This window comes from Reichenbachiella sp. (genome assembly GCF_039944555.1).
In the GTDB taxonomy this organism is placed as follows: Bacteria; Bacteroidota; Bacteroidia; order Cytophagales; family Cyclobacteriaceae; genus Reichenbachiella.
Genome location: NZ_JBDUYN010000006.1, coordinates 865,070 through 922,740, shown reverse-complemented (window position 1 = coordinate 922,740; position 57,671 = coordinate 865,070). Strand labels below are relative to the sequence as shown.

The 57,671-nt window shown below is 41.9% G+C and carries 48 protein-coding genes (1 of these 48 cut by a window edge); 20 read left to right on the top strand and 28 right to left on the bottom strand.

From position 1 onward, the window contains the following. Positions 1-807: the final stretch of a hypothetical protein gene (locus ABJD64_RS08460; RefSeq protein ID WP_348180363.1), read on the top strand. 1,293 nt of this gene lie to the left of the window's left edge; the window shows 807 of its 2,100 coding nt (coding positions 1,294-2,100); the start codon falls outside the window, past its left edge; it ends in the stop codon at positions 805-807. A gap of 209 nt (positions 808-1,016) precedes the next feature. Here the strand turns inward: ABJD64_RS08460 and ABJD64_RS08455 are convergent, their stop codons facing one another. The 5 genes from ABJD64_RS08455 to ABJD64_RS08435 form a co-directional block, all read right to left on the bottom strand. After that, positions 1,017-1,928, bottom strand: coding sequence for a hypothetical protein (locus ABJD64_RS08455; protein WP_348180362.1), 912 nt, complete (start codon positions 1,926-1,928; stop codon positions 1,017-1,019). Next, entirely contained in the window at positions 1,925-2,893 is a 969-nt protein-coding gene (locus ABJD64_RS08450; RefSeq protein WP_348180361.1) for a VWA domain-containing protein, read from the bottom strand. Before ABJD64_RS08450 ends, ABJD64_RS08455 begins: the two co-directional genes overlap by 4 nt. A 104-nt stretch (positions 2,894-2,997) precedes the next feature. After that, positions 2,998-4,848 (bottom strand): hypothetical protein, encoded by a 1,851-nt coding sequence (locus ABJD64_RS08445; RefSeq protein WP_348180360.1) that lies wholly within the window; start codon positions 4,846-4,848, stop codon positions 2,998-3,000. Positions 4,849-4,937: 89 nt separating this feature from the next. Next, on the bottom strand, positions 4,938-5,969 hold the full coding sequence (locus tag ABJD64_RS08440; RefSeq protein ID WP_348180359.1) for a 2-oxoacid:ferredoxin oxidoreductase subunit beta: 1,032 nt from the start codon (positions 5,967-5,969) through the stop codon (positions 4,938-4,940). Next, positions 5,962-7,806 (bottom strand): 2-oxoacid:acceptor oxidoreductase subunit alpha, encoded by a 1,845-nt coding sequence (locus ABJD64_RS08435; protein ID WP_348180358.1) that lies wholly within the window; start codon positions 7,804-7,806, stop codon positions 5,962-5,964. Before ABJD64_RS08435 ends, ABJD64_RS08440 begins: the two co-directional genes overlap by 8 nt. A 152-nt stretch (positions 7,807-7,958) precedes the next feature. Between ABJD64_RS08435 and ABJD64_RS08430 the strand changes: the two genes are divergently transcribed. Together ABJD64_RS08430 and ABJD64_RS08425 are read left to right on the top strand one after the other, a co-directional pair. After that, on the top strand, positions 7,959-8,504 hold the full coding sequence (locus tag ABJD64_RS08430) for a hypothetical protein (RefSeq protein ID WP_348180357.1): 546 nt from the start codon (positions 7,959-7,961) through the stop codon (positions 8,502-8,504). Between the two features lie 31 nt (positions 8,505-8,535). Beyond that, positions 8,536-9,072, top strand: coding sequence for a hypothetical protein (locus tag ABJD64_RS08425; protein WP_348180356.1), 537 nt, complete (start codon positions 8,536-8,538; stop codon positions 9,070-9,072). Between the two features lie 4 nt (positions 9,073-9,076). Here ABJD64_RS08425 and ABJD64_RS08420 read toward each other — a convergent pair whose 3' ends face one another. Beyond that, positions 9,077-10,120 carry a hypothetical protein gene (locus ABJD64_RS08420; protein WP_348180355.1) on the bottom strand — a complete coding sequence of 348 codons (1,044 nt, stop codon included), beginning with the start codon at positions 10,118-10,120 and terminating at the stop codon, positions 9,077-9,079. Positions 10,121-10,273: 153 nt separating this feature from the next. On the opposite strand from ABJD64_RS08420, the gene ABJD64_RS08415 reads away from it, so the two are divergent. Next, positions 10,274-10,558, top strand: a complete 285-nt coding sequence (locus tag ABJD64_RS08415) for a hypothetical protein (RefSeq protein ID WP_348180354.1) — start codon at positions 10,274-10,276, stop codon at positions 10,556-10,558. Positions 10,559-10,574: 16 nt separating this feature from the next. After that, positions 10,575-11,315 carry a DUF1835 domain-containing protein gene (locus ABJD64_RS08410; protein ID WP_348180353.1) on the top strand — a complete coding sequence of 247 codons (741 nt, stop codon included), beginning with the start codon at positions 10,575-10,577 and terminating at the stop codon, positions 11,313-11,315. 15 nt (positions 11,316-11,330) lie between these two features. Here the strand turns inward: ABJD64_RS08410 and ABJD64_RS08405 are convergent, their stop codons facing one another. Then, a complete protein-coding gene (locus ABJD64_RS08405) occupies positions 11,331-12,764 on the bottom strand; it encodes a hypothetical protein (RefSeq protein ID WP_348180352.1) in 1,434 nt (477 codons plus the stop codon). Between the two features lie 118 nt (positions 12,765-12,882). Here ABJD64_RS08405 and ABJD64_RS08400 point away from each other — a divergent pair, with 118 nt between their 5' ends. The 3 genes from ABJD64_RS08400 to ABJD64_RS08390 all read left to right on the top strand — a co-directional run bounded on the left by ABJD64_RS08400 (position 12,883) and on the right by ABJD64_RS08390 (position 14,225). Continuing rightward, positions 12,883-13,161: a GNAT family N-acetyltransferase gene (locus ABJD64_RS08400; protein ID WP_348180351.1), complete on the top strand. Its 279-nt coding sequence runs from the start codon at positions 12,883-12,885 to the stop codon at positions 13,159-13,161. 13 nt (positions 13,162-13,174) lie between these two features. After that, on the top strand, positions 13,175-13,756 hold the full coding sequence (locus tag ABJD64_RS08395) for a Crp/Fnr family transcriptional regulator (protein WP_348180350.1): 582 nt from the start codon (positions 13,175-13,177) through the stop codon (positions 13,754-13,756). Positions 13,757-13,850: 94 nt separating this feature from the next. After that, positions 13,851-14,225: a VOC family protein gene (locus ABJD64_RS08390; RefSeq protein WP_348180349.1), complete on the top strand. Its 375-nt coding sequence runs from the start codon at positions 13,851-13,853 to the stop codon at positions 14,223-14,225. A gap of 9 nt (positions 14,226-14,234) precedes the next feature. On the opposite strand, the gene ABJD64_RS08385 is transcribed toward ABJD64_RS08390, so the two are convergent. The 6 genes from ABJD64_RS08385 to ABJD64_RS08360 form a co-directional block, all read right to left on the bottom strand. Then, positions 14,235-14,717 (bottom strand): GNAT family N-acetyltransferase, encoded by a 483-nt coding sequence (locus ABJD64_RS08385; RefSeq protein ID WP_348180348.1) that lies wholly within the window; start codon positions 14,715-14,717, stop codon positions 14,235-14,237. A gap of 168 nt (positions 14,718-14,885) precedes the next feature. Next, positions 14,886-15,215: a hypothetical protein gene (locus tag ABJD64_RS08380; protein ID WP_348180347.1), complete on the bottom strand. Its 330-nt coding sequence runs from the start codon at positions 15,213-15,215 to the stop codon at positions 14,886-14,888. A gap of 155 nt (positions 15,216-15,370) precedes the next feature. Continuing rightward, positions 15,371-15,724 (bottom strand): hypothetical protein, encoded by a 354-nt coding sequence (locus ABJD64_RS08375; RefSeq protein ID WP_348180346.1) that lies wholly within the window; start codon positions 15,722-15,724, stop codon positions 15,371-15,373. A gap of 125 nt (positions 15,725-15,849) precedes the next feature. After that, positions 15,850-16,335 (bottom strand): ribonuclease E activity regulator RraA, encoded by a 486-nt coding sequence (gene rraA / locus ABJD64_RS08370; RefSeq protein WP_348180345.1) that lies wholly within the window; start codon positions 16,333-16,335, stop codon positions 15,850-15,852. Next, positions 16,328-18,613: an isocitrate lyase family protein gene (locus tag ABJD64_RS08365; protein ID WP_348180344.1), complete on the bottom strand. Its 2,286-nt coding sequence runs from the start codon at positions 18,611-18,613 to the stop codon at positions 16,328-16,330. The genes rraA and ABJD64_RS08365 overlap by 8 nt, the downstream gene beginning before the upstream one ends. A 4-nt stretch (positions 18,614-18,617) precedes the next feature. Further along, the gene (locus ABJD64_RS08360) at positions 18,618-20,516 is read right to left on the bottom strand and encodes a malate synthase (RefSeq protein WP_348180343.1); all 1,899 of its coding nucleotides are present in this window, start codon (positions 20,514-20,516) and stop codon (positions 18,618-18,620) included. A 115-nt stretch (positions 20,517-20,631) separates the two neighbouring features. Here ABJD64_RS08360 and ABJD64_RS08355 point away from each other — a divergent pair, with 115 nt between their 5' ends. Further along, positions 20,632-22,098, top strand: a complete 1,467-nt coding sequence (locus ABJD64_RS08355) for a helix-turn-helix domain-containing protein (RefSeq protein ID WP_348180342.1) — start codon at positions 20,632-20,634, stop codon at positions 22,096-22,098. 193 nt (positions 22,099-22,291) lie between these two features. Here ABJD64_RS08355 and ABJD64_RS08350 read toward each other — a convergent pair whose 3' ends face one another. The 3 genes from ABJD64_RS08350 to lpdA form a co-directional block, all read right to left on the bottom strand. Continuing rightward, positions 22,292-23,470 (bottom strand): DUF418 domain-containing protein, encoded by a 1,179-nt coding sequence (locus tag ABJD64_RS08350; RefSeq protein WP_348180341.1) that lies wholly within the window; start codon positions 23,468-23,470, stop codon positions 22,292-22,294. Positions 23,471-23,627: 157 nt separating this feature from the next. Further along, positions 23,628-24,962, bottom strand: coding sequence for an MFS transporter (locus tag ABJD64_RS08345; protein ID WP_348180340.1), 1,335 nt, complete (start codon positions 24,960-24,962; stop codon positions 23,628-23,630). Positions 24,963-25,038: 76 nt separating this feature from the next. Then, positions 25,039-26,433 carry a dihydrolipoyl dehydrogenase gene (lpdA, locus tag ABJD64_RS08340; protein ID WP_348180339.1) on the bottom strand — a complete coding sequence of 465 codons (1,395 nt, stop codon included), beginning with the start codon at positions 26,431-26,433 and terminating at the stop codon, positions 25,039-25,041. A gap of 107 nt (positions 26,434-26,540) precedes the next feature. Here lpdA and ABJD64_RS08335 point away from each other — a divergent pair, with 107 nt between their 5' ends. Then, complete coding sequence (locus ABJD64_RS08335; RefSeq protein WP_348180338.1) at positions 26,541-26,699, top strand: hypothetical protein; 159 nt, start codon at positions 26,541-26,543, stop codon at positions 26,697-26,699. A gap of 44 nt (positions 26,700-26,743) precedes the next feature. On the opposite strand, the gene ABJD64_RS08330 is transcribed toward ABJD64_RS08335, so the two are convergent. From ABJD64_RS08330 to ABJD64_RS08305, 6 genes are all read right to left on the bottom strand, one after another. Beyond that, on the bottom strand, positions 26,744-28,669 hold the full coding sequence (locus ABJD64_RS08330; RefSeq protein ID WP_348180337.1) for an AAA domain-containing protein: 1,926 nt from the start codon (positions 28,667-28,669) through the stop codon (positions 26,744-26,746). A 94-nt stretch (positions 28,670-28,763) separates the two neighbouring features. Further along, positions 28,764-30,593 carry an Ig-like domain-containing protein gene (locus ABJD64_RS08325; RefSeq protein WP_348180336.1) on the bottom strand — a complete coding sequence of 610 codons (1,830 nt, stop codon included), beginning with the start codon at positions 30,591-30,593 and terminating at the stop codon, positions 28,764-28,766. 174 nt (positions 30,594-30,767) lie between these two features. Continuing rightward, entirely contained in the window at positions 30,768-32,594 is a 1,827-nt protein-coding gene (locus ABJD64_RS08320) for an Ig-like domain-containing protein (RefSeq protein WP_348180335.1), read from the bottom strand. A 136-nt stretch (positions 32,595-32,730) separates the two neighbouring features. Beyond that, on the bottom strand, positions 32,731-33,417 hold the full coding sequence (locus ABJD64_RS08315) for an HAD family hydrolase (protein WP_348180334.1): 687 nt from the start codon (positions 33,415-33,417) through the stop codon (positions 32,731-32,733). A 99-nt stretch (positions 33,418-33,516) separates the two neighbouring features. Then, positions 33,517-35,631 carry an Ig-like domain-containing protein gene (locus tag ABJD64_RS08310; protein ID WP_348180333.1) on the bottom strand — a complete coding sequence of 705 codons (2,115 nt, stop codon included), beginning with the start codon at positions 35,629-35,631 and terminating at the stop codon, positions 33,517-33,519. Positions 35,632-35,743: 112 nt separating this feature from the next. Beyond that, entirely contained in the window at positions 35,744-36,196 is a 453-nt protein-coding gene (locus ABJD64_RS08305) for a DUF1987 domain-containing protein (RefSeq protein ID WP_348180332.1), read from the bottom strand. A 193-nt stretch (positions 36,197-36,389) separates the two neighbouring features. On the opposite strand from ABJD64_RS08305, the gene ABJD64_RS08300 reads away from it, so the two are divergent. Genes ABJD64_RS08300 through ABJD64_RS08290 form a run of 3 tightly spaced genes read left to right on the top strand, consistent with a single transcriptional unit; the run spans position 36,390 to position 38,111 of the window. After that, positions 36,390-36,986: a GNAT family N-acetyltransferase gene (locus ABJD64_RS08300; RefSeq protein ID WP_348180331.1), complete on the top strand. Its 597-nt coding sequence runs from the start codon at positions 36,390-36,392 to the stop codon at positions 36,984-36,986. A 2-nt stretch (positions 36,987-36,988) separates the two neighbouring features. Continuing rightward, complete coding sequence (locus tag ABJD64_RS08295) at positions 36,989-37,762, top strand: helix-turn-helix transcriptional regulator (RefSeq protein ID WP_348180330.1); 774 nt, start codon at positions 36,989-36,991, stop codon at positions 37,760-37,762. A 1-nt stretch (position 37,763) separates the two neighbouring features. Continuing rightward, on the top strand, positions 37,764-38,111 hold the full coding sequence (locus ABJD64_RS08290) for an MmcQ/YjbR family DNA-binding protein (protein WP_348180329.1): 348 nt from the start codon (positions 37,764-37,766) through the stop codon (positions 38,109-38,111). Here the strand turns inward: ABJD64_RS08290 and ABJD64_RS08285 are convergent, their stop codons facing one another. The 6 genes from ABJD64_RS08285 to ABJD64_RS08260 all read right to left on the bottom strand — a co-directional run bounded on the left by ABJD64_RS08285 (position 38,112) and on the right by ABJD64_RS08260 (position 44,651). Then, positions 38,112-38,858, bottom strand: a complete 747-nt coding sequence (locus ABJD64_RS08285; protein ID WP_348180328.1) for a hypothetical protein — start codon at positions 38,856-38,858, stop codon at positions 38,112-38,114. Further along, a complete protein-coding gene (locus ABJD64_RS08280) occupies positions 38,855-41,119 on the bottom strand; it encodes a hypothetical protein (RefSeq protein WP_348180327.1) in 2,265 nt (754 codons plus the stop codon). Before ABJD64_RS08280 ends, ABJD64_RS08285 begins: the two co-directional genes overlap by 4 nt. Further along, positions 41,116-42,144, bottom strand: coding sequence for a S8 family serine peptidase (locus tag ABJD64_RS08275; protein WP_348180325.1), 1,029 nt, complete (start codon positions 42,142-42,144; stop codon positions 41,116-41,118). Before ABJD64_RS08275 ends, ABJD64_RS08280 begins: the two co-directional genes overlap by 4 nt. Then, positions 42,141-43,232 carry a hypothetical protein gene (locus ABJD64_RS08270; protein WP_348180324.1) on the bottom strand — a complete coding sequence of 364 codons (1,092 nt, stop codon included), beginning with the start codon at positions 43,230-43,232 and terminating at the stop codon, positions 42,141-42,143. Before ABJD64_RS08270 ends, ABJD64_RS08275 begins: the two co-directional genes overlap by 4 nt. 415 nt (positions 43,233-43,647) lie before the next feature. Then, the gene (locus tag ABJD64_RS08265) at positions 43,648-44,154 is read right to left on the bottom strand and encodes a hypothetical protein (protein ID WP_348180323.1); all 507 of its coding nucleotides are present in this window, start codon (positions 44,152-44,154) and stop codon (positions 43,648-43,650) included. A gap of 80 nt (positions 44,155-44,234) precedes the next feature. After that, positions 44,235-44,651 (bottom strand): hypothetical protein, encoded by a 417-nt coding sequence (locus tag ABJD64_RS08260; protein WP_348180322.1) that lies wholly within the window; start codon positions 44,649-44,651, stop codon positions 44,235-44,237. A gap of 94 nt (positions 44,652-44,745) precedes the next feature. Here ABJD64_RS08260 and ABJD64_RS08255 point away from each other — a divergent pair, with 94 nt between their 5' ends. From ABJD64_RS08255 to ABJD64_RS08225, 7 genes are all read left to right on the top strand, one after another. Then, positions 44,746-45,534: an SDR family oxidoreductase gene (locus ABJD64_RS08255; RefSeq protein WP_348180321.1), complete on the top strand. Its 789-nt coding sequence runs from the start codon at positions 44,746-44,748 to the stop codon at positions 45,532-45,534. Between the two features lie 27 nt (positions 45,535-45,561). Next, on the top strand, positions 45,562-47,004 hold the full coding sequence (locus tag ABJD64_RS08250) for an aldehyde dehydrogenase (RefSeq protein WP_348180320.1): 1,443 nt from the start codon (positions 45,562-45,564) through the stop codon (positions 47,002-47,004). A gap of 79 nt (positions 47,005-47,083) precedes the next feature. Further along, the gene (locus ABJD64_RS08245) at positions 47,084-47,668 is read left to right on the top strand and encodes an RNA polymerase sigma-70 factor (protein WP_348180319.1); all 585 of its coding nucleotides are present in this window, start codon (positions 47,084-47,086) and stop codon (positions 47,666-47,668) included. 197 nt (positions 47,669-47,865) lie between these two features. Next, the gene (locus ABJD64_RS08240) at positions 47,866-48,897 is read left to right on the top strand and encodes a FecR domain-containing protein (protein ID WP_348180318.1); all 1,032 of its coding nucleotides are present in this window, start codon (positions 47,866-47,868) and stop codon (positions 48,895-48,897) included. Between the two features lie 165 nt (positions 48,898-49,062). After that, the gene (locus tag ABJD64_RS08235) at positions 49,063-52,476 is read left to right on the top strand and encodes a SusC/RagA family TonB-linked outer membrane protein (protein ID WP_348180317.1); all 3,414 of its coding nucleotides are present in this window, start codon (positions 49,063-49,065) and stop codon (positions 52,474-52,476) included. A gap of 118 nt (positions 52,477-52,594) precedes the next feature. Beyond that, positions 52,595-54,163, top strand: coding sequence for a RagB/SusD family nutrient uptake outer membrane protein (locus ABJD64_RS08230; protein WP_348180315.1), 1,569 nt, complete (start codon positions 52,595-52,597; stop codon positions 54,161-54,163). Between the two features lie 104 nt (positions 54,164-54,267). Beyond that, entirely contained in the window at positions 54,268-57,564 is a 3,297-nt protein-coding gene (locus ABJD64_RS08225; protein WP_348180314.1) for a VCBS repeat-containing protein, read from the top strand. Positions 57,565-57,671: the final 107 nt, after the last annotated feature.

Genomic DNA, 57,671 nt, shown 5'->3' with positions numbered 1-57,671 from the left:
GGCGAAAAGGCTCAGGTTTTCCCCTACCATTTCACAACTTATTTGCAACCCATTGAATTGGCTGATTTTGAAGAAAAAGTAGACTACAAATATCCCGCGCTTAAGTCGTTCATATCTCTGAGTGAGAAAGATATCGAAACGGTCAAGTCCTATGATATTCAAAAGAATATTTTTCTATCCTTTCACTCTAGTGAAAAAAAGGTAAACAAGTTGCCTACAGCCGATTATACATACGATTTGGAAAATTATGATGTACCAAATACCATGGTGGATATGATCAACTATATCATTAAATATGTGTCTGTGCTTAAGAATGGCGCCGGTGAACCAGAGTTGTCTATGTATAGATATATGAGTACTTATAAATATCGCGGAAGCCCACTAATATTTCTCAACGATTTGCCTGTCTATGACGCGAGGACCATCCTTAATCTAAATCCTAAAGATCTTGAGCGTGTAGAAGTCAGAAATTCCTACAAGTCCAATGGTCATTTGGGTAACTTTAGTTTGAATGGCTCAGTTTCGTTCTATCTAAAAGAGAGCATAGATAACCCGCTGGAAGAGGCTTACACCGTCTTACCAATAATTGAGTCCTGCAAGAACTTTAATAAAAAGGTAACTGATAATGAGTTTGCACCGGATTTCAGACATCAACTTTACTGGAACCCAAATCTTAAGAAAACCAAAGACTCATTTTGGGTTGATTTGAAATCTTCTGATCTAAGTACAACCTACGATGTTCAGATTACGGCGTTCATGAAAAATGGTACGGTTGTGCAAAAACAATCTGAACTGGTGGTAAGATAGGGCTTTAAGTTTATAGGTGGACTTTTGATCCCTGTTAATTCTAATTCAAGTTGTGGCAATTGCTCAGGGTAGTAGAAAGATTTGGCGACGTGATCACAAACAATCAACCGGCGTGGTGGAAACCGTAAATAGTGATCTGGCAAGCTCGAAAGTTTCAGCGATTATCTTAGCAAATTTGAGTGCAAGCCTTCTATCAGTATGAGTTTTGTTTACCAATCAGGCTTGTCGCTATCTTTCCTTTTGGTCGCCTTGCGACGATTTTGCTGAATATACTGGACTTCACTATTCTTTAGGGCCTCAAGAATCATTTTGGCTTTCTCCTCTGAGATATTCATTTCCTGCATTTTATCTGAAGGGCTTGGTGCCTGTTGTTGTTCTTTTTCATTTTGCTCACCTTCTTCCCCTTCTTCAGGCTTAGATTGTTCTTGCTGCTGGTCTTCGCCTTCCTTCTTTTCGTCTTCCTGACCCTGTTGATCTTCTTTATTCTGCTCGCCTTCCTGGTCCTCGTTTTGCTGGTCTTGCTTATCTTGATCCTGTTCTTCAGAATCCTTTTGTTCTTGGTCTTGGTTTTGATCCCCCTCTTGCTGATCCTGGTTTTCCTGGTTGTCTTGGTTCTTATTCTCCTCGTCCTTGTTTTCTTGGTTCTCGTCGTCCTGGTTTTCGTCTTGACTCTGGTCTTGGTTTTCGTTTTGATCCTTCAACTTCTTCTTCACCAGCTCATAGTTGTATCGTGCATCCTGATTGGAAGGATCAGACTTGATCGATTCTTTGAAGTAGGATAAGGCCTTCTCCAGAGTTTTCGGGTCATTTGACAAGGCTCCTAACTGCTGGTAAGCGATTGATTTCAAACCTTCCTCCTTCGATAAAGCCAATTTTTGATATTGAGCCTGAGCGAGATCCTTTTTTCCAAGCTGATAATAGGCGTGACCGAGGTTCATAACGGCTTGCTCATCATCGATATGTAATGTATCTATCAGGTAAGAATAGTTGGAAACTGCAACATCATACTGACCGGCCTTGTAGGCGATTTCTGCATTCTTTTTTAGTTGATTGATCTTGGATATGTCATTCGCGGAAGCGAACCAAGTCATAAATAACAGTAGTGTGGTGAGCCTGATCATACGTTTACAGTTCTTATTTTAATAGCCGCATCTAAAAATATCAAAAGCAACGCAAGGCTTAAGAAGTAATAATACTTGTTGGCAGATACGTCCATGGTTTTACTATCGCGAAGTTCACCCTCTATATCGCCAATTGTGTTGATGAGTTTTTCTACATCGTTTTGAGAACCATTAATCTCAAAATACTTACCACTGGTCGCGGATGCGATTTTCTTAAGAGAGACAGGATTCAGCTTGCTGACTACATCCTGGCCATCACGATTTTTTTTGAATCCGCGCTGCGTCATAATCTTACTGCCCTGAGAAGTTCCAATCCCAAGTGTAAATAATTTAATGCCCTCTTCTTCTATGGTTTTGGCAATACTGGCGGTATTGTCACCAAAATCCTCACCATCGCTAATAAGAATGATAATCTTGGATTTTTGTCTGGTCACGGTTTCTTTATCATCTGAGATTTTATCGAGGGCCATCTTCAGTGGTGGCCCAAAATCGGTTCCTGTGTTAGGTACCAGGTTAGTGTTTAAAGTCTCAATGAATAGATTGAGCGCGCTTTTGTCGTAGGTTAGCGGACATTGGACATATGCCTCGTTCGAAAACATAATTAAGCCAATTCGATCCGATGAAAAAGCTTCCACAATTTCTTTCAACTCGAACTTAATTTTTTCTAATCGGGTAGGGGGGATATCGAAGGCATTCATCGATTCTGAAAGGTCTATCGCGATGAAGATGTCCTTACCAATGGATTTGATTTCTTTGGTAGACTCACCGAAGGACGGACCAAGAAGCGCTACAATAAATAAAGCGAAATAGGCTGCTCTTAGGACTATTTTGTAAAACACTCGACGGTGCGTAGTACCTAAAGCCCTGGCCGCACGAACCGTCCTGAAAATGTACAGGATATAAAAAAAACCGAACAGGAGTATGAAAAATAATTCCAGACTGCCTATCTCACCGCTCCAGATCATAAACTAATTTTTTTTCGGATCAAACAAATATAAGCATCCTCACCTTCGGCTTAAAGTTCATTTTCTGTATTTAACATTTTTTAGCATTTGCACATTTGAAACGCTTAAATTTTGGATAAGTCAATAAACAAAAGTCCCGAAGGGGGTTTTCCATTTTCGGCAGATTTTCTCATCAGTTGCTTTCTTCTTTTCTGGATATAGTTGAGACCCATATAGCTGTTGTGGTAGCTTTTAAAGTTCAGTTTATCCTGTACCATCCATTGCTCGTAATTGGCCAACTGGTCTCTGAATTTGGCACTTTCCAGGTTGATGCTATTTGGCCCGTCTATATTGTATTCTCGTAGAATCGCCAGAATATAGATGAGCTTTTGTTGAAGCAGAAAGATTTGCCCTCTCAGTGAGCTGTATTTACTCAAGTCATTAAATCCAAAGGCATTGATACCACCTGCAACAGCGGCCATGATGCCAATGTAGGGGACCGCTTTTTTAGCAGAAGTCTCATCAGAAAATACATTGCCAGCGGCGGTATAGGTAGCAAATAGCATCGTTGCTACAGAAAGCCCTTTTTTTAGATTCTTCACCTTGCCTTCCCGGCGTTCCAGATCAGCATGCATCTCATTCAGGTTTTCGATAAGATAAATCGCTTCGTCCCTAAACTCAAGGTAGCTCTGATAGGTAATTTCTGTATTCTCTCTGTGGTTTACCGTAAGGGTGAAAGCACGTTGGTCGATAGCGCCGTTGGGATCCTCAGCGACCATCAGCATGTCGAATTTTTTTGGTTTCATTTCAACTCCTATAATATCATAGTCAGGAGTCCAGTTAAGTTCTACTGCGTTGTTTCGTGTCTCCCACTCCAAACCCTTCGGTGCTCCGATGATATTGAACTTTAGTTGTGAAAAGTCATCATTAGCATCCTGAATAAATATGGTTCGGTGAAATGGAAGTCCTTCATGCACGCCTTCGCTCTGCAGGTTCAGAATTCTTGGTGGTTCGTTTTTGATACTTCGTTTAATTAAGAAACTCTTGGTAATGGACAACGGGTTTTCAGTGCCTTGCTCAATTACGGATATCTTGACTTCCAGTGGAAACTGCCTCTTAAGTTTGTCTAGTTGGTATTGATTTAGTTTCCAGTAAAACTTGCCATTCGATATTCTTGGGTTACCCACAGATGTAGGTATTTGCATATCGAAGACCAGAGAATCCTGATCCGGGTCTATAGCAGTGATATCAACTTCCAAGCCTTCATTGGCATGAACGAGGTACTCGTCCAAAACCGGAAATTTGAAATAGGGAGCTTCATTTTTCCTGTTGATAATGAACAAGAAAACATGTTGAGAATTTTGACCTCTGGAATCACGTGCATTGAGCGTTAGACTGAAATATTTTTGCTCTAGATGAATATCCAAGGGAGTCCATTTGAAAGTGAGTTGATTATGAACGATTTCGACTTTTCCATTTCCAATGTGATATTCTCCTTCATTATCGTTGAAAAAATGGTCCAGGACGACTTTGGAAGAATCTTGGGAGGCATAGCCCAAAACGGAAAGTTCGATTGTCTGGCCCGGATGCAATTCATAAAAACCATTAGTTGGTTCTACATTGGAATGAACAAAGAACTTAGGAGGGTCATAATCTGCCAGAACATTGATAAAAACAGATTCAATATCAACCAATCTGGTACTGTCGATTAAAAAAAACTCGATCGTCAATTTTGAGTTTTCTGCATGTTCCGGAACCTGCCATTTGAAAATTCCCTCAGGATCTAAAACAGCCTCTTTGGGGGCATTCTTCATCAGTATATTGCCTTTACCGGTTTGCTTTATTCTTATAAGAATTTCTTGGCCTACTTTGGCTTCTATGAACTTTTCACTTATGGTTAGTGAAGAAACTTCCTGTGCTGCAACTGATTGAAAAAGCAATAAGAGTAGGTAGAGAAGTGCTAACTTTCCTGACATTCTTTCTTGGCAATTGAATATGACTATTAATTAATACTCTTGGGCTTCCAACAAATATAAGTCTGAAAAAATACTAATGCCATTATGAATCAGTCAACTTTCCACGGATTAGGTCCTGAGAGCAGTTGATCCAAATCACCTTCGCCTTTTTGAGTGGATGCTTCGGTCAATTGATTTTGCATGTGGTCTTCATAGCTATATCTGTCTTCCTTATAAAGTAGCCCAAACGGACGGGGAAGAGCACCAGCATTCTCACTATAATCAAAAAATTGTGTCAACATAGTAGCCTTGATCCTATCAGAAGGGTCGTGAATCCAGCATTCTTCCTGAGTATGCCCGTTAGTTAGATCAATGACTTTGGGTTTGAATCCGTCAAGCGTAATTCCCTTGTCGGAATTTGCCCCAAATACCAGCGGCTGTCCTTCTTGAAGAAAAACAACATGATCATCTTTAACGGCCTTATCTGAAAATGGGGCAAAGCAGCCATCGTTGAAAACATTGCAATTCTGATAGATTTCAACAAAACTGGCACCATGATGATTGTGCGCTTGTAACAGTGTTTCTCTCAGGTGACCGGGATTCGTATCGATAGATCGGGCTACAAAAGTACCTTCTGCGCCTAAGGCTAACATCAGAGGGTTAAAGGGATAATCTAATGATCCTTGCGGTGTTGATGCTGATATTTTACCAATGGGTGAGGTGGGTGAGTATTGTCCTTTGGTCAGACCATAGATTTCGTTGTTGAACAAAAGAATATTGACATTGAAATTTCGTCTGAGCAAATGAATCAGGTGATTACCTCCGATAGAAAGTGCATCGCCATCGCCGGTAACGATCCAAACATCTAATTTAGGATTGGCGGCTTTTAAACCACTGGCAATGGCCGTAGCCCTGCCATGAATACTATGCATGCCATATGTCTCCGTGTAGTACGGAAATCTGGACGAACAACCAATACCGGAAATAAAAACGATGTTCTCGCGCGGCACTCCAATTTCGGGTAGGATTTTTTTAACCTGATTGAGAATACTATAGTCCCCACAGCCGGGGCACCATCGTACTTCCTGATCCGTAGTAAAATCTTTAGCCGTAAGGTTCTTTTGTTCTGCTATTTTATCCATGGCTCAATTCATTTAATATGGCTTCTTTTATTTCCAAAACTGTGAAAGGCACTCCTTTGATTTTTGTTACACTTTTGATGGGCAGTAGGAACTTGCTCCTCAGCACTTTCACCAGTTGGCCGTTGTTCATTTCCGGCACGATGATCTTTTCAAAATGCCTTAGAATCTCACCCAGGTTGGCCGGCAACGGGTGAATTAGTTTTATGTGTACATGAGCAATATCAAACCTTTCGGTTTTCAGATTGATTATGGCAGATTCAATCGCCCCGAAAGTGGAGCCCCAGCCAATTACTAAAAGCTTTGACTTTTCACTTCCTTGAGCATATTCCTGCTTAGGGAATACATCAGCTACTTTATCAACTTTATCCGCCCGGATTTTTATCATTTGTTCATGATTATCCGGGTCATAGCTCACATTTCCAGTATTGATTTCTTTTTCTAATCCTCCAATTCGATGCTCAAATCCAGCTACTCCGGGAATGGCCCATTTCCGCACCAGGTTCTTGTCGCGCTCGTAAGGCAGAAATTTCTCATCCGCTGGTTTGTCTTTGACGAGTTGAGGTTTGATTTTAGGCAAATCTTTGCTTTGTGGGTATTTCCACGGTTCCGAGCCATTGGCGATATAGCCATCTGTAAGCAGAAGTACAGGAGTCATGTGCTCAATGGCTATTTTACAGGCCATAAATGCCATTTCAAAACAGTCTTTTGGTGTAGCTGCAGCCAATACTGGTATGGGAGCTTCACCATTTCTACCATATAGTGCTTGCAACAAGTCAGCCTGCTCAGTTTTGGTAGGCAGGCCGGTAGACGGACCACCACGCTGTACGTTTACAATCACCAGAGGTATTTCAAGAATCATAGCCAATCCCATGGCTTCGCCTTTCAGCGCTATTCCCGGGCCGGAGGAGGCCGTTGTCCCGAGTTGGCCGGCGAAAGAGGCGCCAATGGCTGAACATATGGCTGCTATTTCGTCTTCGGCCTGGTAGGTCTTCACCCCAAAATTTTTGTATCTGGATAGTTGATGTAAGATGTTAGAAGCGGGTGTGATCGGATAGCTACCATAGAACAAATCAAGTCCCGACTTTTTGGCGGCAGCCACTAAGGCCAAAGCGACAGCTTGATTGCCATTGACATTCCGATAGTCACCCTTTGGTAGTTTGGCCGGTTTTATGCTAAACCTTGAGGTGAAGGTCTCGCTAGTATCTGCAAAATTAAACCCCGCCTTGAGTACTTTTATATTCGCAACAGCCAAGTCAGGTTTGTTATTGAATTTTTCCGTAAGAAATTTAATTGTATACTTGAGATCCTGATTGAACATCCAATACACAAACCCCAGCACAAACATGTTTTTGCATCGCTCTATTTCTTTTCGTTCCATTCCTGAATCGGCAAGTGCTTCCTGCGTCATCTTTGTGACATCGAAATCATGCACATCATAGTCGTCCAGGGAATGATCTTCCAGAGGATTGATGCCAACTTCATACTTGGCTAAGGTCAAATTTTTCTTATCAAATCCAGCGGTATTGGCAATGATCACACCGCCTTTTTTAAGTTGATGTAAATTTGTTTTTAATGCAGCGGCATTCATAGCTATTAGCACATCATATTGATCGCCTGGTGTGAAGACTTTTACACTTCCTAATTTGAGCTGAAAACCAGAAACACCGAACAGGGTACCTTTAGGCGCTCTGATCTCAGCAGGAAAATCAGGAAATGTGCTGATATCGTTTCCAAAGATCTCGACAGTCTCTGAAAACTGACCACCTGTTAACTGAATGCCGTCGCCTGAATCTCCGGCAAAGAATATTACCGCTTCGTTTGGGGATGTTGCTTTCATAACAATTGAAGCATTTGGTGCTATGAGAAGATACGAAATTTTGCTGTGAAATGATGAAGCAAGGGTACATAAATTAGCTGAAAGGCTAATTTTAAGACCAGAACCCTACGAGAGGACTTGATAAAGGACGGAATATTTGATAAATTAGGTATATGAATAAGATCAATAAAATTTGTGTTTGTATACTGGTGTTTTTTGTACCAGTTATCACTTTGTCGGCTCAATCCACACTTACAGAATTACCCTTTGGGATAATCATTGGAAAGACCACTAATGAAGAGATTGAAGACCGAGGTACTTGCGTGAGGCAAGTAGAGGAAAACGACGGGGCGGTACGTTGCGAGCAATATGATATCGCTGGTAATTTCTCGGTACTATCCAGCCAGAATGAAGTAGTTAATAAGGTTTACTTTGATGGTTCGGCGGGTAATCAGTTGCCAAGACGATGGCAAGAATTGGGTTTAGCCTTTGGCGGACAAAACAATCCGGGAACACTTGAAATTGACTTTAGAAATATTGTAAAATCAAATGGTGCTAAATACATCAATACGTCAGTCATCAGTGCGGGAAAAGAGGAAGATGGCATACTTTTTAAATTTGAAATTGAAGGGTTGAGGTATGAGGCAAAGGTGATCACCAATAAAGCAAAACCCAATCAACTCGGGCTGGGAAGCATTACAATTACAGAAGCATATTAAAAAATAAATCAGATTTTAATAACTTCAAGGCATGAATAGAATTGCTGTCTTGACTTTGCTCGGTTTCTTCTTCATTAATCCAAGAGCTTACGCTCAAAATCTCACACTGGATCAAACCATGAACTATCTGCAATCTAAAGTTGCCGAGTTCGGAAAGTTCGACCAGGTGACTAAAGGAAATCATGAACTGAGCGAGCTCACCTTCTGGGCTGATACATCAAAGATCTGTTACGTCAGAATGACTGAAATGATAAGTTTTAAGCCTGTAGGGAAAACTAAGTTTCAAGATGTTCAGACCTGGGAATATGAGGTAGATCTGCACCATTTAGATAAGGAAGCACTTGATGTATATGGATCTGATGGATTTGTGAAACCGGTGACGCTGACCTGGCGCTGTAAAAACTCTGCACAAAACATCCGTCGATTCAATGCCGCTGGCAAATCCGGATTTGATTTCAAGAAAGCATTTAACTTTCGAGCGAACGTGAAGGATGTAGAAAGAATAAGTAAGGCTTTCGCACATGCCGTTCGGCTTTGCGAAGACATGGATGTGGATCCATTCGACTGATGCCTTAGGTATTCATCCAACGCCAAAACCGTTGCAGGACATTGCCAGTTGGCTCTGCTTGCTTTTGTTTCTTCTTGAGAGCTACCTTCTTTGGTTTTTTCTTTGTAACCGGCGGTGCAGTGGCTGCTGGAACTACAGTTTTTTTGTAATGCCGGGCCTTGGCCTTTTTCTTTCGTCTTTCTTCTTGTTCCTTGCGCTTTTTTTCTTCCCACTCCTTTTTCTTGCGAGCAGCTTCTAGTGGACTATAGTCCTTGTTGTACTTCTTTCCCTTATAGTTTTTGGGTCTGCGCTTGCGATCACGTTTGGGGCCTGTGGTCGTGATGATTTCGTCGGGATCGTAGGTTTTCTTTTCCTCTTCTTTTTCTTCCTCTACGGGTTCACTGGCTACTTTGGGTTCAGGCAGATCTATTTTGCCTTTCACTTTCAGACCGGGAAGTTTTACTTTGGGGGGTTTGATCACTTCAATCGAGTCATCGTAGGCGGCACGCTCTACTGAAGACTCAATTTCCGGATCTATTTCTACAGGTGCTTTTGGTTCCGTCTCTTCGACTTCTTCATCCTTCTTTCCACTCTGTTCTTCTATGCTTACGTCAGAAATAGTCTCCTCAGGCTCGGGTTCTATAGGGGTCAGCTGATCTTCTATCTCATGTGGCAGGGCAACTTCAGCAAACGAATCTGATATTAGCGCCGTTGGAGATTCTTCCGCTTGACTCTCAGGCTCCTCTTGAAGCTCGCTCTCTTTGCTTTCAGATTCTTTTGTCAGCTCATTCTCATCTAACGGTACCTCGGCTTCTTCTACCTCTTTTTCAACTGCCTCGTCGTTGTTACTCGCATCTCCTTGCTGTGGTGATTCATCTGGTGTTTCCTCTTGATCAACTGGAGGTTCTACTTCCAATGTTGCATCGAAGTGTTTGAGAACCACCTCGATTTGTTCTTCAGTCAATTTAGTGTTGGTGCCACTACTTAAGTCAATTGCCTGTGATTCCAGATAAGCAGTCAATTTAGATGGAGTAATGCTTATTTTTCTTGCTAATGTTCCTAGCCTCATTCTAATTTCATTCTATATAGTGTGCAAATATAATTGCAGTGTGATATTCTTAGATATTAAAAATGCTAAACCACATTTTTTTCTACCATTTACGGCCAATTAATTACGGAGTTTATAACTTGACTAGCAAATTTTTCAAGAAATAAAGATATAATGATTAGAGTTAAAAGATTTGGCGTGCTACAAACGGCAAAGATCGTAGCTGTTATTTATGCATTGGTTTCACTGGTCATTTTAATGCCATTCTTTTTGATCGGCTCAATGCTTAGCGAAGAATTTTTTCCTGAGTTGGAGGAATTTGGTGCTGTAGCCGTAGTTATGCTTCCAATTGTCTATGGAATATTTGGTTTTATTTTTACCGCTGTTGGGTGCGTGGTTTATAATCTCATCGCAAGTTTTACCGGAGGGATTGAAATTGAAATGGAAACAGCAGATTAGATTTTGATATCAGATCATGAAAGATCATTTTCATATTCTCAACGGCGACGCCCTTAAATCTCAGTTCCCAACTACCATTTCCGGAACGCAAATAGTAGCAAGTGAATGCCTGGCTGATGGAGAAGTCGTTGGTTCTACCCCGGATGAGTTGTACAAAACGAGAGAAAGATTTATCTCTCAGAATTATGAGGGTTACAAAGACGGAGATTATTTCAATAAAACGGTTAGAGAATTTGAAAGAATCCGCACGATTCCAACGGGTTCTGAAGTTTGTCTTTGGTTCGAGGATGACCTGTTTTGCCAGGTCAACTTGTGGTTTGTGTTGCACCTTTTAAAAAACGTAAACTGTAGATTGTTTTTGGTGCGTCCGAAGACTCACACCCGCTTTGGATTCGGTGGACTAAATCAGGAAGAATTGGTACAGTGCTATCGAAACAAGCAGAAACTTTCGAATCTCGATCGGCTGAATGAATTATGGCTTTATTATCAAAATGGCGATAGTGAAGCATTGCTGGCTGTTGCTAAAATGCTAAACGAATCTTACCCGTTTTTGACTCCTGCGGTCCAGGCCTATGTAGACAGTATCCCTCATGAAGGCCATCTCGGAAGACCCATCCAAACACTGATCCAAATTAAAAAAGATCTGAAAACAGAAGAATTCAGTCCCATTTTTAAAGAATTCTGCGTGAGAGAATCAATCTACGGCTTTGGTGACCTGCAGGTCAAAAGGTTATTAAAAGAACTGACCGACCATTAAATTTATTTACTTGGATCAATATTGAATCAGCACTGCAATGGCCAAAAAGATAGCAGATGCAGCCATGAGCCAACCAAATAAGGGCAGAATAAAACGTAGCCAATCGCGATAAGGAATGCCCGCAATACCCAGCATAGCCATGAGTATACCTGAGGTAGGAATAATAGAATTGGCAAACCCATCTCCACAGGTAAAAGCAAAGATGGCCGTGTTGCGAGTAATGCCTAATAAATCTGCTAATGGCACCATGATCGGGATCGTGGTAGCTGCCTGACCAGAACCCGATGGGATAAAGAAGTTGAGTATAGTCTGGAAAACCAACATACCTTCAGCAGCCAATATTTTAGGAAGATACTGTAAAGTACCTGAGGCATAGTAAATAATTGAGTCCATGATTTGGCCTTCTACCAGCGCCACCTGTATGCCCTTGGCAAAGCCAACGACCAGAGCACCCACCAGCATTTCTTCCATCCCCAGAATGAAGGCCTTGGTGGCTTCATTAATAGAAAGCTTGCCTAAGATTGAGGCCACAATTCCAATGAACAGGAACCCAGCTCCCATTTCAGCCATCCACCAGCCTTGGGTTTGCACGGCCCATAAGATGCCGACGAAAATAAGGGCACTCACCGCAACTATTCTGACGTGAGATTTATTCAATTCGAATTGTGCAAGCGTGTCATCTTCTTTATAAACATTGTCAGGAGCCAAATATGAATTTGAGAAATCCTGTTGTAGTTTTCTGCCATAGCGTAGCATGTACAAAATGGCTATGATTAAAACCACTACATAAAATATCAATCTAAATCCCAAACCACTTCCCAAAGGCACCTCGGCAATGCCCTGCGCAATTTGTACATTGAAGGGGTTGGTAGTGGCGGAGGCAAATCCGATTTCGGCTGAGACAAATACCAGAGCCAACCCATACAACTTGTCATAGCCCAATTTGTGTGATACATACAGAAAAACAGGAACCAGTGGAATGAATTCTTCTCCCATGCCGAGTGTAGAGCCTGCGATCGAGATACAAAGCATCAGCACAATGGTTAAAGCTGTACCCGAATTGCTGAATTTGTTGATCAACGCCTGGATGACAGCTGTAATTGTACCTGTGCGTTTTACCATACCGAAAGCCCCGCCAATCAGAAAAATGAAGAAGATGATATCTGCACTTTCTTCCAATCCCTTAGGTATGGCTTTCAGAAAACCAAAAATGCTTACTGGAGTGGCTTTGCCCTCTACTTCATCGCCGACAAATACGCCCTTCATGGAGTAATGCTTAGGAATCTGTTGAAAAGAATCGGGAATTACGACCGTTCGCGTCAACAGTCCTACTTGTACTTCTTTTCTTTGATATTGCCCAGATGGAATAATGTAACTAAAGATACTTGCCACCAAAATGATGATTGTCAATAAGGCAAAGACGTGAGGGATTTTTATCGAACCGAGCATACTGTTGTTTTAAGAAAGCGCCAAATTACATGGAAATGATGAATTGAAAAACCGGAAGCTCACAAATTAGATCGTAACAGGTTTTTCGTGATAACGGCAATGTCTTAACTTTAAGTCCATGGAAATTCAACAATTCGATAGAGAAAGCAAGGGCTTTTTTAAAGTCTTGGAAGAGGAGAAAGAAGCGGGACGTATGACATACTCCTGGGCAGGAAACGACCGAATTATCATAGATCATACGGAGGTCAATTCTGAATTCAAAGGAAAGGGTGTAGGCAAACAAATGGTTTTGTCGGCAGTTGATTTCGCAAGAGATAAAGGAATCAGCATCATTCCGTTATGTCCATTTGCCCGGAGTGTCTTTGATAAGCATGAGGACTTAAGGGATGTGCTCTGATCGGGCAGTGATAATGGATGTTAGTCCACTCATAGTATATTTTGAAGATTTCTGGTCATTGGATGATGCAGCAGCGGCTGCTTTGTGCGAACGGATAACCTACAAGAGGGTAAAACGCAGGGGATTTCTTTTGAGGCCCGGCGAAATATGTCAGCATTTTAATTTTGTACTTTCGGGCTGTTTTAAAATGTACAAAGTTGATCAAAAAGGGAATTCGCATAACTTACAATTTGCCCCTGAAAATAACTGGATTATGGATCATGGAAGTTTCTACGAAGGAAAGTCGAGTGAATTATATATCGAGGCGTTAGAACCTTCAGAAGTGCTGCAAATCAAGAATAATGATCTCTTTGAGCTCTATGATGGTTTTCCGGTCTTCGACAGAAATTTCAGAATTGTTACGGAGAATGCCTTTATTGAACAGCAAAAAAGAGTGTTGCACACTATCAGCTCCACCGCAGAAGAACGGTATTTGTATTTTTTGAAAAGATATCCCGACTTGTCCAATCGCATTTCAAATGTTCAAATTGCTTCTTACATAGGGGTTACTCCTGAGTTCCTAAGCGTAATCCGCAAGAAACTGGCGACTACCTGATCTTTGATGCCAACTGCTGTTTTCTTAATCTATCTTATAGGTAGTTGATTTGTTTTGATCTCAGTTTTGTACCAGAAACAACTAGTATGAAAATATGAAAAACGCATTCATGGGACTGAGAACCTGTATTTACAGAGTAGGGGATTTGGATGAGGCCATGGCATGGTATGCCAAAATCTTTAGTACAGAGCCTTACTTCAAAGAGGCCTTTTATGTTGGCTTCGATATCGGCGGGTATGAACTTGGACTGATCGGTGAAGAAACCGGAGATCAGCCTAAGGGAGGTAATGTTCTGACCTATTGGGGTGTGGAGGATGTACAGGAGGCCTATGACCGGTTGCTATCGGCTGGAGCCACCGAGTACGAAAAACCGCATAATGTGGGTGGAGAAATCGTTGTAGGAGCCGTAAAAGATCTTTGGGGAAATGTGGTTGGCGTAATTTATAATCCGGAGTTTAAGATTGGTTAAAGGCTGAGGTTAAAGCTCCAGATACATAATAAAGGTATCCACCATTCCCAATTCCTGATGTCTAAATCCCTTTGGAGTAGTACCAATGATTTTGAACCCAAATTTTTCCCAAAGTTTGACCGCACCTTTATTGGTGCAGACAACGATGTTGAATTGTATGGCATGATAACCACTTTCGCGCGCAAACTCTATCGAATGCTCACACAGGAGCTTTCCTATGCCTTTGCCTTGAGCGTTAGGGTGGATCATATAGCCTGCATTGGCAATGTGGTTGCCCAAATCGATCTGATTCGGTTTTATGATGTAGGAACCGACCACTTTTCCACCTTCCTCGGCAACAAAGGTCTGCATATAATCAGCAAGCCAGTGTTTACTTAGATCCGCTTTCGGTGTATTAGGATCAAATACATAGGTGTCTCCGGTTTTGATTACCTCGGAGAAGATTTCCCAAATCTGATCGTAGTCGGCTTGAGTGGCTTTTCTGATGTTCAATTCTAAATGGCCTTGTTGTAGAGTAAATATCTATGATTGATTGATAAACTGAAATAGTAATAATAAAATATATTCCCTTTCTGTCATTTCGCAATTCAACGGAGAAATCTTCTTAAAACTCCTAGCCCAAACGCCCACTTGTGTTTTATTCGATAAAGGCGCTATTTATCAGCAGTACTTCAGTTTTAGCAAATCACCTATTTCGGCTTCAAGCTTTTTCCATTCCTTGTAGAAAATCGCCTCGATCAGGTAAGAAAGTCCGGCAGACATGAGTATGCTCGAAAGCACCGATGTTAGGACGAAAGGATGTGTGCCGTCTACCGAAATTTCATTTTCTCGTTTGGAAATTTGTACCCCTACAAAGGTGGATTTCCGTACGATGACTGTTTTGTCTGAGCCTAGCCCAAATAGCTGTGAAGAATACTTAGGAGCTTCACCCTTCAAGATTTTGAGTAATTCTTTAGCAGAAGGAGTGTTTTTGAGTGCAGAAATTTTCATAGTTCTGTCAGAATTAAGGATTGCTTAATCCTACAAGATAATGAAAAAATACAGCATTAGGTCAGTCCTCGCTGGCTGAGAAGGCACAGAACTATGCCTTCTGGTGAATACCTGCACTATTATAGACAGGTGTTTTTCAGATCTAATTGTTAAAATCAGGCCGCTTTTTTTCTTGCTTCCTTTTCTGCGAGCTTGGTGGCTTTTTGAGCGGCCTTAGCCTCTTGTTTGGCTTTTTTGGCAGCTTCTTTTGCTTCTATTTTTGCTTGTTTCTCTGCTTTTTTTCTGGCTATTTCGGCTTCTTTCTTGGCTTTCTTTTCTGCCAAGATAGCCTCTTTTTTCGCTCTCTCTGCTGCTAAGATGGCTTGTCTCTTCTGCTCCTCTTGTACTTCTTCTGCCAACTTCAAGGTCTTATAGAGTTCTATCTGATTTTCTTTAGAGATTCTGGCAATCAATTCTTCAGGTTCTGATTGGAAAAGACCACTGAAAAAGGCACCTAATGATTTAAACATACTATTCTATTTATTCAATTTTTTTGACCGGCAATATTATATCCAACAAATCAGGAAACGAAAGGGCTGCTCAATTATTTTGTCTGAAAAATACTTTGGAGATAAAATCAAAAGGCTAGTCAAAATCAGTGAGTAATCATAGCTTCACTCACCAAAATCCCATCCTCATCCACATAAACATAATGTCCCGGAGCGAAAAGAGTGGAAGCGAAACGAATAGGGACGTCAAGTTCGCCGATGTTCTTTTTCATGCTCTTGACCGGACAAGTATTGAGTGCACGGATACCAATCTCTATGGTATTGATCATGGCAGAGTCACGGATGCAGCCATTGATGATTAAGCCCTCCCAACCGTTTTCTATGGCCAATGAGGCAAGCTGATCGCCGACCAGGGCGCAGCGGAAGGAGCCACCGCCATCTACGACCATGACTTTACCTTTGCCATTGGTAGTCAGCTGCTGGCGAACGAAACTGTTGTCCTCAAAAAGTTTGACCGTTGTGATTTCGCCATGGAAGCTGACCTTGTTTCCATACGAGCGAAAAATGGGATCCGCACAGTGCAGCTCTGCGCTGTGCTGATCCCATAAATCTGCGGTAGCGACCTTAAGCATCTACCGTTTGGGTTTGAGGTTCTTTATGAATGAGCCTAGTGATACGGCCTTCTATATTGACATAAGCGCGAACTTCATCCGTAGCAATGTCTGCTACAATGATCTGACCGATCTCATCAGTGAAGGCAGCATAGAGTCCCATCTTCAACATTGCCTCGCATTGCTTAGCGTTGTCATCGGTCGGAGTGAGGTAATGTACCGTATCGCACTGATATCTGTTGATGATAAACAGGTGCATCAGCGTCATCAGTCTCTTTTGTCGCATGTCATCTCTAAACATGTTCTGATCGCGAATTGACAAGATTTGCCGCTTGTTTCTATCTGTTACAGACGTAAATACGATGTTGGCTACTTTGTCATCACCGGAGGTCAAAGCGAGCTCCATTACCGTTGAGCCCGGCTTGTGGGGCTTCAACTGCACCTTAATTGAATCCTTGATATCGTAAAACGCAGTCCACTCTTCAATCCATTGATCCAATAACGTGGTAGGCAATTCCGTTTGTTTCAAATGCTGAAACTGAGTAGAGCCTTTGCCCATCGCCTTAGTGGTAGCTGTTCTGCCTGAGCAAGCTGCTAAGGCGCTGTCAAGTCTTGGGCCACCCACATGTGACTGCGGTGTTTTGTATGGAGACTCCAGCAATCTCAGCTTGCGTTGAACTCGAGCCAGTGCCAACATGCCTTCAGTTTGGAGTGAATTGGCAAATTCGTCCGAGGCCAGTCCATCAATTTGGTGACCGCCGTAAGTAATGAAGTTGAATACAAAACCCATTTTGCCCAGCTCCTCCGGGAATTTGGACATCTCTTCTTCGGTCATGCCTGTCGTATCCCAGTTGAACGATGGCGAAAGGTTGTAAGCCAGCATCTTTTCTGGATAAACTTTGTGAATAGCTTCTGCGAATATCCGTGCGTCTTCCAGATCGGCCGTCTTCGTTTCCATCCAAAGGATGTCAGCGTAAGGTGCCACAGCCATTGATTTGGCTATGGCAAAAGGAATGCCCCCTTTGGCCTGATAATAGCCCTCTGGCGTACGGGCCTGATCACAGTCCCATTTTACATTCACACCCAATTCATCTGCTTTTTTACGTGCCTGACTCAAAGACGCAGTGGAGGCAAATTGCAGCCATTCCTGGTGGCACATGGCAAATTCCTCACCCTCTTTTTTACATTCTTCAATCATGCTGGCTACCGCACTGCCAAAAGTGGCAACCCCGGCATCTTCCTCCCAAAACTTGACAAAATCGGCAGAAACGGTATCGTATGCGGGCTCAAATCGACAGGCTTCATCGCTAGTCAATTCCGCTTTCAATTCCTGGATGCGTGGAGCGATCGGCGAATTCAACAACCATTCTCTCGCAGCAGTCTTGTCTTCCTCTGATATTTGATACAACTCATGTCCCTTGATTTGAGTAGCGCCTAATTCATTAAGGCTTTGCTGTAAAGCAAGGAAGGCATTTTTGTAGGAAGGTACATTAGGATTAGTAGCTCCTAAAACGAAGGGTTGATCTCGCTCATCTGAGATATTCTCCAAAAGTGAGGCGGCTTCTGCATCTGTTCTTGCTACGATGATACCGGGAACACCCATCAGGTCCAATTGTAATCTGGCGGCGTTGATTCTTTTGATTTGTTCGTCGCTGGATACCAACACTTTGCCGCCCTGATGACCGCATTTTTTGGTCCCCGGTTTTTGATCTTCGATGTGGTAGCCCGTTACACCGGCTTCCACGAATCGTCGGATCAAATTTCTAACATGAGCATCTCCGCCATGTCCGGTATCCGCATCAGCGATAATAAATGGGCGAAAATCAAAGGATTTCGTATTTTGGCGTTGTTCTTCTGTCATTTTCATGCGCTGAAAGTGTTGATTGCGATCTGCGGCGAGCAGCGCACGAACAATTCCAGCCGCTTCATTAGGCACCTGGCTCAGTGGGTAACTGGCCAAATCTGCTCCCGGATCTTCATCTGCAGAGCCCTTCGCCGAAGTGGCCCATCCACCCAGATAAATACCTTCGATACCGGCCCTTTTCATCATCACGGCCTGGCTTGGTGTGTATGGTCCAAAAGTAGTGATCTGTTTTTGCTGGGCATGTAATTCGCGAAGTCGTTTGAAAAACACTTCAGCAGATGCTCTGGCCACGGTATAGTCAGTCGGGATCGTGCCTTGTTGTTCGACGACTTGCCTTGGCGCATATAACCTTTTAATTCCTTTGAATCTGGGCCCGTCGAAATAGGCCTCCATAGCGGCAGTTCTGTCTAAAATCATTTGGTTTTCATTTTTCATCTTACTAGGCATTTATATGAGAATTGGGTTCGAAATCAAGATTTTTGGTAATCCGCTGGCCTGTGGTGTTCAGCGTATGGTAGTATTTGGAGATTCGCTCTTTGGCAATTTCTAGATCTTGATTGTTTAGATTCAGATTGAGCAAATCAATATACCAAGGGCCTTTAATGTCAGAAAGAAGGTAAGTTTTCACGATCTCTCTGGCAATAGGCAGTGTAGTGATTTTGGAGTCGTTATGAACATCTCTATTACCGGCATCGAGCAGTTTTTGATATTCTTCAGCTAAAAGTTGATCAAATATTTCTTTAGTGAAAATGTCTCCCTTAGAGAGGCCCAAAGTTTCATCTGCTTCTGTGAGATGCGCTCCTTTGTGCAGCCACTCCCAGAGTACGCTGAGTCGAATTTCTCCTGTGGCCATGTCTTCCATGAGGTATAGCACATCATCATTGCCAAAGAAGTCAGCGGGCTTTAATGCCGCCGCCTGAAAACCTTGCAAGAAGGCGTTACCATATTGTAGGGCAACACTTAGCAAGTTTCTGCCGCCTCGGATGGCGAGTGGGGCAGGCTCGAGGCTGATGAGTGCTAGTCGATCAGCTTCGGCATAGGTAAGTGAACCGAATTTACGCCCCAGCTGATTAATCGCTCCGGCTTCTTCCCAAACCGGACGGATGATATGTACCATTTTCCAGTGGGCCACCCATTTGCCTGAGGCACCTGCCGCTTGCTCTCTTCGTGCTCCGGCTAAAGCTTTTTCCATACTGGCCTTAACTCCTGCAGCAGAGCCTACTGGAATGTTGGGTTCCATGCCGCCCTGCCACAAACTGAAATTGCCATTCTGGTCGCGGGTATTTACGGCCTTTCTTACCCGGTCTTCGTAGGCAGCCATGTATGCATAGGTCATGGTAATGGACTCTATATTAGGATTGATAAAATCGTCTATGCCACAGAGTGCATCAGCTACACTGTTGATATAGTCCCAGCGTCCTGTGTTGAACCCAACGAAATGAAGACCGAGTGCTGCTCTTATTTCGAGCAATTGGTAAGTAGCTTCCAATTGTTCTATAAGAACATAGGCCTTTATGGTTCCTTTTTCTAGTTCAAGGTAATTTTCGAGACTGTTGAGTAGCGTATTCCAGAAGGCCGCTTCTTCAGCGGTTTGAATTTTAGGCAAGTACAGCACGATGGAAGAACCTTGGTTTTGAAGTGCTTCGTAGTTATTGACTACAAAGAGCGTAAGATCTGTGATGGATGCTGAGAAGGACTCACCATTTTCCATGACTATGTGACGGTCGTCAAGATGCAATCCCCGAGCTCGAAAAATCAAGGTCGTAAAATCCAATTGTTTTTCCCAGTTGTGGATAATGGCGTGTCCCAAGAAGTCTTGGGCCCAGGTGTTCATTTCCTGAGATACATTTTTAGCTACATTTAAAAATCGTGGGTTCCGGCGAATGGCCAGCTTCAGATTGCGCTGATTGTCAAGAGACATGGTGTTGATCTGGCCCAAGGCATCCTCACCATCGAACATCCACCCATCGGCACCGGATAGCAGTGCATAGGCTACATTTCTAATGCTTGATTCTAATGTTGCATTGGGCTTGGCTGCCGGGCCGGTGCCTTGTATCCATTGCTTTTGTAGATCATCAGGTATCGTGCTGCATTCAAAATTGCCAGATCGGATGTCGGAAACAAGAAGCTGCTCAGATCCAATTCGGTCGTTATCTGATAAAAATTTTGGAAGTTCCTTGTTGGCTATTCGCTTTGCTCGGCGCTGGTTTCTTTCTTCCATCAGTGCTTTCTGCTTTTCATTGAAGGGAGCCAAGGCTTCCAGGGCTCCTAATACCTCATCTGTGTAGATGTCGGGGAAGGCGAGAAGCCTGTCAGGATTGATATAGAGTTGTGACATAGGTTGCGTATTTTTCTTCAAATATATAAAATTATTCTAAAAGCGGAAATTCCGCTAATTAATTTATTTCCTTTTTTTGATCTATTTTAGCTTACTTAAAGCATACAAAAGGCGAATGATCAGCGATAACGACATTGTAAAACTTATCCTAGGCTTCAAAATCAAGCATTTACGCTTGCAGCAAGGAATTTCCTATCAAGAATTGGCTAAGTCCACAGGCATGTCGGTTTCTTATTTGAATGACATAGAAAAAGGAAAGAAATATCCGAAACCGGATAAAATTAGTGTCTTGGCTCAGGCATTTAAACTGGATTATGATGAGCTGGTCAGTACACGGGCGGATAAAAAACTTCGGCCTGTGATTGAATTGTTGAATTCAGGCTTCTTCAAATTCTTTCCTTTGGATGAATTTGGGATAAGCCCTGACAAGCTGATCGATGTCTTCAGTAACTCACCTGATCGGATCAGTGCCTTTATCAGTACCATATTGAAAATGGTGCGAAGCTATCAGATAGAGAAGGAGCATTTCTATCGTATCGCGCTTCGCTCATATCAGGATATGCACGACAACTATTTCCCTGACCTGGAGGAGGCTGTACAGTCATTCAAAAAGGAAATGAAGCTGAAGAACAAAGTCCCTTACGGCTATGATCGGCTTGCTGATATGCTACGGCGGCAATACGACATTACTATAGATCGTACAGGGCTAAGTAAAAACAAGAAACTCGGTGCATTCCGGTCTTATTATCAGGCGGAAAAGAAGGTGCTGTATATCAATCAAGGGTTGTCAGATGGGCAGGAGAATTTTATCCTGGCCAAGGAAATTGGTTTTCAATATCTTGAGCTGGGGGAACGCTCTTACGAAACACAGCTTAACAAGGAGGCCTCATTTGAGAAGTTGTTGAGCAATTTTAAGGCGTCCTACTTTGCGGCAGCTCTACTGATGGATGCAGCTGAGATGGTTAAAGACGTGGAGTTGATCGCACGATCCACTACCTGGAAACCTAGTCTGATTGGGAACTTGCTTCAGAAGTATCAGGTCACACCTGAAACACTCTTGCAGCGGTTCACTAACATTTTACCACATTATTTCAATATCAAAGATCTGTTTTTTATCCGCCTGAAAAGCACCAATGATCTGATCAAATATGACATTACCAAGGAGCTGCATTTGTCTCAACTGCATAAGCCTTATCGTTCAGAAATGAGTGACCATCTATGCCATCGATGGGTGTCGATCAGCTCTATCAAGAACATTCGGAGCAAAAAGGCTGATCACATCATTGATGCTCAAATGTCCGACTTTTGGCAAACGGATAGCGCCTACTTCTGTATCTCAATAGCCGAACCTGACAATTACAAAGGGGACGGGGCAAGTAGTATCACGCTAGGACTACTGATGACGGATGGACTAAAGGGAACTTTCAATTTTATTAAAGACCCAGGACTGAGAAAGAAAACAGTCCATAATACCTGCGAACGTTGCTCAATTCCTGATTGCGACAATAGAGTGGCCCCGCCAACCCATGTAGACAAAATGCAATTAGAAGAAGAGTTGGCCCTGGAGCTGAAGCAACTTTAAATAGGGGAAAACCTTTCTTATTCTTATGATTTATGCTCAAGTCGTAAAAATATCTCTATAATACTTACAAAAGTGAATAAAATAATTCGCGATGGAAAAAAATAAGCTTGGAAGTCTTGAGGACGGAGTAGGTATTCAATGATAATAATGGAGTGTTACGACGAGGAGGTTTGAAACAGCCATTTTTAAGGCCTCAATGAGACCAAATCCAGGTCAGCTTATGCCAAATGCCTTCCAGTGGACCATGTTTGTATCTATTACTCCACCAGGTACATCCATATCCCATTAATATTGAAAGCAGAATGCCTATTAACAGGCCATATGTAGCTCCGGTGTACTGGTACCAACCCAATCCATAGCCATAATAGAGGCTAGAACCAATAATCGACTGAAAGACATAGTTCGAAAGACTCATTTTACCTATAGGTGAAAAAAGGCTTAGTATTTTTTGTCCAGTTTTTGAGTGAAAGAGTAATACGAATCCTGATACCAAAACAAACATAAAGCTAAGGTTCGACCACGATGTTTCGATCGTACCAAAAGATCGTCGGATGGCGTCATTCGTGATCAATTCATCTAGATTATTTTTGACTAAATACAAGGGAATAAAGATTGTGAGTGATACAACTAGTGTTCGATTCCAGAAAGTATTGTTCTTCTCGTTCCATTCAAAAAGTCCTTTTCTACCTAAGACCATACCGAATAAAAACAATGACGCAATGTGGAAAAACCTTCCATTTTCCCAGTTCCACAACAAAACCGCTTTTTTGCCATTTGTGAGGTTGCCAATCCATGTAGCCACCATCGAGTCTCCACTGATGTACTCGCTCATTTTTCCAAAATAAGTCCATGACACAGGGTCTGCTATCGCTGCAGGCGGATTCTGAACGATTTGCGATAGGTTTAGCCATTCCATGGGCTGTAGAAAAAGAAATATAGCCAGGGTCAAGATCATTCTATTACCGAGATAAGAGGCCGGAATCAGCAAAAATCCAAGAGCGGCATAAATAGTCAAAATATCACCCTGAAAGAAAGCGGAGTTGACCAGGCCAAATCCAAAAAGAAGAACCAATCTCCAGGCAAATATTGGATTGAAATTTTTGCCCCGTTTGGCCTGATTGTTTGATTGAATAAAAAAGGTTAACCCGAATAACAAAGCAAACATGGCATAGGATTTCCCACCGAAGAGAAAGAACAAGGTATCCCAAATATATCCATCCAAGGTATACATCCAGTCAGATAATCCGGGTGCGGTAAAGTAGACATCGAAGTGTTCGATGTTGTGCAATAGCATAATGGATACAATGGCAAAACCACGGAGGGCGTCGATGACATGCAATCTTGAAGTTGTGGACTGTTCGTGAGAATTCAAAGCTTTTTTATTAAGGTTTATCCGAACATTAATATAGCCCGCTTTATGACCTTATGCCAGAGTCAGAATTGATCTGGGAGATTAGTCTTGCTATTTCGGGAAATTAGCCAGTATAATGGCTGGAATGTAGAGGTAGGGTTAAGGCAGTATAAAAAGGTTAAGATGCTGTCTGCCTAAACTTCTCTTGAGGGTTATTAGCCCAGTATCCTCCAACCGTGAGAAGTAGAAAAATAACAAAACAAAACCAACCTGCCAGATCATAGGAATTGGTAAGGGCCAGAGATTCACTAAAGGCAAAGGGGCCAACCGAACTGCCTAATACAACAAAAGTGATCGCCCGACCAGAGATCGCTCCCAGGTGCAGGATACCATAAAACCTTGGCCACACCACAGACAGCATCACACCATACAACCCTAACATGATGCCATTTCCTGTAATTAGCACATAAATCATCCAACTCCATTGATCTAAAAAATTCAGACCTATGATAGCGATCATCGACCCTATACCCATGACATAAAGCAAATATTTTAATTTGATATAATCACTCAAACTACTTACCGATAGCGTCACAATAACGGCTATAACAGAAGAGGGTAAAAAAATGGAGATGGCCGTACTTCTCAAATAACCACTGGTTTCGAATATAGATACGATATTGAAGGTAAATCCGGTCCAATAAAAGGCCTGCATGGCGAGCATCATTGCAAATACCCAAAAAGGAAAACTTTTCATGGTTTCTTTTAGGTCGTACTGCTTGACTACTGGAAATCTGTTGGTTCTTGTTTTCTTTTCTTTGAAATTGCCATCCGGCTTCAGGCCGCTTTTTTCAGGGTCATCTCTAAAGAAAATTAAAATGATCAGAGGAAAACCTAAGCCAGCAATGATGGATAAAATGACCCAGGCGTCTTTCCAACCGTAATCCAAAATTAGCATTTCGAAAAAGACCGGGGCAGACGAAAAAGTGAGCGAAGTAACTACGTTTGAAAATCCCATGGCAAAACCTCTTCGCTTTTCGAACCACTTCATCATCATGTTTCGCGATACCATGGTCAGAGCACCTTGACCGGTAAATCTAAGTGCGGCAAAACCGATGTACATAATAAAAAAATTACCGATTCGGCCTTCCAAAAACCTTGGCAAGTAGCTTTGAAGAACGTCAGTTTGGCTTAAAAATACCAGGGTGATGGCCATGCCGATTGAGGCAAGAATGGCGATAGGTCTAACGCCATGCTGATCGTATTTGATGCCTACCCAGGTCAGAAATGATGCACTGGTAACGGTGCCACACATATAAGCGAATCCCAACTCACTTCTACTCATCCCAAGTGCCTCAATCAGGCTGTCTGTGAAGGTGGATACACCCATGGTCTGCCCCGGAATACTCATTGATATTCCCATCGTACCTAGCACAATAATGGGCCACCCATAGAAAAAAGGAAGTTTACCGGGGTGGAAAGGCCAATTTGAGAATGGAGTATTTTTAAGCATAAGAGAGTGTTTACGGAAAGGCACAAAAAAAGCTCAGCGAAAACTGAGCTTTTTCTAATCTAAATTTTTCTACCAGTTATAGGTGAACTGCTTCTCCATACGCATCTTCCACTGCATCTTTGATGGCCTCAGACATGGTAGGGTGAGGGTGAACCGCCTTCATGATTTCGTGTCCTGTAGTTTCCAGTTTACGTGCGACTACAGCTTCAGCGATCATTTCAGTTACGTTAGCACCGATAAGGTGACAACCTAGCCACTCACCGTACTTGGCATCGAAGATCACTTTTACAAAACCTTCTGAATTTCCACCAGCTTGGGCCTTTCCGGAAGCCGAGAATGGAAATTTGCCTACTTTGATTTCAAATCCAGCCTCTTTGGCTGCTTTTTCTGTCATCCCTACAGAAGCAATCTCAGGAGAGCAGTAAGTACAACCGGGGATGTTGCCATAATCTAGAGGCTCAGGAGACTCTCCACAGATTTTTTCAGCACAAATGATAGCCTCAGCTGAAGCCACATGAGCGAGTGCAGGCCCATGAACAATATCACCAATGGCATAAATACCTGGGATGTTAGTTTTGTAGTAGTCATCAACCAATATTTTTCCTTTGTCGGTCATTACACCTACATCTTCCAGGCCAATGCCTTCGATGTTGGAGGAAACACCTACCGCTGAGAGTACAACATCACAATCGATTTGCTCTTCGCCTTTCTTGGTCTTCACAGTCACCTTGCAAGTTTTGCCTTTGGTGTCAACTGCAGTTACCTCAGAACCAGTCATGATTTTCATACCTGATTTCTTGAATGATCTGGCCAGTTGCTTAGAAATGTCTTCGTCTTCTACCGGTACGACATTGGGTAAGTATTCTACTATAGTAACCTCAGTACCGATCGAGTGGTAGAAGTAAGCGAACTCGACTCCAATGGCTCCGGAACCTACAATTACCATTTTCTTTGGCTGCTTAGGTAAGTTCATGGCTTCGCGATAGCCAATGATTTTTTTGCCGTCTATAGGCAGATTTGGCAGTTCTCTTGATCGTCCGCCAGTCGCTACAATGATATTGTCGGCTGTATAGTTTTCAGATTTACCATTGTCGTCAGTAACTACAACAGTTTTGTTGGCAGCCAACTTACCGAATCCAAGTAATTGATCGATCTTATTCTTCTTGAAAAGGAACTGGATGCCTTTGCTCATACCATCTGCCACACCTCGACTTCTTTTCACCATACCACTAAAATCAGCTTTTGCGTCCTTTACAGTAATACCATAATCTTGGGCGTGTGACAAGTAATCAAATACTTGAGCACTTTTGAGTAGGGCTTTGGTAGGGATACATCCCCAGTTGAGGCAAATACCACCGATTTCGGCCTTTTCTACTACTGCTACTTTTTTTCCTAATTGAGATGCTCTGATCGCCGCGACATAACCTCCTGGTCCGCTACCGATCACTATAAGATCATATTTATTTGCCATAATTTTTGCTTTGTGGATAATAACTCGGCTGGCCCGTCAGCCTCAAAAAACTAGCGCAAATTTAATCGCTTTGCTAAGAGAAAAAAACTTATTTAGAATAGTGAATAATGAGAATTCTTTGTACAACCGGCAAAGACGGATTCGAAGATATTGCCATCACTGCGAGGAGGTATGACGAAGCAGTCTCAAGCAAGGACATGAAATCAAACTGTTGGGTGTCATTTAGAAGGTTGAGGTTGCCTCACTTCGCTCGCAAAGACGCCTAAAAAGCATGAGCAGTTCAGACTGTAAAAAAGAATAACAAAGAAGTCTACCCCATCCACTCAAAAGCACTGTGATAAGCGTCGATTTCGTTGATGTAGTCTAAAAAACCTTCGTAAAACGGATGTTGAGCAATGGTTGCACTGTCACCGATCACTACGAGCTTCTTTCTGGCACGAGTGAGAGCCACATTCATGCGACGTGTATCAGAAAGGAAACCAATTTCGCCATTTTCATTAGATCGTACCAGACTAATGTAGATGATATCGCGTTCCTGGCCTTGAAAAGAGTCTATGGTATTCACCGCAATTTTATTGGCAGTTGGCTCGTCAAATTCCATAGATGCCAATTGCTCCTGCATCGCAATGACCTGTGCTTTGTAAGGAGAAATGATGCCTGCACTGCCTAGTTCATCAGACTTTTCCATGGTTGCTAAGCTCAAGAGATAGTTTTTCAGATGTTTAAAAAGTAGATCTGCTTCTTCGGTATTGAATGAACTTCTGGTTTCCGAATCCACTTCCTCGAAATAACCACAGCCGGCGGTATCAATGAACTCAACGGTTTGGTCTTCGCTGAATACTTTCCAATTTTTCACCGTTTCATTAGCAAGCAATTGATCTTTGTAGAAGGCTCGACTGCTGAAATTCATGATTTGCTCATGCATCCGGTATTGCTCCCGCAGCATGGTATCCGCCTGATTGCGTTGGATTGCTTTTTCAAATAGGGTGACTTCCAGTCCGGCCTTTGCCGCTTCGAAAGATTTGATCGTAGGCGGTAGCTGGCAATGATCACCTGCAAAAATGACCCGATTGGATTTCAATATCGGAATCCAGGAAGCTGGTTCTAAGGCTTGAGCAGCTTCATCGATGAATACAGTCTCGAAGGTCATCCCTTTTAGCATCTGGTTATTGGCGCCAACCAGTGTACAAGCTATAACCTGGGATTTGCCAATGATGTCATTCACGATGTAGTAGGAGAGATGTTCGGCCTGAACCTTCAGGGCCCGAGCCTCATCCTTTAGCGCCTTTCGCTGTTTTTTTTCAGCGTGACCGAAACTGCGCTTGAATTTGCCGGCCATAGCAAAGTATTCATCAGCTTGTTTGCGCAAGGCTTTTAAGTCTTTGTAATCTTTATGGTTGGCAATTTTTGCATCGAGCGTTTTGCTGAGAATTTCTTCAGTTACCCGGGCTGGATGTCCTATTCTTAGTACTTCCACTTTCTGCTCTCCGAGTTTTTCAGCTAATAAGTCAACGGCCGCATTACTTGGGGCGCAAACCAATATTTGCTCTTCTGATTTTAACGTTTCCAGAATGGCCTGTACCACGGTGGTGGTTTTGCCTGTTCCTGGAGGCCCATGAATGATGGCTAAATTTTGTGCATTGTGTATTTGGTGCAGCGCAGCATTCTGACTGTTGTTCATCCCGAGGTCGCGAATGGTTTCATGATTGGAGAACTGAGCAGATTTGTCTCCCAACAGGATTTCTTTGAATGCTTTGATTCGATCTTCTTTGGTATTGAGCAATGAAGTCAGGGTCTTCTCCATTTCCCTGTAGGCATTTTCATCGAACAGCAATTGAACGCCTAGCTGTCCATGATGCAGCCAATCTGGTAGATTGTCAACATTCATGGTAATGTACATATTCGATTTAGTGACGGAATTTACCACTCCATTTACTGCATCCTCATGATCTCCAAGCCCGGCGCTGTTGGAAAACAGGCTAATCAATTTACCTGATTGGAATAAATGAGCATCTGTATGCTCCGGAGGCCTTGAAATTTTAACTATCAGTCTTTCACCAGCGTCATATTTTGTTTTTTCTAGGTTGATAGGATACCAACAAACACCTTTTTTTCTGCGCTCTTTTAATGAGGTTCCGGCCATTTTTTGGCGGTATTGTTGGAGGTCGGCATCTTTCTCTTTTTTGAGAAGGATTAATAAGTTCTTAAGCTCTTCCTGAATGTCTTTCTTCGGCATCTGATCTAAGTAGATAGCGAAGATAGATGATGCATATGTGACTTAATAATAATTTAGATACAAGCAGATCACATTTGTTTTTTTGATATTTGATTTACAACACGACAACATTGATGTCTATATAATCCGTTTGTCCTGATGCTTCGTTGGTGACTGTCACTCTACTCTCGTCGTTCAACAAAGTTGTTACTACACCTCCGTCAACTGATACCGCAGGGTACATGGTGGCGTTTCCATTTGTGTCAGTAACAGTCCAGGTTAGTGTTTTATTACTTGTAGTCGTCGGAGTAAAGTTTACTAATAAGGTCACGCTACTTCCATTCAAAAGATTGATTTTTTTGTCGGTGATGGTTTGCCCGTCAATATAAATTTCAATTCCGGTGGCTAATATTGAGTTAACCGAAAAATTGGCCGTTCCTACAACACTTCCTTCTCCATTCTCCGATGTGGCTGTGACATTGATTCCACCGCAGGCACTATACGCAGCTATGCCCGTGACCAAACCGTCTTGGTCGACTGAGGCATAATTTGATACGGGAGGTACATCACATAAATTATTTACGTGAGCAACATTCCAGTAAAGTTTTTTCTCATTAGGACTGGCATTTACTGGTAAAATTGTTGCAGTAATTTGTTGTGTTCCATCAGGGTCTATAGTAAAGGAGGCAGGGTCCAAGGTAATACTAGTTACCAACACCTTAATAATATTGATATCTGCGGATGCCGTAAAAGTATTGTCCCCATCTACCACAGTGGCAACGACTTTTACACAGGCGTTGCATGGATTTCCGCCTGTGACTGCACCATTCTGATCCACTGTGGCAAAGTCTTCAGGAAGGAGCGTGAAATTGGTTCTCATATTGTCGCCGACATTTGTAAATTCCACTGACCACGATACCGCCTGATTAAAGGCATTTGACGGAGTAATGGTTGCATTCAATTGGATGGTTTCAGTTCCGTTGATCTCAATTACCCCTGTCCCCGTACCAATAGCAACACCAGTTACCGCCACATTGGTTATGGAAATACTAGCACTAGCTGTGAATTCACCGTCGGTAGTGGTTACGGTTACCACAACACTACCAGCTGAGACAGCTGTAACTAGTCCGGTTTCGGTAACAGTAGCTATATCTGTAGGGGCAACTTCGTTGTTTTTGGAGGCAGAAGGAAATGCCACAGACCAGGTTACCCCTTTTTCGGTCGCATTCTCGGGAGCGATCGTGGCAGTAAGTTGGACTGTTTCACCCACTTCGAGGTTGGCTTCGTTTTGGTTCAGTGTAACACCAGTAACTGGAATCCCGGAAATCACTACACTCGTACTTGCGGTGAAATCACCGTCTTTGGTTTTTACCACTACGTTTACTTCTCCTGGTGACACAGCGGTCACTAGCCCTTCTTCACTGACAGTAGCAATATCTGAAGGTACTGTTTCATTACTTTTACCTTCAGACGGGAATTCAACAGACCAGATCAGTTCTTTTTCCGTGGCATCTTCTGGCGCAATGGTTGCGGCCAACTGAAAGGTTTGACCTATTTGTAGCGCCACGGATTCTTCATTTAATGACACTCCGGTAACTGCTATGTTAGCCGCTATCACGGTCACGGCGATGGTTGCTGACTTATTGGTGTTCGTTTCAGTGGCTTCTATCGTTGCATTTCCAACGCCAACAGCCGTGAGAGTGACTCCGTCTACAGTTACAACTTCTTCGTTATCTGATGTAAATGAAACTTCGGCCTTACTAGCATCCTCACCTTCAATGGTGAGATGATCATTTAGATTGACAGAGGTACCTTCAATAACCTCAACTGAGGCAGCATCGAAAGAAAAGCTCGTGATTTTGATTTGTGGTTCGTCTTCTGTGCAGCTGGTTAAAAGTGAAAAAATAATCAGAGCACTCAATAGGATTGAGTTTAGCTTCTTCATGAGAAATGGTGGATTGTTTTGTACAATTTAATGTTTTTCTATCACTAATTATAGTATTGAGTTCGAAAGTCTGTTACTGTATTATGCGACCAATTCGATGTTTCAATAGGAAGAGGCAGGTGGCTCTGTTACTTTCTCAAATCATCAAGAGGTTACTTTTTTCATTGCAAGAAGTTAGCCTGCACAGTCTTTAGTTAATACCACAGTAATTGTGGTAGCAATACCGGAGCCATCATTAGCCGCAGCCATTATTTGTGTTGTGTAAGTTCCATCAGGCAGTGCAGTATTATAGGTGAGTTTCCCCGTGCCATCGATAGTGACGACACTATCGTCTTCTACGCTCCAGCTTACCGTATCATTACTCGCATTTCCAGGACTAACGGTAATTCCCAATTGGTAAGTCCCACTCAGGCAATAGTTTAACTGCAGGTCCCCAGTGACTGGCCCACCTGCCGCTGTATTGATAGTTAGTCCAGTAACCAATTGCACAACATCAAAATCAGTAGAACCTGTCGGTCCGTCGGCCGAGGTAGCGACCACCGTAAGATCATAACATCCAGGGTCGATTTGGCCAGTGACTAGCCCATTTTCGTCTACTGTAGCATAAGTCGGAGCGGATATTGCTGTTCTGCAATTGGCACTTGAAGTTTCAATAGTCCAGGAGATATTTTTATTGCTGGCATTGACAGGTAAAATGGTAGGTGTCATTTGCTGTGTTTCTCCCGCGTTTACCGTAAATGATGATGGGGCCAGCGTGATACTAGTTACAGGCACGTAAAGGACCTTGACACTGGTAAAAGCTTCGATAGATCCGTCCTCACTGGTAGCTGTAACTATCAAGCCACAGGATGTACATTCGCTTACGCCTGTAATAAGCCCATTTTCGTCAATTGTAGCGTAATTGGTAGCGACCGGCGCACTTATTTCAGTTCTCGCCTGACCAAAAGGGTCGACTGGAACCAATCCCATGGCCCAGGTAATGTTTTTGTTAGTGGCGTTTTCAGGAGCAATTGTTGCCGACATTTGTATGGTTTCTCCAATATTGACTGAAACATTTGATTGGTCCAGGGTGATGCTGGTAACAGCCACATTAGTTATAGTGATATGAACACTTGCCGTATGGTTGCCATCAGTAGTGGTTGCGGTTACCACTATATTACCAGCTGAGATAGCTGTAACTAAGCCTGTTTCGCTGACCGTGGCAATATCCGTAGGTGCAACTTCACCGATTTTGCTCTCCGAAGGAAAGTCTACTGACCAGCTGAGTCCTTTTTCGGTAGCACTCTCGGGGACAATCGTGGCCACCAACTGAAGTGTACCTCCTACCTTGAGGTCGGCGGTTTCACTATCTAAAGTTACCCCTGTAACAGGAATACCTGAGACCACTACATTCGTACTCGCAGTGAAATCACCATCTTTGGTTTTTACCACTACATTTACTTCGCCAGGTGATATGGCAGTCACCAATCCTTCTTCACTGACGGTCGCAATTAAGGTAGGGTCATCTTCATTTTTTTTACCTGTTGAAGGAAATTCTACTGACCATATCAATCCTTTTTCTGAGGCGTTTTCAGGTGCAATGGTGGCTGTCAACTGTTGCGTGCCGCCAATGACCAGTTCAATAGATTCCTGATCCAGAGATACTCCAGTAACAGCCACATTGGCTGCAATTACTGTTACCTCAATGGTGGCTGATTGATCCGTGTTGGTCTCTGTTGCCGTAATTACCGCTTCACCTACACCTATTGCACTGAGCGTTAACCCATCAACAGTGACTATTTCTTCATTGCTTGAGGAAAAAACGACTTCTGCCTTGCCGGCGTCCTCACCCTCAATGGTGAGATGGTCGTTTAAGTTGACAGAGGTTCCTTCAACAACCTCAACCGAGGCAGTATTGAAAGAAAAACTTGTGATTTTAATTTGTGGTTCGTCTTCTGTGCAGCTGGTTAAAAGTGAAAAAATAATCAGCGCACTCATTAGGGTTGAGTTTAGCTTCTTCATGAGAAATGGTGGATTGCTTCATTGAACAATTTAAGGATTATTTTGCAATTATCTAATTTAATTCGATGGAATGTCTTCTGCTGTCGGTTGATGACAGACTGGGTTTGATTAGTGTTGATTAAAGATTCCTAAGACATTAGGAAAAATGCACAAGCAAGTCCGTGATTTTTTCCAGAGAGTGAAAGTTATTGTGTTCGATTTTACGATCAACGTGCTCATGTGCCCAGGTGACATGATAGGGGACATGAAAGGCAGTGCCACCCATTTCTAATACGGGAAGTACATCTGATTTCAATGAGTTGCCGATCATCACGAACTCTTCGGCTGCGATGTCCAGTCGCTTGAGCAGGTGTTCATAATTTTCCTCCTTCTTTTCTGACATAATTTCAATGTGGTGAAAATACTTTCCAAGACCTGATTTCGTCAATTTTCTGTGCTGATCTAGCAAATCTCCTTTTGTCGCCAAAACCAGCCGATATTTCCCATAAAGTACTTTGAGCACGGACTCGGCATCGTCGATGAGCTCAACAGGCATCTGAAGCAACTCTTTACCGTAGCTGATAATCTTTTGGATATCTTCTAAACTGATGGTGTTATTGGATATTTGCATGGCACTTTCGATCATTGAAAGAGTAAAAGCCTTGATCCCATAACCGTATAGCTCTAAATTTTGCATCTCAATTCGAAAGAGTTCTTTAGAGAGCGAATGCTCAGGTAAATATCCTTCTAGCAGTGCATAAAATTTCTTTTCGGTTTCCCGAAAATAGGACTCGTTGTGCCAAAGTGTGTCGTCAGCATCAAAGGCGATAATTTTCGGATTCATACTGAAAATTTAATGTATCAGTTGGTATTAAAAAAGACCTGGCCGCACCAGGTCTTTTTTTATTGTTGTTGAAGTGAATATTCTATTTCCGGATTCAAACTAGCACCCGTTATAGGTAACTACTACATCAACTACATCAGATACCCCAGATCCATCGTTCGCCTTGACCGTTACTTTAACTGTTGCATTGGTCGGTACCGTTATTGATGAGTAGTTCAAGCTAAGTTTTCCAGTCGAATCAACAGTTAGAATGTCGGTATTGTCCGAACTCCAGGTTACCGTTTTATCAGAGGCATTGCCAGGACTAACGGTAACACCTAATTGGTAACTAGAGCAGTCGGGCATGTCAATTGAACCAGTGACTGGCCCGCCAGCGGCTGTATTGATGGTTAAACTGGTGACTGGAACTGTTACGTCAAACTCAACACCAACCGGTGAGCTCAAATCTGAAGAAGAGGCCTCCACTACTAAATTGTAATCACAATCATCAAAATAAGGATTAATCGCTGAGATAAGTCCATTGGCATCAACTGTTGCATAAGAGTCATAATCGATTGAAGATTGACCGCACAAATCAGCACCACCGCTATGGACTATTTTCCATGACAGGGTGGGATCTGTGGCATTGGAAGGCTCTATCGTGTATTGCATCTGATATGTTAGACCTTTATGAATGGAGAAAAGACTGGAAGGGCTCAATTTAATGCTTGTTACAGGTATATACTTAATGGCTACGTCAACTACTCCTGCCACCTGATTGTCAGTGGCGGTAGCCGTAGCTGTAAATGTACAACCGTCGCATCTTTGCTTGGCTTTTAACAACCCATCCTGGGTAATCTCAAGATAGGTGTCTACTGAGGGAGCTGCAACAGACGTGCGTCCCGCAGCTTGGACTAAAGCTACATTCCAAGTCACGGCTTTTACCGTCGCATTTTCAGGAACAATGGTGGCTGTCAATTGCACGGACTCATTCACATTGACTTCTATCGGATCAGGGCTTACAGCAACGCTGGTTACTGCAATATTAGTAACAGAAATAGTTGCACTGGCGGTGAATGACCCTTCATTGGAGGTAGCGGTTACTACTACGGTTCCAGCTGAAATAGCAGTTACCAATCCTGATTCACTCACAGTAGCAACATCTGTCGGCACTGCTTCATTGATTTTGCCCAAAGAAGGAAAATCAACGGACCAGGTTACACCTTGTTCGGTCGCATTAGCGGGTGCTATAGTTGCCATCAGTTGCACGCTACTGCCAACTTTAAGCTCAGCGGTCTCACTGTCCAGGGAAATGCCTGTCACTGAAATGCCTGATACTGTTACAGTTGTGCTTGCCGTGAAAGCTCCGTCTTTGGTAGTAGCAGTAACTACTGCCGTCCCTATGGAAACTGCCGTCACGAGTCCGGCATCACTTACGGTAGCAATATCCGTTGGCGTTACTTCATTGACTTTGCTTGAAGAAGGAAAACTCACAGACCAGGTTATACCTTGTTCGGTGGCATCGGAGGGTGCTATGGTGGCAGTCAGTTGTATGTTGCCTCCTATTTCAAGATCGGCAGTTTCAGCATCTAAGGAAATACCCGTAACGGAAATTCCGGTTATTGCCACGTTAGTACTGGCCGTAAATCCACCATCTTTTGTTGTTACAACTACTATTACCTCTCCGGGAGAAATGGCAGTCACAAGTCCGGCATCACTTACAGTAGCAATATCTGTAGGCACCGTTTCTTCACTTTTGCCGCCTGCAGGAAATTCAACGGACCAGGACAATTCCTTGTTGGTAGCGTTTTCAGGAGTAGGTGTTGCTGTAAGTTGTTCAGTATCTCCTATTTTTAAGTTAAGGGATTCTTTATCTAGCGATACGCCAGTTACGGCATTAGCTATTACAGTTACATCTATTGTTGCAGACATATCCGTATTGGTTTCCGTAGCTGTAATCACCGCTTCACCAAGGCTAACAGCACTGAGAATGACCCCATCTACAGATACGACTTCTTCATTGTTTGATGAAAAAATTACTTCTGCCTTACTGGCATCTTCACCCTCTATGGTGAGATGATCATTAAGGTCGACAGTAGTACCTTCTATTACTTCCACTGAAGCAGTGTCGAAGGAAAAGCTGGTAATTTTAATTTCTGGTTCATCCTCGTTGCACCCAACGAGGATAGTACTGATCATCAAGGTGGTGATAACCAGCGATTTTAAATTGTTCATGAGAAATAAGGTTTATTATTTGTAGGACAATTTAAAGTTAAATTTGGAATATATGAATGAGAATCGATCATATTCATGTTATCATCGACCACCATCGGTAAACTTTCGATAATTATCTACCAACCATCTCCAGTTCTACAAAATTGAATGGGATATGGCTAACAGTTTCATAATCTTGGCCAGCTTCCAGCATGTCTTCATCGTCATCTTCATAGTACCAGCTAATGCTCACCTGCAAGCCGTAGGCCTTAATGCTTTGGAGTATTTTCATTAAATCGAATAGACATTTAGCTGTGCTACTGTTGAAATAGGTCAAACAGATGTGAGCGGATAACTTGTCCATTCCTGTAAAGGCATAATTTTTTAGACCGGTGAAAACCAAGTTGTAGAACTTTATAGTATTCTCAGGGCTAGATTTCCCTTTTATAAGAAATAGCTCTTTTTCAGGATCTATAAGTACATATGGAGTAATTTTTGAAGGGTAGAGTTTGAGTTTTGACTTTTTAGAAACCTGCTCTTTGAAGAGCAAAGTCGTGACATGAGGGTTTTTCTTTTTCCTTTCCATAGCTGTGTTAATAAATATGTATCGCATCAAATAACGGCGAAAAGCCATCCTTGATAAAGGAAAACGTATTACCAAATGATGACCCCAGTGTAAAGCTTTGAGGATGACTTCTTTAGCTGAAATTATTGATATTGCCTACCCATCTTAATCGGATTTTTCTTTACTTGCTGATCCGAAATTACACTACCCTTTTATGAAGAATATCATTACTTATATAGAAACGCCGAACCTTATTTTGAGGCCATTTCAGACAGAAGATGCAGAAGTACTAAAGGAACGGCTAGATGATAACCTGGAGATTATGATGCCCTGGATCCCCTGGGCAAAGAATGAGCCAGAACCCCTGGAGAACAAACGCGATCGAATTCGGAGCTGGATAGGTGATTTTTATTCCAACAAAGAGTATAGTTATGGCGCATTTGAGAAATCATCGGGGGAATTCGTAGGAAGTACTAATTTGTTTGGAAGACGAGGTAAAGGAACGACTGAAATTGGGTATTGGATAGATCATCTTCAATCCGGTAAGGGGTATGCCACAGAAGTGACTTACGCTTTGACCAAACTTTCCTTCGAGCATATGAGAATTGAGAAGGTACTCCTTTACATTGACACCAGGAACATGGTCAGTCAGCGTATTCCGGCCAAGCTCAATTTTACACACGAATATACCTATCGGGAGTTAGTAAAAGGGCCTTCGGGAGAACGGTTAAAATTTCAAGTTTGGGTCATGTTTGTCGAAGAGTTCGAAAAAGTAGATAAATTCGAGGCTGTCAAGTTTAAAACAAGTTGATTTTGGAAGTAATCGAACAGGAAAATTTAATCTTCAAAGCCGGAGATACAGGTATTTATTTTGGTAAAGTGAATGACAATGCCAATCATCAACACTATGCCGTTCAGCTGACCATTTCTATATACGAAAAGTTTGAATTGCTAAGCGAGAAAAGTAAATATGTATCCGATTCAGTAATCATTCGGCCTCAGGTCTCCCATAGATTGGATAGCAAGGATCAGCCGGTACTCATTTTTCTTTTGAATCCAGCGAGTGCCGTCGGTCATTTCTTAGGAAAGCATCTGACAAGTGAGCCAATTGGAGAATTCGATGAGGAATGGATTGGTTACTTAAGAATGTTTGCCAAAGATTTATTGAAAAATGAAATAAACGAGAAGACGTTTTTGAGTGCTTGTATTAATTCAATGGCAGAGTTTGGAGATAGATGCCTTCTGGCCAAACACAATATTGACAAGCGGGTGCTTGCCTCATTGCAATATTTGGATCGTCATACTCGCGAGCTTATTCCCCTAAAAGAAATGGCAGCAGAAATGTGCTTGTCTGAGAGTAGGTTTCAGCATTTATTCAAAGAACATACCGGGATTTCTTATAGAAGAATGCAGCTATGGAAGCGCTTGATATCCTCTTTTGATTTGGTTCACAAGACGAAAACATTGACAGAACTAGCGCATCAGGCTGGATTCTCCGATAGTGCACACTATAGCAAAACCTTTAAGGAGTCTTTTGGTTTTGCGCCTTCAGAGGCATTTAACAACAGTCAGATACTCTTTGAATAAGATGAATATCGAAGAACTCCAAACTTATTGCAAATCCCTGCCAGGGACTACCGAAAGTGTAAAGTGGGAGAATGACTTATGTTTTTGCATTGCAGAAAAAATGTATGCAGTGGTGAGTTTATCAGGGGAGGATTGCTTGTCGTTTAAGACAACCGAAGAACAATTTGAAGTACTTATTGCCAGTAGTCATTTTGAATCTGCTCCATATTTGGGTAGGTACAAGTGGGTACACACTCGTGATTTCAAACTTATTCCTGATTCAGAACTTAAAGCTCACATCGATAGCTCTTATCAACTGATCAGAAGTAAATTACCTAAGGCCAAGCTAAAAAAATTGGAAAGCGAATAACTATTTTGGATCCTTTTTGGTCAACACACAATATTGCTCGGTCGAATAGATTCCAACAACCTTCACGTCAAAACTTGCTGATTCCATTTTCCCCGGGATTACAAATTCACTCAATCCTATATCTGAGTATTGGTTTCCCCAATCGTAAGTATAGCCAAGTCTTGTCCAGGGCATTTTTTCTTCTCCTTCATAAGAGCCGGCAAGTGTCTTATTATACCAATTAGTATACTTTTCTTTATAAGGCTTTGTAACTGTAACCGAATCATCAGGTAAAAATGTCCCAACTGTACGAGCATCTGGATTGGGAGTGGCCCTGTAAACATGATCCCACTTTGCCTTTACCTCTATGAAATACTGATTATTATTTGATGGGGACAATCCCAGCAATTGTTTTAATCTGGTACTGGCACTATCCGTGTCATTAAAGCCCTTCTCAATACAGAAATTTTTCAAATCGGGTACAGATGTGACCCACATGTCGAATCCTTTGACCACTTTAGGTTTTCCACTTGACCATTTGTCTTTATAATCTTGAAGATGCTCACTGGAAATCCATGTAACCATCACAACAGAATCACCTTTGAGTGTCCGAAGACTATCATAAAATTCTCTAGGTTCCATTTTTATGGCATCCTCGATGGCTTCCCTGTATAGTAAGGGTAGGCTCGCAGTTTCTGTCTTCTGGTCGCAGTCGCAGGAGAGGAAAAATAGAAAGGATGCTAAACCAAAATTTTGAAAAGGTCTCATCTTGCTACTGTTTTAAAATTCAGCAAAGGAATATCTACTGCAAAAAAGAACTTAAATGCGAGATTTGTTCCTTCTGAGGTAGTTGCTATATTATCAATCTTTTGCAGCTGAGGACCAATTTGTGCCCCAAGACCAAAAGAAAAAGGACTGTCTTTGGCGCCTACTACGCCAAAAAAGCCTGGAGAGAAAATATTGGCTAAGGTTATTTCAGGAATTTCTTCGGTGTCCGGGTCACCAAACCTATACGTAGTCACTGCACCTAAATCAATCAAGGAAATAAAGAAGGATATGGATGACTTTTTAGTCAGTTTTCCAGTGGTTTCATCTGTTTCGTCTCGTCCTTTGGAAAAGGCCACTCCAATTGGGGCGGTAACACCAAAATTGAATCCCAGGTTTTCCGTGACAGTATTATAAGATACACCAGGAGATAAGCCAACATAAGCATTTAACGATACATTATTCTTCGTCCTTCTCTTAATTGAGGAACTGCCTGCTGGTAGTGCTATAGATTCAATAATTTTTTGCACTTCATCTGAGTTCTCAGCTTTGGCAATACTGGCTGCGAGATTGCCATATTTTAGAAGTTTTGGTAATATCTCCTTGTATTTTTTTGTTAAACCGTCAGGAATATCATCTTTTTTGCCTGTGAAGAAGGTGCTTATCGCAGTTAGGCTTTCTTTCACTGCCTCTCTGTTGGGATCGTCGTAGGCGGCAACAAGGGTATTAACACTATTCTCTAACGCAATAAATTTTGCTTCCTTTCCTCTGTGGGCTCCTTGGAGTTTTAGAAAAGCAAATATTTCATCAGAAGCATCCTTGGCAGACTGTACATCAGTAACGCTAGCAATTCTATCGCTTAGCTCTTTAGTCTGTTTGATTGTCTCGACTAATTCGCCTTCGTAGGAGGGAATACTTTTCTCAAGGATTACATTTAGATTGATGATGGCACTGAAGTAATTTTTTTCTCTAACGTCCAGATAAAGATCTCCGGCAGTCTGAGCTATGTCAAAGTATTTGGTAAAACCTGCGACATCAAAATAGGCCAAACTTTTTACTGCCGGAATAGACTGAATCTTTAAACTATGCTCAATCAGGTCAATACTTGCATTGTAAAATTCATAGTGCTCTGAATATCCGGAGCTTGTGTCATCACTGGTATTCAACTCTATTATAGCTTTTAAATTTCTGTCAACCTGTTCCGCATTGGCAATAAGCGTTTTTAGATATGTTTTTATGGGCTCTTCATTGGCAGCGTATGCAGTATTGATGTTCGTTAGAATCTTTCGAAAGCCTTCTTCTGTTTTGCCATCTTTCGATTCAAAATTGATCTCGGCGCTCTGCTGGTACAAAAGTCCAAGATATATTCTTAAAGCTGCTTTGTTTTCAATTAGTAGTTTAAGTGAGTCTGAAGATACCCAATATCTGTCCTGCTGTTCCGATTTTAGAGATTGAGAAAATAGGTCGAGCAACTGTAGGCTGGGGGTGAAATTTCTTATGGTTTTGTCATTGAGATTTTCATCCTTTAGGGATGTAATAACGTCACCGGGATGTTTTCCGTTTTGCAATTCTTCTGCTATCAAAAGCGCATTGTTTAGTATCACTTTTATAGTAGGATTGATCTTGAAGTAGTCCCTGAGCCCCTCAGATTTAAGGAGTGTTCTTAAATTGGGGATGATATTTTTCAAGTCTTCTTGAAAAGTTTCTCTTAGCATATTGATGTAGCTAGAAAAATTATAAACATCCTCTCCAATCGCAAGAAGTAAAGAATATGTCTTAGGAAATATCGCTCTGAGTTCGTCTTGCTCGCCAAGTTCTTTCCTGAATTTTTCAAAAAAGGCAATATTCAATTCTTCCTTGGTACGTTCTACAAGAAATTTGGCCAGACCGTCTGCAAGATTAGTGACATTGAGGCCACCCACAGATCCGATGGTGCTTGAGGCAAGTGATTTAGCAGTTGTAGCTAAGGATGCTTCTTGTACAGATGAACTATATTCAATAAATGGATTTGGGTTGTCTCTAAAAAATTGAACAAGCTTTGCGTCTATTTCCTTCTCGATTTCAGAATCACCAATTGAGCTAGAATATCTATTAAAAATCCGACCTAATTCTACAACATTTTGGTTGGTAGATTCTATTTCAAACTTTCCGTCTTCACTAATCGTCCCAAAACTTTTGATAGCAAGGGCATCATAGTATGGAGTCTGGCAAAAACTCGCGATAGAGTAGAGGGTTAGAAATATTAGCAGAAAAACTTTTTTCATGGCTTGTATGGTTTGAATGAGGATATTTTGGTTTTGTTATTGATTTCAAATGATATACTTTCTAAGAAAGCAACTGTATTTTGCAATCGATTTGCGTCTTTGGGAATACTTCCGTCCTGAATTTTTCTAGCAACTAATGAGCTCACCGCAGCACAGTATGCACTATCCTGACTGACAGTAGCATCTAAGGCTTTACCAGCTATCGAATAAGATGAGATTGGTCTGTTCGGAAAGGCCACTGTGTAAGTAGATTCCAATCCTTTAGACAGAATGTCTGGAATTTTATAATCGTCAAAAGTTGCTACATTAATTACATTCTTTAAAAAAGAAATATTATTTCTGAAATTGTTTTCTCCGGCAGATACGATTACGATCACATGTTTTGCAAACAACTTGTCTATTTCTACTTGTACCTTTGGGATAAAGCTTGACTTTATGTCGATACTCATATTGACTATGTCAATTTTCGAAGACAGATTGAGGTCAATTTCATTCAGTGCATTTACCACACCTGTATTGTAGACTTTATCGTTGCTATCAGCTACTCTAAAACAGTACAAGTCAGACTTATTTCTTTTTACTGCGGGATCATCAGATGCAAGTATTCCAGCAATTCGATTTCCATGCGAGGTAAACCCTACCTTTGACTTGTTAGCCAAAAAACTATCATAGTGCTTAATTCTATCTTTTAGAAATGGATGTGTTTCGTTTACCCCGGAATCGAGATAGGCTATGCCAATGTCTGAGCCATCTCCTGAAAAACCTTTCATAAAGTCATCAAAGGAGATTAGGTCGCTATTCGTGTTATTGGTATCTTTTATTGTTACAAGACCTTCGACTCCACCGCTCCAAACATAAGACCCGTTTTTTAGTTTATACCAGACTTTATTATTGTCAATAGTGTCTCCATTGACGATTTCAACTATCTCAATTTCCTCATTTACCCTAAAGTAAGAAGGGTTTGGTGCATTTACACTTGGCTTTTGTGTACGTTCATTAAGGTTCACTTTTACTCTTGCCTTCATCCTTCTCTGTTTAAAACCTCCTGGTTTGAACCTGTATTTTTTGTACTGCCTTGAGCTGTCCTTGCCGGTTGCTGTACCGAACTTCGCAGCTTTACCAGCTTATTCAGCAGATCGAACCAAAATGGAGCACCCAGAGAAATTGCAAGTGCTGTTATGAAATAACCCAAAAAATCGGTGAAAAGTGTCGTCCAAAAACATTTGCACCAGGGCCACACAAATTCTGTGTTACCAAAACCCAGAACACTTTGGGCCTGGTCAATCTCAGCTTGTATTTCCTTTTTTTGCTCTTTATAAAAGGCCAGTCTGACCGAATCAGACATTTTTAGTAGCGATGAATCTGATACATTCGGTGTTTTTTCAAGATATGAAGAAGCCAGTTGGACCATTTGTTCTCTTGCATCTTTGTCTGTAGCTAGCTTGTTGGCCATTTTCAAAGTACTTGCATCGAACGATACGGCCATTACCAAGCCTATAATTAGCAACCATATTTGGTTGTAGCGCTTAAACCAGCCTATACTTCTTTCCTGAGTATCATCAAACCAGTTTTCAATCAGGACTTTAAACTTCTCCAAATCATTGTTGGCATCTTCTAACAACGATTGAATATGAGACTTGGTCTCTTCGTTGCCGGCTATAGCACTGATTCCATTTTGAATTTTGCTGAGTGGAGTTGTACCTACCTGATCTTTTTTAAGACTGTCCAGGAGTGCTTTCGAAAAGTTGGCCGCAGTCAGGTAAGAGGGTTTATTAAACAGTCCTCCGTGACTGAGGTATTTAATCGAGGGCTGATTATAAAAATCAAGGAAAAGCTTCTTTCGATTTTTTACTGATTCTATATCAATACCAACCTTATCGGTTATGATCAGCCATATACCCCAGAGAGAAGCGACAATCTTATTGTTCAACAAACGATGCTTACTGCTATACTCATCGTCTACAAGCATTCTATTGATTGAGTGCTTTAAGTTGCTTGCTCTAAGTCCAATCCAGTTGGAAATCATTTCCATAATAATAGTGGCGAATAGGCTGTAGAGCAAATACATAAATGCCAATCCAATAACCACATCAAGTGCTACGCTTCCAGTCATACTACTTTGTTAAATGAATGAATCTGATTATTGAGACTAATTCTGTTCGCGGGATGAACAATAGCCTGTTTGAACCTTAAAGGTGTGTGTGCTAAGTGCATTAGGTTGGGTTAAAAATTATGTACCAATGTATAATAAATTCAATAAACTACCTCATTTCCTACCCATAAGGAATGAAGACCCGATATACATTAATAATTAATTTTTTCTCTAAGAATGATGCAATGGAAATCTCAAGGAAATCCCTTTAGCCGAAAGCTAAATGAAGGTACTAACAAATACTATTGCACACAACTGTAGTAATATTTTGTTGATTCGAATGGTATAATACAAAGTTGAAGTATTACTATTGGAATAAACAAGTGCAGGACTTAGTAAGATGAGTTGGAATCAATAGAAATCGCTAAATGAATGACTATTTCAAGTATTTCTTTGGAAGCAAGTTGTCTTCAGTTTCTGCCGCCCAATACAAATTAATAATCCACCATCGTTCGCCGTCATTCATCAATTGAAGGCTATTAATGCCTCTGGCAAATGGCTTACCTTCAGGCGTCCATCTGGATTGATAGGTGCTCCACACATGAGTGATGGACCCGAACGTTTCTGTTCTCCGCGAAACTTCTTCTTCGAAAAAGCCATGGTCGGTCAACCACTGATCTCCTTGTTTTATAAAATCATCCAACGTGAGATAGCAGGGTACTCTCTTCGTTTCACTCGCCGGTCGGGTGGGTATCAATCTGGCGCCCGGAGCCATCAAGTATCGTAATCGATTCCAATCTCTACGTTGTCCTTTCGGACCTGATATGGATTCGTACATCGCTTTGACTATCGAATCTTCGCTCGTTACGTCTACCGCATACTTATCCTGCGCATAGGCGAGTGTGGTAAATAAAAAGCTAATGAAGAAAAGAAAATGTCGCATGGTCATGGTGCAAATGTAAGATACCTGTGATCAAAATGGTAAAAGTTGTAATAACTGGTGTTCTTACTGTGTAATCGGTATTATTCTTCTTTTTTATTTAAAAAGCCAAATAAGAATATTAATGAATGAAGTGCAGTACCACCTAATGATGAGAATACACCCAACGCAGTAAACAGGCGATCGATTTCACCTAGGGTTGCTTCATGATAGAAACCAATCAGCAATGCGATGGGCGCAAACAGCAGCAATGTGGATCCTATGTACTGAACGTTTTTTTTCCATTTGACAACAGATAATTTCAATTGAAGCCCAATGGATAGATTGAGCATACCACTGAATAAAAAATAAATATGACCTGCTCGGTAAATCATGCGTTGAGCATCTGGCAAATTACCAATCTCATGGATTTCCATATACCACCCGGTTTGCAGGAAGGTCACAAAAGTAAGCAAACCCATTATGGCATGTATAGCTGATATTTTTACTGGTGAATTCATCCAAAACTACTTGTTGCTTCCTGGACAAAAGTATAATTTATTAAATACTCAAGGGGCATTATCGCTATATTTACCGCTTCAAATGACAACAAAAATGAATTTAAATTTAGAAGGCAAAACGGCCTTGGTATGTGGAAGTACGCAAGGAATTGGAAAGGCTATTGCGCAGGAATTAGCCCAAATGGGAGCAAGCATTACGCTTGTTGCCCGCAATAAGTCCAAACTTCAGGAGGTACATGCCGTGCTCTCCACAGATCACAAACAGATTCATCAATATATTCAGGCAGATTTTAGTAATCCAGCTGAATTAAAAAGCAAAATAGGTGAATATTTAAATGAAAACAACTCACCGGAAATTTTGGTCAACAATACCGGAGGTCCTGCAGGCGGCCAAATTATAGATGAACCGTACAGTAAATTTATGGATACCATGACCGCACATTTGGAGTGTAACCACTTGCTAGCACAAGCATTGGTGCCCGGTATGAAAGAAAGTGGCTTCGGACGAATTATAAATATTATTTCTACCTCCGTCTATGTGCCGATTCCTGGGCTCGGTGTGTCAAACACTGTTAGAGGAGCGGTAGCCAGCTGGGCAAAGACCTTGTCATTGGAATTGGCGCAGTTTGGCATCACTGTTAACAATGTGCTTCCAGGCTTCACCGATACCGTTAGACTCGAAGGTATAGTCAAGGCCAAGGCCGCTAAAACAGGCAGGTCAGAAGAAGAGGTCATAGCGGCAATGAAACAAGAGACGCCAGCACGTAGATTTGGAAAAGCAGAAGAGACCGCCGCAGCAGCAGCTTTTTTGGCTTCACCAGCTGCTGGCTATATCAATGGAGTAAGCCTGCCCGTAGATGGTGGCCGAACTGGCTGTATCTGATCCTTATCTTTAACCCAAGACAACCAAATGCAAAAAATTGAAAATTACATCAATGGAGAGTTGATTGCCCCGACTGGCCATGCCTACATCGAGAACGTAAACCCATCTCTTGGAATTGTCTATTCATTAATTCCTGACAGCGACGCTGAAGATGTTGAGTTAGCAATAAAGGCTGCCAAGGAAGCTTTTCCTGCATGGTCTTCCTGCGGGATCGAAACCCGGGCAAATATTTTAAATAAAATTGCTGATCTGATTGATGAGAATCTGGAGGACTTAGCTAGAGCCGAATCAATAGACAATGGGAAGCCTCTATCTCTGGCAAGAACAGTAGATATTCCGAGAGCTTCTTCCAACTTTCGGTTTTATGCCAGCGGTATTCAGCATTTTGCAGCAGAATCTCATGATATGGAGGGAACGGCCATTAACTACACCAGGCGATCTGCTGTTGGTGTAGCTGGATGTATTTCACCCTGGAATCTACCTTTGTATCTGTTCAGTTGGAAAATTGCACCCGCTTTGGCTGCCGGCAATACGGTTGTGGCCAAGCCTACAGAGGTGACTCCGATGACAGCTTATCTTTTATCGAAATTGTGTGTGGAGGCCGGTCTTCCAAAAGGTGTATTGAACATTGTTCATGGGTACGGACACAAAGCTGGGCAGGCTATTGTTGAGCATAAAGATGTCCCACTGATATCTTTTACCGGCGGCACTGAGACAGGAAAGAAACTGGCGGCTACGGCCGCACCTATGTTTAAAAAGCTATCTCTCGAATTGGGTGGAAAAAATCCAAATATCATTTTCGCCGATTGTGATTTTGATGACATGCTAAAGACCACTATTCGCTCTTCATTTGCCAATCAGGGGCAAATTTGCCTGTGTGGATCCCGAATATTTGTAGAACGCCCTATTTACGAGAAGTTTAAAAATGGCTTCGTAGAGAAGGTGAAAAAAATGCAGGTTGGCGACCCGCTCGATGAGCAGACTAAAATGGGTGCCGTCGTATCAGAGGCGCACATGAACAAGGTGCTTGGTTATATCAAACTGGCTCAGGAAGAAGGTGGTAAAGTGCTCTGCGGTGGTGATCGGGTTGTTGTAGATGGAGATTGTGGGAATGGCTATTTTATTGCACCCACGATCATAGAAGGTCTCGACTACCAGTGTCGAACCAACCAGGAAGAAATATTTGGACCTGTTGTTACCATCATGCCTTTTGATACCGAAGAAGAGGTACTGACAATGGCCAATTCTACGCCGTACGGCCTGGCAGCAATGGTTTGGACCCAAGACCTGAAACGTGCACACAATATTTCACATCAGATTAAAAGTGGTATTGTATGGGTCAATTGCTGGCTGCTTCGCGATCTGAGAACTCCTTTCGGAGGAATGAAACAATCCGGGGTTGGTAGAGAGGGAGGGTTCGAAGCCCTGCGATTTTTTACAGAGACTCAAAATGTGTGTATCAAACTCTAGTCGTAGCAATTGGGCGAACTTATTGACCAATCTATTGTTTAGTCTTTATTGATACCTTTGTATAAATTCGGGTTGCATTTTGATAAACAATACGGCACATATCATTGCTTTATGGGAACGGGTAGGCAAGGATGATGATGAAAGGGCATTTGAGACCCTTTTTGATTTGTACTATGCCTGGTTGTTTAGGACCTCAATCAATATTGTGAAAAAAAAGGAAATAGCTGAAGAGGTTGTTGAAGATGTTTTTTTTCGATTGTGGCAGTTAAGAAAAGATCAAAATTCCATTCAAAATCTCAGTACCTATTTATACGTCGCGACCAAGCACCGGTCATACAATCATTTCAAGAAAATGGCCAAGATCCCCAATACTGAGGATGTAGATGTCACGCAAACCGTTGGATATTTGGCCAACCCTGAACAGAATTACCTGGTAGCTGAACTGCAAGAGCACATTGATGCCGCTATTGAAGAACTGCCAGAGCGGTGCCAGGAGGTATTTCGATTGATTAGACTTGATGGCTTGTCCTACAAACAAGCCGCCGAAGTCTTGAATGTGGCTCCAAAAACCATCGAAAATCAATTGTCGATAGCCATTAAAAAAATGAGCGCGGCCTTGAATCACTACCTTTCTGACTCAGAAAATTCTAAGAACTCGGCCTGAATTCATCTTCATTTTTCTAGTCTCGAGATAATTGTAGCAGTTTATTGTCGAATTTATTTAAAATATATTATTTCATAACTAGCTGATTATAAGATCGTTGATTTCTGGATAGTATTTTTTTTAAGAAATATCAGAATTCCTTTGGGGGATTTTTGAAAAACTGCTGTCCTTCCGCCAAATAATCTAATTGGAAATCAATGGACGACCGAATATACCAACTAATCTGTCTGGAATTATCAGGAGAAGCATCAGAAGTAGATTCAAAAGAATTGGGGGATTGGCTTGCTCAGTCTGAACAAAACAGATCCGTCTATCAGGCAATGAGTCAGTATTGGATCAGTACACCTGAAGTCTATACCTCAAAAAAGCAGACCTACAGTAAACTAAAGAAACGAATTGATGCTAGTAATCAAGTCGGTGATTTAAAGACTGAAGAGAATAGCATCAAATCTATAGGTACAAGACGTCTCACATTTTGGATGAAAGCTGCAGCCATTTTCGTCGTGGCCCTGGGTTTAGGGTGGACTGCATACGTTAGCTTGAATACAGGTAATTCAGGACCAGGTATTGAAATGGTGGTCAAGCAAAACCCTACAGGCCAAAAGTCAACCATCTTTTTGAGTGACGGATCCAAAGTCGTTCTAAATGCCGACAGTAAAGTGTCTTATAAAAAAGACTTCAGTTCGAAAGAGCGAGTAATAAAACTTGAAGGAGAAGCATTTTTTGAAGTGGCCAAGGATTCACTACGTCCATTTAGAGTAGTTACGGGAGAGGTTACCACTATTGCTCTTGGTACTTCATTCAACATCGATGCCTTTCCTGAAAGAGATAACATCGAAATTTCTTTAGCTACAGGAAAAGTGGAGGTTAAGTCTTCCGGGAAATCCAGTAAGAATATGGAGTCATTGTACCTGGAACCTGGAGAAAGGGCCTCATATACTTTATCAACCCAGGACATAACGAAACAAAAATTTGATCTAGAGCAAGTGTTAGCATGGAAAGATGGAATTATCTATTTCAAAAATGCTAACCAAAAAATGATTATAGAAAAACTAGAACGTTGGTATGGTGTTCAAATTGAAGTAGTCAATGATGCCCAAAAGACAATCGATATCTCCACCAAATTCGAAAATGCTTCCCTGAGCAACGTTCTTAAATCATTGGGTTATACTCTTGGTTTTGAGTATAACATCAATGATAAGAAAGTAAACATTGAGTATTTAAACTAAACGGTATGAAATGAAAATAAGCTAAAAAAAAACAGCAATGCTCAAGGAGCACTGCTGATCAAATTTCTTTCCAATCTTAAATATCGAGTTTGGCGACAGGGTATTTATGACCGGAAGGAAAATGTTTCAACGAATTAATCAATTACATCAAAACATTTCAAAATTATGAAATTTAAACATTTACTCCTATTTAAGAAGCTGATTATGTATTCATTCTATGGCATAGTGGCGCAATTGATCTGCTGCACGTTCCTATTTGCAGCGGAAGGCACAAAGGCTCAATCGTCAATGAGTGTAAAGGACATTAAGGTGAATGTCAAATTTAAAAATGACAACCTTATTTCTGTATTCAATAAAATTGAGCAGGAAACCGATTTGGTCTTTGTATTTAACAAAAAAGACGTTTCAAACAACGTAAAAATCAATAGTGAATACTCAGAAGAGTCTATCTACGATGTGCTATTGGATGTTTCCAAGCAATCTGATCTGAGTTTTCAACAAGTCAATAAGAACATTAATGTAAAAAAGCACACCAGCAATAAGGCGGTTGGCGATTCTGATCTCGTTAAGATCATAAAAGACATAGATGTAACCGGTAAGGTAATAGACGAAAGCGGACAAGGCTTGCCTGGTGCAGCCGTGACCATCAAAGGTACCAATATTGGGGCTGTTACTGATTTGGATGGAATGTATAAGCTATCTGTACCGGATAACGGTGTTCTGATATTTTCTTTTGTCGGATTTGTGGATGTTGAGGTTTCAGTAGGAAGTCAATCAGTTATCGATGTTACATTGAAAGAAGATGTGACCAATCTGAGTGAAGTAGTTGTTACTGCTCTAGGGTTCTCGCGAGAAAAGAAGTCTTTGACTTATTCCGCGGAAGAGGTAAGTGGCGAAGAATTGACAAGAGCAAAAGATGCTAGTTTTATCAATGCTTTGGCTGGAAAATCCGCTGGTATTCAAATAAACAGAAGTGGTTCAGGTGTAGGTGGTTCAACAAGAGTGATCCTAAGGGGAAACAGTTCTACTTCCAACAACAAAGTTCTATATGTGATAGACGGAGTTCCGATGGTAGATCAGAGCGCTTTTCAACCTATTGATGTATTTGGGCAAGGTAATCTGGGTAATGGTACCGGAGGTGCCGGAAGAGATGGTGGTGACGGTATATCCAACATCAACCCGGAAGATATTGAAAGCATGACAGTACTCAAGGGTGCTTCTGCTGCAGCGCTATATGGTAGCCAGGGTGCGAATGGTGTAATATTGATTACAACCAAGAGTGGTAAGTCTGGAAAAACCAAGGTGACGCTATCTTCTAACTTTACATCTGAAACTGCGAACTTAACTCCCGATCTTCAATACAAATATGGACAGACGGCTGCAGGCTCGTTAGCAAGCTGGGGACCAGAAGTCAATGCTCCTAATCACGTAGATGATTTCTTTAGAACAGGCAAAACCTGGATCAATTCTGTTTCCCTTTCAGGTGGAAATGAGCATGCACAAACCTACTTTTCTTATGCGAATACTAATTCTACCGGTATCATGCCAGGTACTAGTTTTGAAAAGCATAACGTTACTTTCAAAGAAACTGCTAAGTTTTTGGATGATAAACTTACTGCGACTGCAAGCGTCAACTTGGTCACCCAAGAAGGAAAAAACAGAGGAACTACCGGTCTCTACTATAACCCACTGACCGGTCTGTATCAACTGCCAAGAGGTTTGGATTTTGAGAATTACAAAAACAATTTTGAAACGTATGATTCGGATCGGTTGATCAACGTTCAAAATTGGCATTCAGATAAGGACACACAGCAGAACCCATACTGGATCATCAATAGAAATGCTAACAATGACAGCAGAGATCGGGTAATTGCTAACGCAACGCTCGAATACGAATTAGCCAAGGGATTAAAATTAAGGGCTAAAGGAACCTATGACAGATCTTTTGACTTTTATGAGCAGAATTCATACGCTTCAACTCAGGCAACTTTAGCGGACGCTAACGGAAGATATGTACTGTCTAAGCTCAATACCACTCAAAAATATGGTGAAGCCGTAGTAAGCTACAGCGGGCAATCTGAAAAGATCTCCTATACTGCGCTAGTAGGTACCGCAATCAATGATATCAGAACCTATGGAGAATACGCTGATTCAAAAGGCGCTGGAGACGGTTTACAGTTTGCAAACAAATTTTCGATTCAGAATATTGCACAACCGGGAGCCACATTTGCACAATCGGCCACCAGAACACAGGTGCAGTCAGTTTTTGCAAGTGCTAACATAGGTTATAATGGCATGGTCTTTTTAGATGCTACAGTTAGAAATGATTGGGCCTCTACTTTAGCATTCACTGGAGATGATTCTTTCTTGTACCCATCTATTGGATTGACAGGAGTGATCTCAGAGATGATAGCTCTACCTAATGCATTTGACTTGTTGAAAGCCAGAGTGTCGTACGCCAAAGTGGGTAGCGGATTAAATGCATTTGATACTGCTCCTTTAGGAGGTATAATTAATACTCAAGGGGCACAAACACCACAAATCACTCCAGCTCCGGGCACCACACTGAGAGCAGAAGATCAGGGATCATTTGAGTTTGGGATAGAGTCTTCTTTTTTAAGCAAAAGAGTAACCTTGGACTTCACCTACTATAACAATAAAACGAAAGATCAAAGATTCTCTGTTGTTGCTCCATCTACTGAATTTGGTGTACAGCAGTATTATTTGAACGGTGGCGATATTCAAAACAAAGGAATTGAATTGGGTCTTGGTTTTATTCCAGTGCAATCCGGTGATTTCCAATGGAGTGTGAACTTCAACTATACCAAGAACAAAAATGAGGTTGTTGCATTTGCGGATGAGCTCGACAACAGCTTTTATTTTCTGTCCTCAAGAGGGGTAAATGCTTATGCATATGGCCTGATAGAGGGAGAACCTTTTGGAGTCATTTTCGGACAAAAATTTGCTAGAACAGATGATGGACGAATTATTGTAGATGCTACCGGAGTCCCACAGGCGGCTACTGGTGAAGCAGGAGGATTAGATCCTGTAGGAAATATCAATCCTGATTTTACGGGAGGTATTTCAAACACGATCGATTACAAAGATTTCTCTTTGAATTTCTTGATTGATTTCCGAGTAGGAGGAGAAGTGCTGTCATTGACAGAGTCTATGAACGATGAACTGGGTGTTTCGAAAAGAACACAAGATGCCCGGGACAACGGATTTACACCGGATGTTGCATTAGCCGATGGAAGTGCCTATAGTGGTACTGTAGATCCTGCAGCTTGGTTTTCGGCTGTAGGCGGTAGAGCGGGAATTACTGAAAATTATATCTACAGTGCGACTAATGTTAGATTGAGAGAGCTTTCGCTGAGTTATGCATTGCCAGTTCAAAACGTTACATTCATTCAGAACGCAAGGTTGTCAATAGTAGGTAGAAATTTATTCTTCCTGAAAAATGATGCTCCTTTTGACCCTGACCTATCCATGTCTACAGGCATTGGCCTTCAGGGCGTAGACACCTATGCGCTGCCTTCCACAAGAAGCTTTGGGGTGAACCTGTCAGTAACATTTTAACTACTAAATAAGGAAATGATGAAACGAACATGCAAATTCAGTCATCTCAATTTTCGTACAAAGGGTGAATGAATTTCTTGAGAGTTCCATGTGACCAATAAAATCAAATTATAAACACATGAAAAAGAACATTATAAATATATATATGGTAGTGGCAGCTATAAGTAGCTCTTTACTACTCAATGGATGTACTGATAAATTTGAAGAAATCAATACCAATCCATATACGATTACGTCCGAGGAATTACAAGCGGACTTTCAACACGTAGGTGCTCCGTTTTCTCAGGCACAGCAAAACTTGTATTCATTTACGCCAGCCTGGGTCACGCAACTGCAACAAAACCTGATAGGCGATGTCTTCTCAGGGTATATGATGCCGCCGACTCCTTTTGCCAGTAACTCGAACAATATGACTTACAATTTGGTAGATGGTTGGAATGGGTTTCCTTGGAACACCGCTTATCAGAATGTAATGGGCCCATTAGCTAAAGCTGATTTGGCTGCTGGAGAAGGAGATGAATTCAACAATTTCAAGGCTTGGTCCAAAATCATACGAGTAGAGGCCATGCACAGGATCTCTGATATTTACGGGCCAATTGTCTATCGCAATTTCGGACAGGAGAATGCTGTATATGAAAGCCAGCAAGCTGTTTACAACGCCTTCTTTGAAGATCTTGAATCAGCTGTCGATATTCTGACTCCCTTAATTGCAGGGGAACCAAGACCATTTACCAAGTTTGATTTGGTGTATGGCGGTGATTATACAAAGTGGGTACAGTTTGCCAATTCTTTGAGATTGAGACTGGCCATCAGAATTTCAGATGTTGACCCAACTTTGGCTAAAACCGAAGGAGAAGCCGCACTCGCACACTCAGTAGGGTTGATCGAATCCAATGACGCTAATTTTTTAGTATCAAATACATCCGGTATTACGCATCCGCTAAATGTGATCAATCAATCATGGAATGATATCAGAATGGGAGCAGAAATGGAATCCATTTTGACGGGCTATGACGACCCGCGAATGGGTGCCTATTTCGAAACCGCCGGTGACTATGCAGGACAGTACAAAGGAATTCGTCAAGGCATTCCTATTGAGGCCAAGTCTGATTATCAGGGTTTTTCTCCTTTGACAGAATTTGACCCAACCATTCAGTTGTTGAGCGCAGCAGAAGTGCACTTTTTGAAGGCCGAAGCAGCGTTGAAAGGGTGGACTGGAGCTGGGGACGCACAGACGAACTATGAAACGGGGATAGCTATTTCTTTTAATCAGCACGGTGCGGCAGGTAGTGCAGCATATATGGCTGACAACAGCAGTGTTCCGATTGATTACGTTGACCCTTTTAATGCAAGTAACAGTATCAATGCATTGAGTACGATTACCATTGCCTGGGATGCTGCAGCTACTACTGAGGAAAATTTGGAACGAATCATTACGCAAAAGTGGATAGCGATGTACCCTGATGGTCAGGAGGCCTGGTCAGAATTCAGAAGAACAGGGTATCCTAAATTATTTCCGGTGGTGGTCAACAATAGTGGAGGCAAAATCAGCACCGAAGAACACATTAAGCGAATTAACTTCCCGAGCTCAGAAGTCGATGGTAATCCGACGGGTGTAGCTGAAGGAGTAAAGCACCTGGGCGGAGAAGACCACGGTGGAACTTCTTTGTGGTGGGATGTTGATTGATATTTAATTAGACATAATTATTCCAATTAGACTTAATTAAATAGATTTTAGCTAGAAAAGATCACGCTTGCCGTGGTCTTTTCGTGTTAACTTTTGATAAGCAAATGAAGCCCTACTTCACACAAATATGGTATCCTTCCTTGATCAAGGTGATGTTTTTTCTCACAGGATTAGTGTTTTATTCATGCACTTCACCACAAACGTTGAATACAAAAAACAGTGAAGGGGATAAGCTATTTACTCGGCTAAACAGTCAAATCACCGGTGTGGATTTCTCAAATAACATCAAGGAATCACTATACTTCAATTTTATCAATTACTCCTACATTTACAACGGAGGCGGTGTATCTGCCGGGGATATCAATAACGATGGCTTAATAGATATTTATTTTACTGCCAATCAAACTTCAAATAAGCTATACCTGAATCAGGGAAATTTTAAGTTCAAGGACATTACTGCATCCGCCGGCGTGGAGGGCAAACTCGGCTGGACCACCGGAACTACCATGATTGATATCAACAATGATGGATATCTGGACATTTACGTAAGCAAATCTGGCTCACTAAAGGATCACAAGCTGAGAGAAAATCTGCTGTTTGTGAATCAGGGCGATGAAACTTTCCTGGAACAGGCAGGTGACTGGAGACTAAACGATGCAGGCTTCGGTACGCAGGGTTACTTCTTCGATTACGATAAGGACGGAGACCTGGATTTGTATCAAGTGAATCACCGGGCAGATTTTGAAAATAACACGAATCTCGTTCCTGAAATTCAAAGCAGAATCATCGAACATTTTTCTGATCAGCTATACGAAAACAAAGGTGATCAATTCCTAAATGTGACCCAAAAAGCAGGAATGGCAAACAAGGCGTGGGGGCTCAGTGCTTCCATTGGCGATTTTAACAACGATGGCTGGGAGGATGTTTATGTGTGCAATGACTTTTTACAACCGGATTACCTTTATATCAACAATGGTGACGGGACGTTTTCCAACAAAATCTTAAACCAATTTGATCATTTCTCACAGAACAGTATGGGATCTGACTTTGCTGACATAAATAATGATGGAATGAATGATCTGATCGTGGCTGAAATGTCACCAGAAGATCATGTCAGGAGCAAATCCAATATGCCGTCGATGAGTACGGAAAACTTTGAGCAAATCGTAGCAGTCGGGTATCATCATCAATACATGATCAACACGCTGCAGCTCAATCAAGGCAACGGCTCCTTTAGCGATATTGGTCAGCTCGCAGGAATTTCAAAAACAGACTGGAGTTGGGCACCCTTAGTTGCGGATTTTGACGAAGATGGGTGGAATGATCTCCTGGTCACCAATGGAATAATTAAAGACCTATCCAATAGCGACTACCGCAAGAAAATAAAGGATAGAATTGCGAGTAGGGTTAAAATGTCTCTGGAGGAGGCTATTAGCTGGATCCCGTCTGAGCGTGTGGCTAATTACGCCTATCGAAACCAAGGTGACCTGACTTTTGCCAATCAGTCGAAGACTTGGGGACTCGCTGAAGCATCGTTTTCTAATGGTTCTACTTATGCAGATTTAGACAATGACGGGGATCTTGATTTGATTGTTAACAATGCTGTGGATCCGGCTGCTATCTATAAGAACAATAGCATAAAAAAATCTATCGTCGTAGGTCTAAAGGGACCAGAAAAAAACATTGACGGAATAGGAGCTAGAGTGACGGTTAGTGCTAATGGCTTAGAACAATCGAAAAATCAATACCTGTCGAGAGGTTATTTATCCTCCGTTACTGATCTGCTACATTTTGGATTGGATAGCCTCGATAAAGTTGACCTGATCAAGGTAGAATGGCCAGATGGAAGAGTTTCAGAAATTGGCAATCCGGATATTACTAGCGTAGTTTTTCTAGATTATTCAAAAAGCCAGTTACTGATACCAACTGATAAAGCCATAGCCACCAGTCTACACCCAGTTGACCCGAAGGAACTGAACATTGGATTCAATCATCAGGATAGACCCAATAATGATTTTGAAAAACAGCTACTTCTGCCCTATAAACTTTCCCATCAGGGTCCGGCTCTTGCCAAGGCCGATGTTAACGATGACGGCCTGGAGGATTTTTATGTTGGCGGAGCAGCCGGGCAAGAAGGCTCGCTGTATCTACAATCCGCCAAAGGATTTCAGCTAAAAAATGGGCCATGGTCCACACACAAGGAGAGCGAAGATGTAGCCAGTGTTTTCTTCGACTTTGATGGCGATGGAGACCAGGATCTGTATGTTGTCAGTGGTAGCTATGAGTTTGAGGATGGAGACCAGAGACTTCAGGATAGACTGTATAGGAACACTTCGAAAGGAAATTTTGAAATGACTTATGGGGTTTTACCGGAATTAAAAATGAATGGCGCGGTGGTTGACTACAGTGATATGGATGCAGATGGTGACCTGGATTTATTTGTCGGAGGACGAGTTGTCTCCGGTAAATACCCCGCCTCACCAAAGAGCTATTTGCTGGAAAACAGGGGAGGCAAATATGTTGATACGACCACCGAACGAGCACCCCAACTCTCAGCCTGCGGCATGGTTACAGATGCAGTTTTTTCTGATTTTGACGGAGATGGTGACGAGGATTTAATCGTAGTTGGTGAATGGGCACCGATTCAACTTTTTGAAAATAAACAGGGAGAGTATGAGAAAAAAACCATTCCCAAATCTTCCGGTCTTTGGTTTAGTATTAAGGCTGTGGATATTGACCGGGATGGAGACGAGGATTACCTGATCGGCAACCTTGGATTAAATAGTAAATTCAGTGTCAAAGAAGGAAAGGAGTTTCATATCTATGCCAAAGACTTTGATACAAACGGATATTTTGATGTAGTTCTCACAGGTAAATATCAAAATACATTGGTACCAGTGAGGGGTCTTGAATGCTCGAGCGAACAGGTACCTGCTATTAAATCCAAATTTGCCTCCTACCAGTCGTTTGCCACCGCGAGCCTTCAAGATATTTATGGCGAAAAGGACTTACAGCAGGCTTTTCACGCTCAGGCCAATACCTTGCATAGTGTGCTTTTGAGAAATGAAGGAAACGGAAATTTCAAAATTATCAACCTTCCCAACCAGGCACAATTTGCCCCAATCATGGACTTTGCCATGGTAGATCTAGATCATGATGGTAATGATGAGGTGCTGGCAGTTGGTAATCTATATGAAACGGAGGTCGAAACGGTTAGATACGATGCTTCAAAGGGTATAGCTCTTTCATTTAAGAATGGTGTCTTCGAAGTGATTCCCAGGTCAGTATCCGGCTTTTTCACAGCAGGAAATGCCCGGAACATAGAAAAAATTGATTTTGGTGGCAACTCGCTCATAATCGTGGCCAACAATAGCGATAAGCTATCTGCCTTTATCCGCTAGCAGCAGGCCTCAAATCGAACATCACAATATTTCACCTTAATAGAAAATATGATGGATAGGGATTCCTGACATCCAATTTGACTAACTCTCAATTATTTTGTTTCTTG

Coding starts and splice junctions, on each gene's coding strand:
- ABJD64_RS08455 (WP_348180362.1), bottom strand. CDS start 1,928: ATGATCAGGCTCACCACACTACTGTTATTTATGACTTGGTTCGCTTCC.
- ABJD64_RS08450 (WP_348180361.1), bottom strand. CDS start 2,893: ATGATCTGGAGCGGTGAGATAGGCAGTCTGGAATTATTTTTCATACTC.
- ABJD64_RS08445 (WP_348180360.1), bottom strand. CDS start 4,848: ATGTCAGGAAAGTTAGCACTTCTCTACCTACTCTTATTGCTTTTTCAA.
- ABJD64_RS08440 (WP_348180359.1), bottom strand. CDS start 5,969: ATGGATAAAATAGCAGAACAAAAGAACCTTACGGCTAAAGATTTTACT.
- ABJD64_RS08435 (WP_348180358.1), bottom strand. CDS start 7,806: ATGAAAGCAACATCCCCAAACGAAGCGGTAATATTCTTTGCCGGAGAT.
- ABJD64_RS08430 (WP_348180357.1), top strand. CDS start 7,959: ATGAATAAGATCAATAAAATTTGTGTTTGTATACTGGTGTTTTTTGTA.
- ABJD64_RS08425 (WP_348180356.1), top strand. CDS start 8,536: ATGAATAGAATTGCTGTCTTGACTTTGCTCGGTTTCTTCTTCATTAAT.
- ABJD64_RS08420 (WP_348180355.1), bottom strand. CDS start 10,120: ATGAGGCTAGGAACATTAGCAAGAAAAATAAGCATTACTCCATCTAAA.
- ABJD64_RS08415 (WP_348180354.1), top strand. CDS start 10,274: ATGATTAGAGTTAAAAGATTTGGCGTGCTACAAACGGCAAAGATCGTA.
- ABJD64_RS08410 (WP_348180353.1), top strand. CDS start 10,575: ATGAAAGATCATTTTCATATTCTCAACGGCGACGCCCTTAAATCTCAG.
- ABJD64_RS08405 (WP_348180352.1), bottom strand. CDS start 12,764: ATGCTCGGTTCGATAAAAATCCCTCACGTCTTTGCCTTATTGACAATC.
- ABJD64_RS08400 (WP_348180351.1), top strand. CDS start 12,883: ATGGAAATTCAACAATTCGATAGAGAAAGCAAGGGCTTTTTTAAAGTC.
- ABJD64_RS08395 (WP_348180350.1), top strand. CDS start 13,175: ATGGATGTTAGTCCACTCATAGTATATTTTGAAGATTTCTGGTCATTG.
- ABJD64_RS08390 (WP_348180349.1), top strand. CDS start 13,851: ATGAAAAACGCATTCATGGGACTGAGAACCTGTATTTACAGAGTAGGG.
- ABJD64_RS08380 (WP_348180347.1), bottom strand. CDS start 15,215: ATGAAAATTTCTGCACTCAAAAACACTCCTTCTGCTAAAGAATTACTC.
- ABJD64_RS08375 (WP_348180346.1), bottom strand. CDS start 15,724: ATGTTTAAATCATTAGGTGCCTTTTTCAGTGGTCTTTTCCAATCAGAA.
- rraA (WP_348180345.1), bottom strand. CDS start 16,335: ATGCTTAAGGTCGCTACCGCAGATTTATGGGATCAGCACAGCGCAGAG.
- ABJD64_RS08365 (WP_348180344.1), bottom strand. CDS start 18,613: ATGAAAAATGAAAACCAAATGATTTTAGACAGAACTGCCGCTATGGAG.
- ABJD64_RS08360 (WP_348180343.1), bottom strand. CDS start 20,516: ATGTCACAACTCTATATCAATCCTGACAGGCTTCTCGCCTTCCCCGAC.
- ABJD64_RS08355 (WP_348180342.1), top strand. CDS start 20,632: ATGATCAGCGATAACGACATTGTAAAACTTATCCTAGGCTTCAAAATC.
- ABJD64_RS08345 (WP_348180340.1), bottom strand. CDS start 24,962: ATGCTTAAAAATACTCCATTCTCAAATTGGCCTTTCCACCCCGGTAAA.
- lpdA (WP_348180339.1), bottom strand. CDS start 26,433: ATGGCAAATAAATATGATCTTATAGTGATCGGTAGCGGACCAGGAGGT.
- ABJD64_RS08335 (WP_348180338.1), top strand. CDS start 26,541: ATGAGAATTCTTTGTACAACCGGCAAAGACGGATTCGAAGATATTGCC.
- ABJD64_RS08330 (WP_348180337.1), bottom strand. CDS start 28,669: ATGCCGAAGAAAGACATTCAGGAAGAGCTTAAGAACTTATTAATCCTT.
- ABJD64_RS08325 (WP_348180336.1), bottom strand. CDS start 30,593: ATGAAGAAGCTAAACTCAATCCTATTGAGTGCTCTGATTATTTTTTCA.
- ABJD64_RS08320 (WP_348180335.1), bottom strand. CDS start 32,594: ATGAAGAAGCTAAACTCAACCCTAATGAGTGCGCTGATTATTTTTTCA.
- ABJD64_RS08315 (WP_348180334.1), bottom strand. CDS start 33,417: ATGAATCCGAAAATTATCGCCTTTGATGCTGACGACACACTTTGGCAC.
- ABJD64_RS08310 (WP_348180333.1), bottom strand. CDS start 35,631: ATGAACAATTTAAAATCGCTGGTTATCACCACCTTGATGATCAGTACT.
- ABJD64_RS08305 (WP_348180332.1), bottom strand. CDS start 36,196: ATGGAAAGGAAAAAGAAAAACCCTCATGTCACGACTTTGCTCTTCAAA.
- ABJD64_RS08300 (WP_348180331.1), top strand. CDS start 36,390: ATGAAGAATATCATTACTTATATAGAAACGCCGAACCTTATTTTGAGG.
- ABJD64_RS08290 (WP_348180329.1), top strand. CDS start 37,764: ATGAATATCGAAGAACTCCAAACTTATTGCAAATCCCTGCCAGGGACT.
- ABJD64_RS08285 (WP_348180328.1), bottom strand. CDS start 38,858: ATGAGACCTTTTCAAAATTTTGGTTTAGCATCCTTTCTATTTTTCCTC.
- ABJD64_RS08280 (WP_348180327.1), bottom strand. CDS start 41,119: ATGAAAAAAGTTTTTCTGCTAATATTTCTAACCCTCTACTCTATCGCG.
- ABJD64_RS08275 (WP_348180325.1), bottom strand. CDS start 42,144: ATGAAGGCAAGAGTAAAAGTGAACCTTAATGAACGTACACAAAAGCCA.
- ABJD64_RS08270 (WP_348180324.1), bottom strand. CDS start 43,232: ATGACTGGAAGCGTAGCACTTGATGTGGTTATTGGATTGGCATTTATG.
- ABJD64_RS08265 (WP_348180323.1), bottom strand. CDS start 44,154: ATGCGACATTTTCTTTTCTTCATTAGCTTTTTATTTACCACACTCGCC.
- ABJD64_RS08260 (WP_348180322.1), bottom strand. CDS start 44,651: ATGAATTCACCAGTAAAAATATCAGCTATACATGCCATAATGGGTTTG.
- ABJD64_RS08255 (WP_348180321.1), top strand. CDS start 44,746: ATGAATTTAAATTTAGAAGGCAAAACGGCCTTGGTATGTGGAAGTACG.
- ABJD64_RS08250 (WP_348180320.1), top strand. CDS start 45,562: ATGCAAAAAATTGAAAATTACATCAATGGAGAGTTGATTGCCCCGACT.
- ABJD64_RS08240 (WP_348180318.1), top strand. CDS start 47,866: ATGGACGACCGAATATACCAACTAATCTGTCTGGAATTATCAGGAGAA.
- ABJD64_RS08235 (WP_348180317.1), top strand. CDS start 49,063: ATGAAATTTAAACATTTACTCCTATTTAAGAAGCTGATTATGTATTCA.
- ABJD64_RS08230 (WP_348180315.1), top strand. CDS start 52,595: ATGAAAAAGAACATTATAAATATATATATGGTAGTGGCAGCTATAAGT.
- ABJD64_RS08225 (WP_348180314.1), top strand. CDS start 54,268: ATGAAGCCCTACTTCACACAAATATGGTATCCTTCCTTGATCAAGGTG.